54 protein-coding genes (2 of these 54 cut by a window edge) are annotated in these 56,084 nt (G+C 69.0%); 19 read left to right on the forward strand and 35 right to left on the reverse strand.

The window, feature by feature from the left end; genetic code table 11:
- The 3 genes from AC3DE3_RS12165 to dmpG form a co-directional block, all read left to right on the forward strand.
- Positions 1-617 carry the 3' end of an HNH endonuclease signature motif containing protein gene (locus AC3DE3_RS12165; RefSeq protein ID WP_488370145.1) on the forward strand. Its footprint begins 931 nt before the window's first position, so only the last 617 of its 1,548 coding nucleotides appear in the window; its start codon lies beyond the left edge, outside the window; its stop codon occupies positions 615-617.
- 89 nt (positions 618-706) lie between these two features.
- Positions 707-1,624, forward strand: a complete 918-nt coding sequence (locus tag AC3DE3_RS12170; RefSeq protein ID WP_253003178.1) for an acetaldehyde dehydrogenase (acetylating) — start codon at positions 707-709, stop codon at positions 1,622-1,624.
- Positions 1,625-1,629: 5 nt separating this feature from the next.
- On the forward strand, positions 1,630-2,694 hold the full coding sequence (gene dmpG / locus AC3DE3_RS12175; RefSeq protein ID WP_067711758.1) for a 4-hydroxy-2-oxovalerate aldolase: 1,065 nt from the start codon (positions 1,630-1,632) through the stop codon (positions 2,692-2,694).
- Positions 2,695-2,710: 16 nt separating this feature from the next.
- On the opposite strand, the gene AC3DE3_RS12180 is transcribed toward dmpG, so the two are convergent.
- From AC3DE3_RS12180 to AC3DE3_RS12250, 15 genes are all read right to left on the reverse strand, one after another.
- Complete coding sequence (locus AC3DE3_RS12180) at positions 2,711-3,631, reverse strand: 3-hydroxyacyl-CoA dehydrogenase family protein (protein WP_488370146.1); 921 nt, start codon at positions 3,629-3,631, stop codon at positions 2,711-2,713.
- 2 nt (positions 3,632-3,633) lie between these two features.
- Positions 3,634-4,416: an enoyl-CoA hydratase/isomerase family protein gene (locus AC3DE3_RS12185; protein WP_488370147.1), complete on the reverse strand. Its 783-nt coding sequence runs from the start codon at positions 4,414-4,416 to the stop codon at positions 3,634-3,636.
- A complete protein-coding gene (locus AC3DE3_RS12190) occupies positions 4,413-5,099 on the reverse strand; it encodes a TetR/AcrR family transcriptional regulator (protein WP_488370242.1) in 687 nt (228 codons plus the stop codon). Before AC3DE3_RS12190 ends, AC3DE3_RS12185 begins: the two co-directional genes overlap by 4 nt.
- Before the next feature lie 39 nt (positions 5,100-5,138).
- A complete protein-coding gene (locus AC3DE3_RS12195) occupies positions 5,139-6,290 on the reverse strand; it encodes an acyl-CoA dehydrogenase family protein (RefSeq protein ID WP_488370148.1) in 1,152 nt (383 codons plus the stop codon).
- Positions 6,287-7,474, reverse strand: coding sequence for an acyl-CoA dehydrogenase (locus AC3DE3_RS12200; RefSeq protein WP_488370149.1), 1,188 nt, complete (start codon positions 7,472-7,474; stop codon positions 6,287-6,289). The genes AC3DE3_RS12195 and AC3DE3_RS12200 overlap by 4 nt, the downstream gene beginning before the upstream one ends.
- Before the next feature lie 4 nt (positions 7,475-7,478).
- Positions 7,479-9,137 (reverse strand): class I adenylate-forming enzyme family protein, encoded by a 1,659-nt coding sequence (locus AC3DE3_RS12205; RefSeq protein ID WP_488370150.1) that lies wholly within the window; start codon positions 9,135-9,137, stop codon positions 7,479-7,481.
- A 27-nt stretch (positions 9,138-9,164) separates the two neighbouring features.
- Positions 9,165-9,899, reverse strand: a complete 735-nt coding sequence (locus AC3DE3_RS12210) for an SDR family NAD(P)-dependent oxidoreductase (RefSeq protein WP_488370151.1) — start codon at positions 9,897-9,899, stop codon at positions 9,165-9,167.
- Between the two features lie 38 nt (positions 9,900-9,937).
- Entirely contained in the window at positions 9,938-10,735 is a 798-nt protein-coding gene (locus AC3DE3_RS12215; protein WP_488370152.1) for an enoyl-CoA hydratase-related protein, read from the reverse strand.
- 56 nt (positions 10,736-10,791) lie between these two features.
- A complete protein-coding gene (locus AC3DE3_RS12220; protein WP_488370153.1) occupies positions 10,792-11,952 on the reverse strand; it encodes an acyl-CoA dehydrogenase family protein in 1,161 nt (386 codons plus the stop codon).
- Positions 11,953-12,095: 143 nt separating this feature from the next.
- Entirely contained in the window at positions 12,096-13,487 is a 1,392-nt protein-coding gene (locus AC3DE3_RS12225) for an MFS transporter (RefSeq protein ID WP_488370154.1), read from the reverse strand.
- Between the two features lie 176 nt (positions 13,488-13,663).
- On the reverse strand, positions 13,664-14,035 hold the full coding sequence (locus tag AC3DE3_RS12230) for a zinc ribbon domain-containing protein YjdM (protein ID WP_488370155.1): 372 nt from the start codon (positions 14,033-14,035) through the stop codon (positions 13,664-13,666).
- The gene (locus AC3DE3_RS12235; RefSeq protein ID WP_488370156.1) at positions 14,032-14,553 is read right to left on the reverse strand and encodes a flavodoxin domain-containing protein; all 522 of its coding nucleotides are present in this window, start codon (positions 14,551-14,553) and stop codon (positions 14,032-14,034) included. The genes AC3DE3_RS12230 and AC3DE3_RS12235 overlap by 4 nt, the downstream gene beginning before the upstream one ends.
- 40 nt (positions 14,554-14,593) lie before the next feature.
- The gene (locus tag AC3DE3_RS12240) at positions 14,594-15,655 is read right to left on the reverse strand and encodes a 2Fe-2S iron-sulfur cluster-binding protein (protein WP_335672390.1); all 1,062 of its coding nucleotides are present in this window, start codon (positions 15,653-15,655) and stop codon (positions 14,594-14,596) included.
- A 115-nt stretch (positions 15,656-15,770) separates the two neighbouring features.
- Positions 15,771-16,166 (reverse strand): hypothetical protein, encoded by a 396-nt coding sequence (locus AC3DE3_RS12245; RefSeq protein WP_067711766.1) that lies wholly within the window; start codon positions 16,164-16,166, stop codon positions 15,771-15,773.
- Positions 16,166-17,389 (reverse strand): 3-ketosteroid-9-alpha-monooxygenase, oxygenase component, encoded by a 1,224-nt coding sequence (locus AC3DE3_RS12250; RefSeq protein ID WP_488370157.1) that lies wholly within the window; start codon positions 17,387-17,389, stop codon positions 16,166-16,168. Before AC3DE3_RS12250 ends, AC3DE3_RS12245 begins: the two co-directional genes overlap by 1 nt.
- A 187-nt stretch (positions 17,390-17,576) precedes the next feature.
- On the opposite strand from AC3DE3_RS12250, the gene hsaA reads away from it, so the two are divergent.
- From hsaA to AC3DE3_RS12275, 5 genes are read left to right on the forward strand one after another with little or no spacing between them, the layout of a single operon-like run.
- The gene (gene hsaA / locus AC3DE3_RS12255; protein WP_067711772.1) at positions 17,577-18,752 is read left to right on the forward strand and encodes a 3-hydroxy-9,10-secoandrosta-1,3,5(10)-triene-9,17-dione monooxygenase oxygenase subunit; all 1,176 of its coding nucleotides are present in this window, start codon (positions 17,577-17,579) and stop codon (positions 18,750-18,752) included.
- A 31-nt stretch (positions 18,753-18,783) separates the two neighbouring features.
- Positions 18,784-19,686, forward strand: coding sequence for an iron-dependent extradiol dioxygenase HsaC (gene hsaC / locus AC3DE3_RS12260; protein ID WP_488370158.1), 903 nt, complete (start codon positions 18,784-18,786; stop codon positions 19,684-19,686).
- 60 nt (positions 19,687-19,746) lie between these two features.
- Positions 19,747-20,331, forward strand: coding sequence for a 3-hydroxy-9,10-secoandrosta-1,3,5(10)-triene-9,17-dione monooxygenase reductase subunit (gene hsaB / locus AC3DE3_RS12265; protein ID WP_488370159.1), 585 nt, complete (start codon positions 19,747-19,749; stop codon positions 20,329-20,331).
- A complete protein-coding gene (locus tag AC3DE3_RS12270; RefSeq protein WP_488370160.1) occupies positions 20,322-21,521 on the forward strand; it encodes a hypothetical protein in 1,200 nt (399 codons plus the stop codon). The genes hsaB and AC3DE3_RS12270 overlap by 10 nt, the downstream gene beginning before the upstream one ends.
- Entirely contained in the window at positions 21,518-22,714 is a 1,197-nt protein-coding gene (locus tag AC3DE3_RS12275) for a sulfotransferase family protein (RefSeq protein ID WP_488370162.1), read from the forward strand. Before AC3DE3_RS12270 ends, AC3DE3_RS12275 begins: the two co-directional genes overlap by 4 nt.
- Here AC3DE3_RS12275 and AC3DE3_RS12280 read toward each other — a convergent pair.
- The 8 genes from AC3DE3_RS12280 to AC3DE3_RS12315 all read right to left on the reverse strand — a co-directional run bounded on the left by AC3DE3_RS12280 (position 22,711) and on the right by AC3DE3_RS12315 (position 31,319).
- On the reverse strand, positions 22,711-23,532 hold the full coding sequence (locus tag AC3DE3_RS12280; protein ID WP_488370163.1) for an inositol monophosphatase family protein: 822 nt from the start codon (positions 23,530-23,532) through the stop codon (positions 22,711-22,713). The two genes, AC3DE3_RS12275 and AC3DE3_RS12280, sit on opposite strands and share 4 nt — an antisense overlap.
- A 23-nt stretch (positions 23,533-23,555) precedes the next feature.
- Positions 23,556-24,689 carry an acyl-CoA dehydrogenase family protein gene (locus tag AC3DE3_RS12285; protein ID WP_260486696.1) on the reverse strand — a complete coding sequence of 378 codons (1,134 nt, stop codon included), beginning with the start codon at positions 24,687-24,689 and terminating at the stop codon, positions 23,556-23,558.
- Positions 24,686-25,669 carry an acyl-CoA dehydrogenase family protein gene (locus AC3DE3_RS12290; protein WP_488370165.1) on the reverse strand — a complete coding sequence of 328 codons (984 nt, stop codon included), beginning with the start codon at positions 25,667-25,669 and terminating at the stop codon, positions 24,686-24,688. Before AC3DE3_RS12290 ends, AC3DE3_RS12285 begins: the two co-directional genes overlap by 4 nt.
- Positions 25,670-25,687: 18 nt before the next feature.
- Positions 25,688-26,857, reverse strand: a complete 1,170-nt coding sequence (locus AC3DE3_RS12295; protein WP_067711792.1) for an acyl-CoA dehydrogenase family protein — start codon at positions 26,855-26,857, stop codon at positions 25,688-25,690.
- Between the two features lie 4 nt (positions 26,858-26,861).
- On the reverse strand, positions 26,862-27,809 hold the full coding sequence (locus AC3DE3_RS12300; RefSeq protein ID WP_488370166.1) for an enoyl-CoA hydratase: 948 nt from the start codon (positions 27,807-27,809) through the stop codon (positions 26,862-26,864).
- A gap of 84 nt (positions 27,810-27,893) precedes the next feature.
- Positions 27,894-28,721: an SDR family NAD(P)-dependent oxidoreductase gene (locus AC3DE3_RS12305; RefSeq protein WP_488370167.1), complete on the reverse strand. Its 828-nt coding sequence runs from the start codon at positions 28,719-28,721 to the stop codon at positions 27,894-27,896.
- Positions 28,718-30,373 carry a FadD3 family acyl-CoA ligase gene (locus tag AC3DE3_RS12310; RefSeq protein ID WP_488370168.1) on the reverse strand — a complete coding sequence of 552 codons (1,656 nt, stop codon included), beginning with the start codon at positions 30,371-30,373 and terminating at the stop codon, positions 28,718-28,720. The genes AC3DE3_RS12305 and AC3DE3_RS12310 overlap by 4 nt, the downstream gene beginning before the upstream one ends.
- A 91-nt stretch (positions 30,374-30,464) precedes the next feature.
- Positions 30,465-31,319: a mycofactocin-coupled SDR family oxidoreductase gene (locus tag AC3DE3_RS12315; RefSeq protein WP_396468022.1), complete on the reverse strand. Its 855-nt coding sequence runs from the start codon at positions 31,317-31,319 to the stop codon at positions 30,465-30,467.
- A 77-nt stretch (positions 31,320-31,396) separates the two neighbouring features.
- On the opposite strand from AC3DE3_RS12315, the gene AC3DE3_RS12320 reads away from it, so the two are divergent.
- The gene (locus tag AC3DE3_RS12320; protein ID WP_488370169.1) at positions 31,397-32,644 is read left to right on the forward strand and encodes an acyl-CoA dehydrogenase family protein; all 1,248 of its coding nucleotides are present in this window, start codon (positions 31,397-31,399) and stop codon (positions 32,642-32,644) included.
- A complete protein-coding gene (locus AC3DE3_RS12325) occupies positions 32,641-33,447 on the forward strand; it encodes an SDR family oxidoreductase (protein WP_488370170.1) in 807 nt (268 codons plus the stop codon). Before AC3DE3_RS12320 ends, AC3DE3_RS12325 begins: the two co-directional genes overlap by 4 nt.
- Positions 33,448-33,483: 36 nt before the next feature.
- On the opposite strand, the gene AC3DE3_RS12330 is transcribed toward AC3DE3_RS12325, so the two are convergent.
- Positions 33,484-34,314 carry a hypothetical protein gene (locus AC3DE3_RS12330; RefSeq protein ID WP_488370171.1) on the reverse strand — a complete coding sequence of 277 codons (831 nt, stop codon included), beginning with the start codon at positions 34,312-34,314 and terminating at the stop codon, positions 33,484-33,486.
- A gap of 151 nt (positions 34,315-34,465) precedes the next feature.
- Between AC3DE3_RS12330 and AC3DE3_RS12335 the strand changes: the two genes are divergently transcribed.
- From AC3DE3_RS12335 to AC3DE3_RS12355, 5 genes are all read left to right on the forward strand, one after another.
- On the forward strand, positions 34,466-34,645 hold the full coding sequence (locus AC3DE3_RS12335) for a hypothetical protein (protein ID WP_341254611.1): 180 nt from the start codon (positions 34,466-34,468) through the stop codon (positions 34,643-34,645).
- 21 nt (positions 34,646-34,666) lie between these two features.
- Positions 34,667-34,837, forward strand: coding sequence for a hypothetical protein (locus AC3DE3_RS12340; protein WP_163375483.1), 171 nt, complete (start codon positions 34,667-34,669; stop codon positions 34,835-34,837).
- 109 nt (positions 34,838-34,946) lie between these two features.
- On the forward strand, positions 34,947-35,528 hold the full coding sequence (locus AC3DE3_RS12345) for a TetR/AcrR family transcriptional regulator (RefSeq protein ID WP_096906038.1): 582 nt from the start codon (positions 34,947-34,949) through the stop codon (positions 35,526-35,528).
- Between the two features lie 27 nt (positions 35,529-35,555).
- Entirely contained in the window at positions 35,556-36,725 is a 1,170-nt protein-coding gene (locus tag AC3DE3_RS12350) for an acetyl-CoA C-acetyltransferase (protein WP_488370172.1), read from the forward strand.
- 757 nt (positions 36,726-37,482) lie between these two features.
- Positions 37,483-42,708: a Rib/alpha-like domain-containing protein gene (locus AC3DE3_RS12355; RefSeq protein WP_488370173.1), complete on the forward strand. Its 5,226-nt coding sequence runs from the start codon at positions 37,483-37,485 to the stop codon at positions 42,706-42,708.
- 74 nt (positions 42,709-42,782) lie between these two features.
- Here the strand turns inward: AC3DE3_RS12355 and AC3DE3_RS12360 are convergent, their stop codons facing one another.
- From AC3DE3_RS12360 to AC3DE3_RS12390, 7 genes are all read right to left on the reverse strand, one after another.
- The gene (locus AC3DE3_RS12360; protein ID WP_264886718.1) at positions 42,783-43,181 is read right to left on the reverse strand and encodes a hypothetical protein; all 399 of its coding nucleotides are present in this window, start codon (positions 43,179-43,181) and stop codon (positions 42,783-42,785) included.
- Between the two features lie 166 nt (positions 43,182-43,347).
- The gene (locus AC3DE3_RS12365; RefSeq protein ID WP_264886717.1) at positions 43,348-43,533 is read right to left on the reverse strand and encodes a hypothetical protein; all 186 of its coding nucleotides are present in this window, start codon (positions 43,531-43,533) and stop codon (positions 43,348-43,350) included.
- Positions 43,534-43,610: 77 nt separating this feature from the next.
- Positions 43,611-44,213 (reverse strand): hypothetical protein, encoded by a 603-nt coding sequence (locus AC3DE3_RS12370; protein WP_488370174.1) that lies wholly within the window; start codon positions 44,211-44,213, stop codon positions 43,611-43,613.
- Positions 44,214-44,378: 165 nt separating this feature from the next.
- A complete protein-coding gene (locus AC3DE3_RS12375) occupies positions 44,379-45,461 on the reverse strand; it encodes an NAD(P)H-dependent flavin oxidoreductase (RefSeq protein WP_488370175.1) in 1,083 nt (360 codons plus the stop codon).
- A complete protein-coding gene (locus AC3DE3_RS12380) occupies positions 45,458-46,243 on the reverse strand; it encodes a CoA-transferase subunit beta (protein ID WP_154828927.1) in 786 nt (261 codons plus the stop codon). The genes AC3DE3_RS12375 and AC3DE3_RS12380 overlap by 4 nt, the downstream gene beginning before the upstream one ends.
- The gene (locus AC3DE3_RS12385) at positions 46,243-47,172 is read right to left on the reverse strand and encodes a CoA transferase subunit A (protein ID WP_488370176.1); all 930 of its coding nucleotides are present in this window, start codon (positions 47,170-47,172) and stop codon (positions 46,243-46,245) included. Before AC3DE3_RS12385 ends, AC3DE3_RS12380 begins: the two co-directional genes overlap by 1 nt.
- On the reverse strand, positions 47,169-47,954 hold the full coding sequence (locus AC3DE3_RS12390; RefSeq protein ID WP_488370177.1) for an enoyl-CoA hydratase family protein: 786 nt from the start codon (positions 47,952-47,954) through the stop codon (positions 47,169-47,171). The genes AC3DE3_RS12385 and AC3DE3_RS12390 overlap by 4 nt, the downstream gene beginning before the upstream one ends.
- 76 nt (positions 47,955-48,030) lie before the next feature.
- Here AC3DE3_RS12390 and AC3DE3_RS12395 point away from each other — a divergent pair, with 76 nt between their 5' ends.
- Both AC3DE3_RS12395 and AC3DE3_RS12400 read left to right on the forward strand, forming a co-directional pair.
- Entirely contained in the window at positions 48,031-48,804 is a 774-nt protein-coding gene (locus AC3DE3_RS12395) for an SDR family oxidoreductase (RefSeq protein WP_488370178.1), read from the forward strand.
- 25 nt (positions 48,805-48,829) lie between these two features.
- A complete protein-coding gene (locus AC3DE3_RS12400; protein WP_488370179.1) occupies positions 48,830-49,747 on the forward strand; it encodes an SDR family oxidoreductase in 918 nt (305 codons plus the stop codon).
- An 87-nt stretch (positions 49,748-49,834) separates the two neighbouring features.
- Here the strand turns inward: AC3DE3_RS12400 and AC3DE3_RS12405 are convergent, their stop codons facing one another.
- The 4 genes from AC3DE3_RS12405 to AC3DE3_RS12420 all read right to left on the reverse strand — a co-directional run bounded on the left by AC3DE3_RS12405 (position 49,835) and on the right by AC3DE3_RS12420 (position 53,887).
- On the reverse strand, positions 49,835-51,421 hold the full coding sequence (locus tag AC3DE3_RS12405; RefSeq protein ID WP_488370180.1) for a hypothetical protein: 1,587 nt from the start codon (positions 51,419-51,421) through the stop codon (positions 49,835-49,837).
- A gap of 213 nt (positions 51,422-51,634) precedes the next feature.
- On the reverse strand, positions 51,635-52,138 hold the full coding sequence (locus AC3DE3_RS12410) for a nitroreductase family deazaflavin-dependent oxidoreductase (RefSeq protein ID WP_396118919.1): 504 nt from the start codon (positions 52,136-52,138) through the stop codon (positions 51,635-51,637).
- Positions 52,135-52,719: a GNAT family N-acetyltransferase gene (locus tag AC3DE3_RS12415; RefSeq protein WP_488370181.1), complete on the reverse strand. Its 585-nt coding sequence runs from the start codon at positions 52,717-52,719 to the stop codon at positions 52,135-52,137. Before AC3DE3_RS12415 ends, AC3DE3_RS12410 begins: the two co-directional genes overlap by 4 nt.
- Before the next feature lies 1 nt (position 52,720).
- Positions 52,721-53,887, reverse strand: coding sequence for a steroid 3-ketoacyl-CoA thiolase (locus AC3DE3_RS12420; RefSeq protein WP_067711854.1), 1,167 nt, complete (start codon positions 53,885-53,887; stop codon positions 52,721-52,723).
- A gap of 245 nt (positions 53,888-54,132) precedes the next feature.
- Between AC3DE3_RS12420 and AC3DE3_RS12425 the strand changes: the two genes are divergently transcribed.
- Together AC3DE3_RS12425 and AC3DE3_RS12430 are read left to right on the forward strand one after the other, a co-directional pair.
- Positions 54,133-55,377 (forward strand): cytochrome P450, encoded by a 1,245-nt coding sequence (locus tag AC3DE3_RS12425; RefSeq protein ID WP_488370182.1) that lies wholly within the window; start codon positions 54,133-54,135, stop codon positions 55,375-55,377.
- A 189-nt stretch (positions 55,378-55,566) separates the two neighbouring features.
- On the forward strand, positions 55,567-56,084 hold the 5' portion of the coding sequence (locus tag AC3DE3_RS12430) for an alpha/beta fold hydrolase (RefSeq protein WP_488370183.1). Its footprint extends 493 nt past the window's final position; the window shows 518 of its 1,011 coding nt (coding positions 1-518); it begins with the start codon at positions 55,567-55,569; its stop codon lies off the right edge, out of view.

Here is a 56,084-nt window from a genome sequence, read left to right on the forward strand (position 1 = left end):
CAGCCGGCCGGCCGATCCGGGTGAGCGTGATCGCCGCGGCCGCGCAGGGGCTGCCCAACCGCGTGGAATTCGTGCACGGCGCATACAGCAGTTACTCCTGGTTGTGCCAGCAGTTGCTGGAGGGCGACGACGCACGCGTGCGGTTCGAACTCGTCGACCCCGCCCCCGGCGTGCTCGACTCCCCGGAACACGCCCTGCGCTACCTGATCACCCCCGCGATGGCGGAGCGCATCCGCATGCGCGACGGCACCTGCCGCCACCCGGGGTGTTCGGTTCCCGCGGAGGACTGTGACGTGGACCATGTGATCGCGTTCAACACGAAGGACCCCGAGCTCGGCGGGCCGACCACCGAGTGGAACCTCGTCTGCCTGTGCCGCAAACACCACCGGGAGAAGACGTTCGGGACCAACGCCTACAGGCCCGGCCCACTCGGCGAACTGATCATCCTCACCGACACCGGACACCAACACCGCACCAGACCCAAGGGCCCCTTGGCCCGTGCGCGCGACGCCATACGGGAACGCGAGTGGAACGCCTTCGCAGACAGGCTCATCAGCGCAGACGGTCACCTCACGAACCCTCCGGGCGCGGCCCGGGCGCGCGCACGGCCGGCCTGAATGCCGGCGGGCCCAGCCCTGGAGTGCCGGAATTTCACTGAGTGGCACACTCTGTTGTCGCACGGGCCCGCCCGCGCGACACTTCCGTCATGACAGACAAGACCAAGCTGACCGCCGCGATCGTGGGGTCCGGCAACATCGGCACCGACCTCATGTACAAGCTCGAGCGCAGCGAGTACATCGAACCCAAGTGGATGATCGGCATCGACGCCGAGTCCGAGGGCATGAAGCGCGCCGCCGACCACGGCCTCACCTGCATGGCGGGCGGCGCCGACGAACTGCTCACCTCCATCGAGGCCGGTGGCGAGAAGCCCGACCTGCTGTTCGAGGCCACCAGCGCGTACGTGCACAAGGCCTACGCGCCCAAGTACGAAGAGGCCGGCATCATCGCCATCGACCTCACCCCGGCCGCGGTCGGCCCGATGGTCATCCCGCCGGCGAACCTCCACGAGCACGTCGACGCCCCCAACCACAACATGGTCACCTGCGGCGGCCAGGCCACCATCCCGATGGTCCACGCCGTGTCCTCGGTTGTGCCCGTGGAATACGCCGAGATCGTCGCCTCCGTGTCCTCCGAGTCGGCCGGCCCGGGCACCCGCGCCAACATCGACGAGTTCACCGAGACCACCAAGTTGGCGATCGAGCAGGTCGGCGGCGCCAAGCGCGGCAAGGCCATCATCATCCTCAACCCGGCCGAGCCGCCGATGATCATGCGCGACACGATCTTCTGCGCCATCCCCGAGGATGCGGACCACGACCTCATCACCACCGCCATCCGCACGCGGGAGAAGGAGATCCAGGAGTACGTGCCGGGTTACCGCCTACTCCAGGAGCCGCAGTTCGACCCTCCCACCGAGATCACCGGCGGCATGGCCCGCGTCGCGATCTTCGTCGAGGTCGAGGGCGCCGGAGACTTCCTGCCGCCGTACGCCGGCAACCTCGACATCATGACCGCCGCCGCCACCAAGGTCGGCGAGGACATCGCCAAGACCAAGCTCGGAGTGTGACAGACATGGATACGACCAACCCGCACAACGCCCACGCCCGCGCCTATAGCGCCGAGCTCGACATCCGCATCACCGACTCCTCGCTCCGCGACGGTTCGCACCACAAGCGGCACCAGTTCTCCGTCGAGGACGTTCGCAACGTCGTCGCCGCGCTCGACGGCGCCGGCGTCCCGGTCATCGAGGTCACCCACGGCGACGGCCTCGGCGGCGCCTCCTTCAACTACGGCTTCGCCAAGTCGTACGACCAGGACCTCATCAAGGTCGCGGCCGAGACCGCAAAGCAGGCCAAGATCGCGTTCCTCACGCTGCCCGGCCTGGGCATCAAGGACGACATCCTCCAGGCCCGGGACAACGGCGGGTCGATCTGCCGCGTGGCCACCCACTGCACCGAGGCCGACGTCTCGATCCAGCACTTCGGCTACGCCCGCGACCTCGGCCTGGAGACCGTCGGTTTCCTCATGATGAGCCACACCCAGCCGCCGGAGGTGCTCGCGAAGCAGGCCCGGATCATGGCCGACGCCGGCTGCCAGTGCGTCTACATCGTCGACTCGGCGGGGGCGCTCGTCATGGACCAGGTCTCCGACCGCGTCTCGGCTCTCGTCGCCGAACTCGGTGACGACGCCCAGGTCGGCTTCCACGGCCACGAGAACCTCGACATCGGCGTGGGCAACTCCATCATGGCCATCCGCGCGGGCGCCCAGCAGATCGACGGCTCCACCCGTCGGTTCGGCGCCGGCGCGGGCAACACGCCCGTCGAGGCGCTGGTCGGCGTGTGCGACAAGCTCGGCATCACCACCGGCGTCGACTTCTTCAAGATCGCCGACGCCGCGGAGGACGTGGTGCGCCCCCTCATGCCGAGCGAGTGCGTCGTCGACCGCCAGGCCATGATGCTCGGCTACGCCGGCTGCTACTCGTCCTTCATGAAGCACGCCGAGGGCCACGCGCAGCGGTACGACGTGCCGGCCTCGGAGATCCTCCTCCGCGCCGGTGAGCGTCGACTCGTGGGCGGCCAGGAGGACCAGCTCATCGACATCGCGCTGGAGATCCAGAAGGAGCGGGCCAACGCCTGATCCTCCCGGGGCTCGGTCAGGTGTTGACGCCGACCTTCTGCCCCGTGTCGGAATAGACGTACCACCCGCGACCGGTTTTCCGGCCCAGATCACCGCGCTCCACCCGCTCCGCGAGCGTGCGTTGCGGTGCATGGGCCGGATCACCGGTCTCGGCGTACCTGGCCTGCTTGACGTGATAACCGATGTCGAGGCCGGTGAGGTCCATGAGTTCGAACGGGCCCATCGGGTAACCGAGAGCGGTGCGGCAGGCGGTATCGATCGACTCGAGGTCGGCGTATCCGTCCTCGTAGAGATGAAGCGCCTCGTCTCGGACGGCATTCAGGATGCGGTTGGCGACGAAACCGGGGATCTCCCGGTTCAGGATCACGGGCTGTTTGCCGATCGACCGGACGAACTGCACGGCCGTGTCCATGGTCTCGTCCGACGTCTCCGGACCGCGCACCACCTCGACGCAGGCCATCACCAGCGCCGGATTGAAGAAGTGGATGTTGCAGAAGAGGTCCGGCCGCGCGGTCGCCGACGCCATTGCCGACGGCACGATGGACGATGAGTTGGAGGCGAGGATCGCTCCGTCCGGACTGGCCGCGTCCAGTGCCGCGAACAGTTCGCGCTTCACGTCGAGTTTCTCGACCGCGGCCTCGATAACCAGGTCGACATCCTCGGCCATCGCGGCCATTTCTGTGCCGGTCTCGAGCCGCGCGAACGCGGCCTCGCGCTCGCCGGCAGTGAGGCGGCCCTTCTCGACGTTCCGGTCCATGCGCGCCCGCAGTTGCGAGAGCGCGGCCTCGAGCACCTCCGCGGCGATGTCGGTCAGCCCCACCCGGTACCCGGCCAGGGCGCACACCATCGCGATCTGAGAGCCCATCGCCCCGGCGCCCACCACGAGGACACGATCGATCCCGTCCGGCCGGGCCGTCTCCTGCACTGATTCGGTCATCGCTACCGCCCCGTGAATTCTGCGCGTCGCTTGCCGAGGAATGCCTCGGTGCCCTCGGTCTTGTCCTCGCTGCCGTAGAGGATCGCCTGCGCCAGATGCTCGACCACCTGCCCGGTGCCGAGGTCGGCGTCCATGCCGGTGCGGACGACGAGCTTGGCCAGCCGCACCGCCAGCGGCCCCTTGGCGGCGATGGTCCCGGCGACCTCGCGGGCGTGGTCCAGCAGCTCGGCGGCCGGCACGATCGAGGTGACCAGGCCGATCCCGAGGGCTTCCTCGGCGTCGATGAACCGGCCGGTGAGGATCATCTCGATCGCGCGGCCGGTGCCGACCAGCCGGGCCAGGCGTTGCGTGCCGCCGGCGCCGGGCAGCACCCCGAGAGTGGTCTCGGGCAGCCCGAACCGCGCCGAGTCCGCGGCCACGCGGATGTCGCAGGCCATGGACAGCTCACACCCGCCGCCGAGCGCGAACCCGTTGACAGCCGAGATGGTGGGCTTGGGGAAGTGTTCGATGCGGTTGAACACGTTCTGCATCCGGTGCTCGAGCCCGGTCGCGACGGTGTAGTGCTGCAGCTGCGTGATGTCGGCGCCGGCGACGAAGGCCTTGTCTCCGGCCCCGGTGAGGATGAGGACGGCGACGTCGTCGTCGTGTTCGGCGCGGTCCATGACGTCCTGCAGGTCATCGAGGACACCGGCGGACAGGGCGTTGCGCACCTCGGGACGGGTGATCGTCACCAGGCGGACGCCGTCGGCAGTGGAGACCGTCAGCGTGTCATATGTCGTGGTCATGGTTGTTTTCCTGGAGGGTCGGGGGTGAAGTGTCGCCGGTACCGGTCCTGTTGGTCCGGCGCGATCAGCGAGTGGAGGAAAAAGCCGAGTTGGGCGCGGTGGTACTCGTCGAGGGTGTGGGTGCGGGACCAGAACCAGTGCTTGAGGGCCCAACCGTGGGTGATGAGGACCAGGTCGACGACGACGAGGTCGACGTCCACCGGAGTGAAGACACCCGCATCGATCCCGTCCTCGATGACCGATCGCAACGGGGCGGCGGTGGCCAGTTCGAGTTCCTTGAGCCGGTTGCGACCCTCCGGGGACAGGGTGCCGCTCTCGCGGTAGGACAGCAGCACCGCCGGAATGTTGGCGTCGATGATGTCCAGGTAGCGCCGGAAGCCTGCGGCGAGCCGGTCGACAGGGCACTCGCCCGCCTCGTCGATGGCCGGCTGGATCTGATCGGAGAAGTCCTCGAGGATGCCGGTGATCGCGGCCTCGAGGACGTCCTCCTTGCCGGAGAAGTACTTGTAGGCCAAACCCACGCTCACCCCGGCCTCCTCGGAGAGCGCCTGCATGGACATCTGGTGGTAGCCGGTGCGTTCCATGACCGCCACGGCGGCGTCGATGAGCTGCTTGCGGCGCCCCCGGGCTCGGGACGCCGCTCCCTGCCGTCCGACGTCGATGTTGGCCTCGGGTGTCGTCATGTGGTCCTCCGCTCGGTTCTGTGCCACCTGCTGAGTGTCCTACAGGCCGAGATCCTTCGCGATAATGGTCTTCATGATCTCGCTGGTCCCGCCGTAGATCGTCTGGATACGGGCGTCGACGAACGCCCGTGAGACCGGGTACTCGCGCATGTAGCCGTAGCCGCCGTGGAGTTGGAGACACCGGTCGGCGGTCCGCACCTGGAGTTCGGTGGCCCACCACTTGAGCCGGGCCGCGCGTGCCGGGGTGAGGTCGCCGCGTACGTGCTCGGCGATGCAGTCCTCGAGGTAGGTACGCGCGATGTCGAGCTCGGTGTCGAGTTCGGCCAGGACGAACCGGGTGTTCTGGAACGACGACACCGCGGTGCCGAACGCCTTGCGCTCACGCACATAGTCGATGGTCGCGGCCAGGACGCCCTCGGCGGCGGCCACCGCGCCCACCGCCAGCGAGAGGCGTTCCTGCGGCAGGTTGTGGACCAGTTGGCCGAAGCCGTCGCCCTCCTGGCCGAGTAGGTTCTCCACCGGCACCCGCATGTCGGTGAAGGACAACTCGGAGGTGTCCTGGGCGTGCAGCCCGATCTTGTCGAGGTTGCGCCCCCGTTCGAAACCGGGGGTGTCGGCCTCCACGACCAGCAGGGACAGTCCCGTGTGCCGGTCCTGGGACGTGCGGACGGCCACCACGAACAGGTCACCGTTCTGGCCGTTGGAGATGAAGGTCTTGGCGCCGTTGACCACGTAGTGGTCGCCGTCCCGGACCGCGGTGGTGCGGATCCCCGCCAGATCGGACCCGGTGCCGGGCTCGGTCATGGCGATGCCGAGGATCGTCTCCCCGGTCACGACCCCGGGCAGCCACCGGGACTTCTGCTCCTCGGTCGTCATGTCCGTGAGATACGGCAGGACGACGTCGTTCTGCAGGGAGAAGCAGATCGCCTCGGAGGCGGCCCCGATCTTCGAGACCTCGTCGATGAGGATCGCGTTGAATCGGTAGTCGTCGACCCCCGGGCCACCGTGTTCCTCGGGGACGGAGAACCCGAGGAGTCCGAGTTTCCCGGCCTCGGTGAACAGTGACCTGTCCACCCCTTCGGCCTTCTCCCATCCGTCGTGGTTGGGGGCGATGACCGAGTGGGCGAAGTCGCGTGCGACCTCGCGTACCGCGGCGTGGTCGTCGTCGTAGTTCGAGGTACGGATGCTCATCGGAACGCACTCTCCCCGGTGAAGGCCTGGCCCAGGATCAGCTGGTGCATCTCCGGGGTCCCCTCGTAGGTGAGGACGGACTCCAGGTTGACCATGTGGCGAATCACCGGGTATTCGAGAGAGATCCCGTTGCCGCCGAGGATGGTGCGGGAGGTGCGGCAGATCTCGAGCGCCTCGCGGGTGTTGTTGAGCTTGCCGAAGCTCACCTGCTCGGGCCGCAGGCCGGCGCCGTCCTTGAGACGACCGAGATGGAGGGACAGGAGCTGGCCCTTGTGCAGTTCGACGGCCATGTCCGTGAGTTTGGCCTGGGTGAGCTGGAAGCCGGCGATCGGCCGGCCGAACTGGGTCCGCTGCATCGAGTAGTCGCGTGCGGACTGCCATGCGGACCGGGCGGCGCCCATCGCGCCCCAGATGATCCCGTAGCGGGCCTCCGACAGCGACGACAGCGGTGCTTTCACGCCCACCACCTCCGGCATCACGGCGTCCGCCGGGAGGCGGACCCCGTCGAGTACGAGCTCGCCGGTCACCGACGCGCGCAGCGACATCTTGTGGTGGATGGTGTTGCCCTGGAAGCCGGGGGTGTCGGTGGGGACGATAAACCCGCGGATCCCCTCGTCCGTCTGCGCCCAGACCACGGCGACGTCGGAGATGGACCCGTTGGTGATCCACATCTTGCGGCCGTCGAGGATCCAGTCGTCGCCGTCGCGGCGGGCCCGGGTCTTCATGGACGACGGATCGGAACCGGCGTCGGGCTCGGTGAGACCGAAGCAGCCGATGATCTCGCCCGCGGCCATACCGGGGAGCCACCGCTGCTTCTGCTCCTCGGTGCCGCAGTTGTAGATCGAGTACATGGCGAGTGACCCCTGGACCGAGACGAGGGAGCGGATCCCGGAGTCGGCCGCCTCGAGTTCGAGGCAGGCGAGTCCGTAGTGCACCGCGGAGGACCCGGGGCAGTCGTACCCGTCGAGGTGCATGCCCAGCACGCCGAGCTCGCCGAAGCCCTTCATGAGCTCCCGGTAGCCCGGCAGGTCGCCGGCCTCGAACCAGTCCGCGACGTGTGGCATGACGTGCTCGGCGCAGAACCGACGGACGGTGTCGCGGACGGCCAGTTCGTCGTCCGAGAGCAGCGAGTCGATGTTCAGGGGATCGATCGCGTCGAATGCGGGTGGCGTGGTGGTGTTCATGGGGTCAGCTCCTGTGGGCGCAGTCGGTGAACAACCCGGCTGCGTAGTCGTCGGCGGCCTGCTGGGACGCCTTGTAATGGACCTTCTTTCCCGTCGCGCTGACCGGAAGGGACTCGACGAACCGGTAGGCGCGGGGGCGTTTGAAATCCGAGAGCATGGGATGTTCCCGGCAGTGGCGGTCGAGGTCGGCGATGGCGGGCGGCTCACCGTCGGCGGCGACGATGAAGGCGACGATCTTGCGACCCCACTTGGGGTCCGGGACGCCCACGACGAGGGAGTCCGCGACCGCGGCGTGTTCGTTCAGCGCCTCCTCGACCTGGATCGGGTGGACGTTCTCCCCGCCGGAGACCACCATGTCGTCCTTGCGTCCGACGATCGTGACGAACTGGTCGGCGTCCCAGGTGGCGAGGTCACCGATGTGCAGCCACCCCTTGTTGAACTTCGCGTTCTCCTGCTCGGAGGCGTTGAAGTACGTGTTGGCGCACTTGGGGGACCGGATGATCACCTCGCCGACGTCATCGGAATCCGTGTCGACGGTCTCGTGGGGCTCGGCGAGGCGGTCCTCGAACAACCGGACCACCCGCACGTCGTCGTCGATGCAGGCGCTGCCCGCGGATCCAGCCTTCTCGGCGACGTCCCCGGGCCGCAGGAAGGTGTTCCAGAAACCCTCGGTGGTGCCGTAGCCGTTGAAGATCCGGGGATTGAGGACCTCCTGGTACCGGAGGGCCGCTTCGCGTTCGAGGGGGGATCCCATCGTGACGATGCCGCGCAGGGAGGACAGATCGCGGGCCGATCGCTCCTGCTCGGCGGCGAGAAGTGCGAGGTTCGTCGGCGCGCCGATGAGGAAGGTCACCCCGTACTTCTCCACCAGGTCGAGGGTCTCGGCGGCGTCGAACACCCGCATCGGAATCACCTGGCCACCCACGTAGAACGTGGGGTTGGGGCCGCCCGAGTACAGGCCGCCACGGTGGAACCACGGTGTCATGTTGAGCGTGATGTCGTCCGGGCCGAGCGGGAACTGCATGATCACGTCGTGGGCGGAGAAGATCTCGATCATGCTGTTCATGGGAACCGCCTTGGGCATCCCCGTGGTGCCGCTGGTGTACAGGCGGGTTGTTTCGTCCCAGACGGTGCGACCCGGGTCCGGCAGGGAGGCGGGCTCCACCGCGAGCTCGGACCAGCGCACCGTCCGCGAGCCCTCACACTCCACGGGGTCGGTCTCGCCCACGCCCACGATGAGGTGGGGCCGACCGGTGTCCCGGGCGAACGTCTCGGTGATCATCTGGTTGAGCGATGTGTCGTAGACGAACACCTTCGGGGCGCTCCGGCCGAGGATGTAGGCGGTCTCACCCGCCGCGAGCCGGAAGTTGATCGGCGAGCCCACCGCGCCGATGGCCTGGGTGGCCAGGTACAGGATCGCGAACTCGGGCCCGTTGTAGAGCTGGTAGGCCACGACGTCGCCGGGCGCGACGCCGGATCGGACGAGTCCGGTCGCCACGCTGCGCACACGGGCGGCGAGGTCTCCGTAGGTCCAGACCTCACCCGTGCCGGGATCGGTCAGCGCAGGGCGCCGCGAGTAGCGAGAGGCGTTCCGCCAGAAGGCGTTGACGTAGGTGAAGTCCTTCTCGAAGAACTCCTTGTACGGGGTCGGGTCGTATTCCATGGTGGTTCCCTTTCCGCGGACGGCGGCTCAGCCGGCCATCGTCAGGCCACCGGAGACGCTGATCACCTGTCCGGTGATGAACGAGGCCTCGTCGGTGGCGAAGAACAACACGGGGGCGGCGACCTCCTCCGGCTGCGCCAGGCGCCGAAGGGGGATGGCCTTGATGAGGGCCTCCTGGAGGCGCTCATCCTGGGAGCGGAAGAGCGGGGTGTCCGTCGGTCCCGGGCAGACGCAATTGGAGGTGATGCCGTAGCGCGCCATCTCGCGGGCCAGGGACTTGGTCAGCGCGATGACGCCGCCCTTGGCGCCGGCATAGATCGTCTCGCCGGAGCTACCCACCCGGCCGGCGTCCGACGCGAGGTTGATGAGGCGGCCGCCGCTGCCGGCCTCGACGATCGCGGGAAGGAACACGGAGGCGATGTGGACCGGGCCCATGTAGTTGATGGCCACGACCTTCTCGGCGAACTCGGCCGTCGCGTTGAGGAACTTGTCGGTGCGGTCCCACCCGGCCGCGTTGACCAGGATGGTGGGGGCGCCGACGGCGTCGGTGACGGCGTCGCGCAGGGCCTCGACCTGCCCGCGGTCGGAGACGTCGCAGGTGAAGGCGTGGATCGAACCGTTGCTCGCGGAGGCGACCGCCTCCACGGCTTCGGTGTTGAGGTCGACCGCGGCGACGGTGTCGCCGCGCTCGGCGAACTTCTGGGCGATCGCGCGGCCGATGCCGGAGCCGGCGCCGGTGACGAGGACGATGTTGGGGGTCATGGAACGGTCTCCTGGGGGGATCGGTGTCCGGCTGGGAATCAGACGAAACGGGTGAAGTCGGCCGGACGCTTCTCCGCGAACGCGGCGGCGCCCTCCTTCGCCTCGTCGGTCTGGAGGAAGAGGTCGAGGGCGGTCATGGCCATGTTCGACAAGCCGGCCTGGTGGTCGGTGTCGGCGTTGAACGACTGCTTGAGGTAGGCCAGCGCCGTGGGGCTCTTCTCTGCGACCTCGGCCACCCAGCGCTTGGCCTCGGGCAGGAGCTCGTCGGGGGCGACGACCTTGTTGACGAGGTTCATCTGGAGGGCCTCGGAGGCCGAGTACAGGCGGCACCAGAACCAGATCTCGCGGGCCTTCTTCTCACCCACGACCCGCGCGAGGTAGGCGGAGCCGAAGCCGGCGTCGAACGAACCGACCCGGGGGCCGGCCTGGCCGAAGCGCGCGGTCTCCGAGGCGATCGAGACGTCGCAGAGGACCTGGAGGACGTGGCCACCGCCGACCGCGACGCCGTTGACGGCGGCGATCACGGGCTTCGGGATGTCGCGGATGAGCTTGTGCAGGTAACCGATCTCGAACATGCCCGAGTCGGAGGGGCCGTAGTCGCCCGTCTCGGCCCGCTGCTTGACGTCGCCTCCGGTGCAGAACGCCTTCTCGCCGGCGCCGGTGAGGATGACGGCGGAGGCGTTCGAGTCGGCCCAGGCGCGACGGAACGCCCAGGTGAGTTCCTCGACGGTCTTCGACCGGAAGGCGTTGAAGCGGTCGGGCCGGTTGATCGTGATGATCGCGGCGCGGTCCTCGACGACGTAGGTGATGTCCTCGTAGGTGGTGGGGGTGCTCATGATCTCTTCCCTTCGGGTCGGGTACTGCGGGGGTGGGGTGGTTGTCGCTTAGGGGCTCAGACGAACGCGTTGACGCCGGTCTCGGCGCGTCCGATGAGCAGCTTCTGGATCTGGCTGGTGCCCTCGTAGAGGGTCATCACGCGTGCGTCGCGCATGTACTTCGCCACGGGGTACTCGTCGATGTACCCGTAGCCGCCGAAGATCTGGATGGCGTCGTTGGCGGCGCGGACCGCGGCCTCGGAGCAGAAGTACTTCGCCTTGGAGGCCTCGACGTCGTACGGCTCCCCACGTTCGATGAGGTCGGCGGCCCGCCAGGCCAGGAGACGGCCTGCATCGGCGTCGACCGAGATCTGCGCGATCATCTCCTGGATGAGCTGGTACGAGGCGATCGGTTTGCCGAACTGGCTGCGCTCCGTCGAGTACTTCACGGACTCCTCGAGGCAGCCCTGGATGATCCCGACGCAGCCGGCCGCCACGGAGACGCGGCCCTTGGCGAGCGAGCTCATGGCGATCCCGAAGCCCTTGCCCTCGCCGGCCTCGCCGCCGAGCATCGCCGAGGCGGGGACCCGCACATCGCTGAAGGAGAACTCGGCGGTCGCCTGTCCGCGCAGACCGAGCTTGCCGTGGATCTCGTTCCGCTCGAACCCGGCGGTCTCGGTGGGGACGAGGAAGGCGGAGATCCCGCGGGCCCCCGGGCCGCCGGTGCGGGCGAAGAGGAGGCAGACGTCGGCCCAGGTGCCGTTGGTGATGAAGACCTTGGAGCCGTTGATCACGTAGTCGTCCCCGTCCCGCACGGCGGTGGTCCGCAGCCCGGCGGGGTCCGAGCCGTTGCCGGGCTCGGTGAGACCGAAGCAGGCCAGCGATTCCCCGGAGGCGATCCGGGGGAGCCACTCGTGCTTCTGCTCCTCGGTGCCGTGTGAGAGCACGACCTTGCCGACCAGGCCCATGGAGACGGACACGATCCCGCGGACGGCGGAGTCGGCGCGCCCGAGCTCCTCCATTCCGAGGCAGTAGGTGATGTAGTCGCCACCCAGCCCGCCGTACTCCTCGGGGATTGTCAGGCCGAAGAAACCGATCTCGGCGAGCTTGGGGATGAGAGCCAGGTCAACCTGCTCGGCGCGGTCCCACGCGGCGCGGTGGGGGACGACCTCGGCGTCGAGGAAATCGCGCGCCAGTTTCTGGAAGTCTCGCTGATCCTGGGTGAGTGACAGGTCCACAGTGTCCTTCTTCCTCGTGCTGAATGAGCGTTCATTCAATACCTGTGAAGCTACTCCGCCGCGAGTTCGTGTGTCAAGGATCACGATCGCGTGGCCCCGGCCGAGTGGCCGGCAGCTACGTAGCGGCAGTCGATGAGCAGGGGTTATGGCGCCGCGACGACGACGTCGGGCTCCGCCGTCGCGTGGATCTCGTTGGAGCTGGACTCCTTCATGAGGAGGACGCAGACCACGGAGATCGCCGAGAGGCAGGCGAGCATGACACCCACCCCGAGGCTGTTCCCGGAGGCGACGAGCTGGGAGGCCGCCAGCGGCGGGAGTGCACCACCGAGGATGCCGGCGAGGTTGTATCCGAGCCCGGCGCCGGTATATCGGTAGCGAGCGTCGAACATCTCCGGCAGGGCTGCACCCGCCGGGCCGTACGCGATGCCCATGATGCCCAGGGTCACGCAGACGGTGATCGCGAACAGGAGTCCGCTTCCGGAGTTCAGGAGCGGGAACATGATCAGGGAGAAGGCGATGGCCAGGGCGCATGAGGCGCCGATGACCTTCCTCCGACCGATCTTGTCCGAGTAGATCGCGGAGGCCGCGATGGTGATGGCGAAGAACACGGCCGCGACGAGCCCCGTCGTGAGGACGAACGAGCGAGAGTGTCCGAGCTGGGCGGTGCCGTAGCTGGTCAGGAACGACGTGCCGATGTAGAAGAAGGAGAACAACGAGGTGAGGGCTCCACCGGCGATGAGGATCTCCCGCCACTGGAACCTCATGGCGTCGAGGAACGGCAGCGTACGGGCGGGGGACTCGGTGATGGCGGCCTTCCCCTGCCGGAAGACCGGGGTCTCCTCGACGGAGAGTCGAATCCAGAGGCCGATGAGGACGAGCACCGCGGAGAACAGGAACGGGATCCGCCACCCCCACTGCATGAAGGCGCTGTTCGGGTCCGTGCCGTCGCCGGTGGCGGCCATCGAGAAGATGAGGAACGTTCCGGAGGAGAGGAAGAACGCGATGGCGGGCCCGATCTGGGGCCACATCGAGAGCGTGCCTCGTTTCCCCTGGGGCGCGTACTCGGCGGTGAGCAGCACGGCGCCGGCCCATTCGCCGCCGACCGCGAAGCCCTGGAAGAAACGGAGGGTGACGAGCAGGGCCGGTGCCCAGATTCCGATCCCGCCTTCGAAGAGGCCGAAGGACCCCGTGTCGTACCCGGGGAGTAGGCCGATCAGGACGGTGGCGATGCCCATGATGAGCAGGGTCCACACCAGGGTGCGCTTGCGGCCGATCCGGTCTCCGAAGTGGCCGAAGATGACCGATCCCACCGGGCGTGCGAAGAACGCGACGGCGAAGGTGGCGAATGACGCCATCGTGGCGGTGGCAGGGGTCTGGCCCGGGAAGAACAGGTGGGGGAACACCAGGGCGGCCGCGGTGCCGTAGATGAAGAAGTCGTAGAACTCGATGGTCGTGCCGATGCATGCTGCGGCGGCGACGCGGGCCAACGGTGTGCGGGGGGTCTCGACCTCGTCGAGGGTGTGAGGTGGCTCCATTGTGGAACTCCAGGGGTGTGGGCGCCTCGGACGGGCGCGGATCGGGGTGTGAACACCGGCGGTGAATGCCGGTTCACGGCACACTATGTGATCCACGCCATAATGTAAATGAGGGTTCATTCAAAACAGCTGAGGTGCGAGCAGGACCCGGGAAGCGGCGTCGTGACTTGGCCGGGTCAGGCCTTCTTGACCACGCTCGACTTGAGGTGCATGGGGCCGAAGCCGTCGACACGGCAGCCGATGTCGTGGTCACCCGGTCCGTCGACCAGGCGGATGTTGCGGACCTTGGTCCCCACCTTGATCGGGCCGGACCCGCCCTTGACCTTGAGGTCCTTGACGACCACCACCGTGTCACCGTCGGCGAGAACGTTGCCGACGGCGTCCCGGATCTCCGCAGTTCCCGCGGAGTCGTCGGCCGCGGTGGCGTCCCCACCCGCATCCTCGGCGATCCATTCGTGCGCGCACTCGGGACAGACGAGAAGAGGCGGAATCTCGTAGGTGTACTCGGAGGCGCACTCGGGGCAGGCCGGCAGCGTGATCTCGCTCATGGACCGACCGTAGTGCCGTCGTGCGCCCAGGCCACGACCGGGTCGAGGGACGTCTCGTCGACGAAGTGCAGCGGTTCGCCGGGCAACAGCATCCGCGCGGCGGGCGTGTCGGGGGTCCTGCGCAACTGGCGGCGGAGCGCGGCCATGAGGGTGCGGTCGAGCCACGTGAGCCGCGGGGGGTCGAGGTCCCCGCGGACGTGGAAGGTGGTGACGGCCCGGCCGGTGGCGGTGATCAGGCGGGCGGAAAGGGTGCCGCGCCCGGGGTCGTCCGCGGGGGAGATCGCGACGACGACGAGGGCCGCCCTCCCGGGAGCGGAGCGGATCGCCCGGATGATCCGACGCCGCCCGAGGATCCGCGTCGCGTAGACGGGCGCGAGCAGGATCAGCGGGTCGGCGTCGGATGCGGTGGCGAGATCGGCGAGCTCGACCGCGGGCGTACCGAGTCGCCTGCCGAGAGCGGTGGCGTAGCGCCGGGTGGAGCCATACCTGGAGGTGTAGGCGACGACGGGGCGGTTCACGCCACCGAGTCTGCCAGCCCTGGGTGGACTCCGAGCGGGCTCACTCGGAGTACGACACCTCGACGCGGTCGGTCTTGGGCAGCAATTGGCAGCTCAGGACGTATCCCTCCTCCACTTCCTCGGGGTCGAGGATCCCGTTGTGCATCATCTCGACCTCGCCGGACTTGAGGATGCAGGCGCACGCCGAGCACTCGCCCTTCCGGCAGGAGAACGGTGCCTTGATCCCCTTGGAGAGCAGGACGTCGAGGAGCGGGGTCTTGCGGGGCCAGGAGATCTCATGGACCTCGTCGTCGAGCTCGACGATCGCGGTCGCCGGGCCTGCGCCGTCCTCGTCGGCCGACTCGTCGATGACGATCTCGGCGAACGGGTCGCCCTCGATCGAGGAGAACACCTCGGTGTGGATGAGGTGCATGTCGGCGCCCGAGCGGCGGAGCCCGTCCTTGACGGTCTCCATGAACGGGGCCGGTCCGCAGATGTAGGAGTGTCGCTTGGTCGCGACGGGCTGGAGGAGGTTGCCGATCATCTCCGCGGTGGGGATGCCGGAGACCGACTCGAGCCAGTGGAGAACGGTGAGGCGGTCCGGGTTCTCCCGCTGGAGCTTCTGCAGTTCATCCTTGAAGATGACCGACTTCTCGTCGCGGTTCGCGTAGACCATGACGATGTGGCCGGTGCCCTGGGCGAGAGCCGACTTGAGGATCGACATCACGGGTGTGACGCCCGAGCCTGCGGCCAGGAGGATGAAGTCCTGGTCGAGATTCTTGGGGGTGAAGATGCCGGACGGGGCGAGCACGTGCATGCTCATTCCGGCTTCGGCGTTGTCGCACAGCCAGTTGGACCCGTATCCGTCGATCGTGCGCTTGACGGTCACCTTGAGCCGGGCATCCTCGGTGGGGGAGCTCGACAGGGAGTAGCAGCGCGCGACGGATCCGGTCCGCTCGCTGGGGACTCGCAGGGTGAGGAACTGTCCGGGGGTGTACCGGAAGTCGTCCTCGCAGCCGGCGGGGATGTCGAAGACGATCGACTTGGCGTCGGCGGTTTCCTCGATCACCTCGGCGATCGTGAGCTCGCGCACGAAGGAGCCGAGCGGGGGGGTTTCTGTCATGGATCGGGAGCCTATCGCTTGGATACGCGCGGACGGGTTTCTGCGCACTGTCCCAGACGGCGGCGACCTCCTCCGGGCTGTTCTCACCTCGGGGAAGTCGCCGGCCGTCGGGGTGTTACTCGGGGACGTAGAGCGGGTTCACCATGTGCTCGTCGTCGGCCGGGTCGACGCCCTCGGCGATGGTCAGCAGACCCTCGGCGTAGGCGTAGCGGATGCTCGCGAGCATCCGGGGGCACGTGTCCTCGCCATCGGGCCGTGCACCACCCTCGCGCCACTCGTTGAGGACGGGGCAGTTGCGGTCGCCGCCCTCCGTCCACTGGATCGACGTGTGCTTCTCGCTGTTCTTGCGGACGGCGACGCTGGTGCCGCAGCTGCGGCACTCGACGGGCTGGAAGCCGGCCCGCGTGTAGGTCTCGCGATCCAGGTCGGTGTACTCGTGGAGCCGCGCGGCGCGCGCGGGGTCGGTCTCGTCCCAGGTGGGCGCGCGCCGCGAATCGTTCTTCTTGAACATCACTTCTTCGACGGGGCCGCGCCCGCCTCGCCGGCGACCTCGGCCATGCCGGTGTACTGGGTCTGCTCGTCGGAGAGCTCCGCCTCGCCGGCCGCCTGCTTGCGCATGTTCTCTGCGACCTCGCTCTCCCAGTACTGGTTGGCCGCGGTGGTGTCGACCTCGAACTCGAAACGCTCCTGCATCTCGGGTTCGACCTTGTCGCGGTCCACGTAGAACTGCTCGTACCAGCGGCGGAGCTGGTAGACGGGACCGTCCTCCTCGCACAGGAGCGGGTTGGCGATCGAGGACTTGCGCTGCCAGATCCGGACGTCCTGGAGGAAGCCCTCGCCGAAGAAGGTGGCGATCTTCGCAGCCATCTTCGACGATGTCTCGTCGTCGAAGCCCTGTGGTTTCTTCACCGACAGGCCGTACATGAGCACGAACGAGTTCTGGTCGATCGGGTAGTGGCAGTTGATGAGGATCGCATCGGTGACGAAGTCGCCGTACATCTGCTTGAGGGGGTTGATCATGTACGCGGGGCCGAAGTACGAGGCCTCGGACTCCAGGAGGGTGTCGCCGTACTTGCCGCCGGACGGGTCGTGGTCCGGACGGCCCTTGGTGTTGAGGTACTGGGTGGCGGTCTGTCCCTCGAAGACGTTCTTGAAGTACGTCGGGAACGCGAAGTGGATGTAGTAGAAGTGGGCCATGTCGACGACGTTGTCGACGATCTCCATGCAGTTGGAGCCCTCGATGACGAGGCGGTTCCACTCCCAGTCGGTCCACTCGCCCGTGTCGTACTCCTCGATGACCGGGATGGCGTCCTCCTCGAGGGGCGGGTTGCCCTCGTGGTCGTGCCAGACGAAGACCTGGCCGGACTGGACGTTGGTGATCCACGCGCGGGTCTTGGCACGCAGGGGCACGCGCTTGGCGTAGGGGATGCCCTTGCACTTGCCGTCGCCACCCCAGCGCCAATCGTGGAACGGGCACGCGATGTTGCCGTCCTTGATCGAGCCGTCGGACAGGTCGCCGCCCAGGTGGCGGCAGTACGCGTCGAGGACCTTGATCTCACCCTCGTTGTCCGCCCACACCACGAGCTTGGTGCCGAAGGCGTGGATGGAGTGGGGCTTGCCGTCGGAAAACTCCTTGACGGTGCCGATGCAGTGCCAGCCGCGTGCATATCGATCCCGGGCCTTGCCGGTATCGATCTCGCGGACGGCTCCGGGGGCTGAGCCGGGTGCGGTCATGATTCCTCCTGAGGGGCGTGAGCCGGATGAGAACAGGTTATAGAATGGTCGGGCAGGCCACAACCAGGGTGCGTAAGTGCTGGCACGGGGTGCCAGAAGCTCTTGCTCGGCGGCGGTTGCCTGGTGCAAAACTGTAACGTGTTCTAGTCTAGTCCGCATCACTCCCACGAACGCCAGAGAGGTTCACATGAGCGAGTACGCCTCCCACGAGGTCATCGACCGCATCACGGCTCTGCTGCCCGGTTTCGCCGAGCGAGCCCAGGAGACGGAGGACCTGCGCAAGGTCCATCCCCAGAACATCGCGGAACTCGACGAGGCCGGCTTCTTCAAGCTGTGCCAGCCGGCCCAGTGGGGCGGGTACGAGGCGGACATGGAGACCTTCTACACGGCGGTCAAGACCATCGCGACGGCGTGCCCGTCCACCGGGTGGTGCGCGAGCATCCTCGGTATCCACAACTGGCACCTCGCGCTCTTCCCGCAGCAGGCGCAGGAGGACGTGTGGGGCGAGGACCCGACGGTGCGGATCTCGTCCTCGTACGCGCCGATGGGTGCGGCGAAGAAGACCGCCGACGGGCTGCTGCTCAACGGCAAGTGGTCCTGGTCCTCGGGTTCAGATCACGCCGACTGGGTCTTCGTGGGCGGCCCGGTGCTCGACGACAACGGCAAGATGGTCGACTTCTGCACGTTCCTGGTCGAGAAGTCTCAGTACGAGATCCTGGACGTCTGGCACGTCGCCGGGCTCAAGGGCACGGGCTCCAACGACATCCTGGTCAAGGACGCACTCATCCCCGAGCACCGCGTGCTGTCCTTCGGCCTCATGGCGGCCACCAAGAGTCCGGGGCTCGAGGTCAACACCAACCCCATCTACAAGATGCCGTGGGGCACCATCCACCCCACCACCATCTCGACGCCGATCGTCGGCATGGCGTTCGGCTGCTATGACGTTCACCGCGAGCACCAGCGGGAGCGCGTGCGCGCGGCGTTCGGCACCGCGGTCAAGGACGACCCGTTCGCCAAGGTGCGCCTGGCCGAGGCGGCCGGTGACATCGACGCGGCGTGGCTGCAGCTCATGCGCAATGTGCGCGAGGAGCAGGACATCATCACCGCCGGCGGATACCCGGACATGACGATCCGCACGCGCGCCCGCCGCGACCAGGTCCGCGCCACGCAGCGGTCGATCGACGCCATCGGTCTCCTGTTCCAGAACTCCGGGGCCCGCGCCCTGGAGGAGACCTCGCCGATCCAGCGGTTCTGGCGGGATGCCAACGCCGGGCGGGTCCACGCCGCCAACGAGGCCACCAAGGCGTACATCATGTATGGACAGAACGAGTTCGGCGAAAAGGTCACCGACTCGATGGTCTGATCCGCCTCACGGATCGAAAGGACTGACAATTATGGCGATCAGCAATTTCGGGTATGTTCGGGTCTTCGCCACGGACATGGCCGCCTGGCACGAGTACGGCACGAAGGTGCTGGGATTCGTGGTGGGATCGGGTGACGACCCGGACTCGCTCTACTTCCGTATGGACGACCACCCGCACCGGTGGATCATCGTCCCCGGCGAGGAGGACACGCTCTCCGCCGTGGGGTGGGAATGCGCGAACGAGGGCGAGTTCGAGGACGTCAAGCGGCGCCTCGACGCGGCCGGTGTGCCCTGGGAGGACGCCCCGGCCGAGGTGGCGCGCGACCGCAAGGTGCGCGGGCTGATCACCTGCCAGGACCCGGCCGGGTTCACGCTGGAGATCTACCACACCATCGCGCTGCAGCACCGTCGCATCCCGACGCCGTACGGGCACGAGTTCGTCACCGGCGACCAGGGTGCGGGCCACATCGTCCTGTCCACCCCGGACGAGACGGCCGCGCTCGAGTTCTACCGCGACGTCCTGGGGTTCACGCTGCGTGACTCGATGAGCCTGCCGCCGGAGATCGTGGGTCGTCCGGCCGACGGCGAGCCCGCGTGGCTGCGGTTCCTCGGCTGCAACCCGCGGCATCACTCGCTGGCGTTCACCCCGTTCCCCAACCCGACCGGGATCATCCACCTGATGGTCGAGGTCGGTACCGCGGACGACGTGGGGCTGGCGCTGGACCGGGCGATGCGCAAGAAGGTGAGGATGTCGGCCTCGCTCGGTCGGCACGTCAACGACAAGATGCTGAGCTTCTACATGAAGACGCCCGGCGGCTTCGACTGCGAGTACGGCTGCGAGGGCGTGCAGGTGGAGGACGACGAGAAGTGGGTGGCCCGTGAGTCGACGGCCGTGAGCCTGTGGGGCCACGACTTCTCCGTCGGGTTCAAGTAGCCGCCTAGGCTGGGCCTTGCAGACAGTTCACGAGCCGAAAGTCCAGGGAGGACGACCCACATGAGCAGCACCGACGAGAGCCCGGAGGGCCAGTCCTTCAGCAGCCGTGAACTGCGCGACGCACTGGGACAGTTCTGTACCGGAATCACCGTCATCACCGCGATCGAGGACGACAAGCCGGTGGGCTTCGCCTGCCAGTCGTTCTCGGCGCTGTCGCTCGAGCCGCCACTGGTGCTGTTCTGCCCGATGAAGACCTCCGGGTCGTGGAAGGGCATCGAGAAGGCGGGACGATTCGCGGTGAACGTCCTCTCCGAGGACCAGGAGGACGTCTCGTCGACCTTCGGGCGCCGCGGTGATGACAAGTTCGCGCAGATCGACTGGTCGCCCAGCCCGTTGGGGTCGCCGGTGATCGACGGCGTCATGGCGTGGCTGGACTGCGAGATCGACCAGGTCCTCGACGGCGGTGATCACTGGATCGTGCTGGGGCGGGTCGACAACCTCGGTCCCACCAAGCGGGACGTCCGCCCGCTGCTGTTCTACCGCGGTGCCTACCTCAGCATCGAGGAGGACGTGGTCGACCCGACGCCCGAGCAGGAGGAGTTGGAGAACTTCATCACCTCCGCCGACTCCTACACGTGGCTGTGAGCGGGCCGGGCGGTACGACGGGACCGCTGGCGCGCGCGCTGGCGGAGGCGGAGGAGATCATCCGCTCGGCGCCGCACGTCCACACCGAGGACGACGTCGCGGAGGGGCTCGATTACCTGCTCGGGACCATCCGCGGCGCCATCGAGACCGGACAGCACCGCGGACGCACCCACCCGCAGTTGTTTCAGGCCACGGGCCCGTACACCAAGATGGGCCTGGACAACCCGGACACGCTGTACTTCTACGCCAACCTCACCGACGGAGCCGACTACGTCATCGAGGGCCGGCGCGGCACCACCGCGGACCTGTCTTTCCAGGTGATGGCGGGGACGTACTCGGCCGACGAGCGCGCCGCGTCGCACGCGGCGTTCGACGACCGCGCGCTGGAGATCGGCGCCGACGGCCGGTATCGCTTCCGATTGGGGCCGGCGAGGTACGACGACGACGAGGGCGACGCCGGCTACGTGGTGCTCCACCCGGGATCGTCCATGATCGCGGTCCGCGAGGTGTACTCCGACTGGAGCCGTGAGGAGGCCGGGTCGGCGATCATCCGCAGACTCGACACGGTCGGCACCGCTCCGGAGCCGGTGACGCTCGCCGGGCAGGAGAAGTTCTACGCCAAGCTCGCCGAGGCGCTCGTCGGCCGATTGCGTACCTGGCTGGCGTTCCCGGAGTGGTTCTTCGGGGACCAGCCGCGCAACACCCTGAACGAGCCCCGCCGGACGCCCGGCGGGCTCACCACGCAGTACTCGTCCGCGGGCGTCTTCGAGCTCGGTCCGGACGAGGCCATGGTGATCTCGGTGCCCGTCGCCGGGGTGCCCTACCAGGGCTTCCAGCTGGGCAGCATGTGGTACGCCTCGCTGGAGTACGTGCACCACCAGACCAGTCTCACCGCCGACCAGGCGCACGTCACCTCCGACGGGCTCATCCATCTGGTGCTCTCCGAGCGGGACCCGGGGTTGGCCAACTGGGTCGAGACGCTCGGTCGTCGCGAGGGCATCATGCAGTTCCGGTGGCAGCGGGTGAGCGACCCCATCACGCCGGAGCTGGGCCCCACGGTCAGGGTGGTGCCGTTCGAGCGGCTCGCCGACGAGGTCCCCGGGTACGAACAGCTGCGGATAACGCCCGAGCAGTGGCGCGAGCGGATCGCCGCCCGCCAGGCCGCGTTCGCGCGGCGGGGGCTCTCGTGAGCGGGCCGGCCGGGACCGACTCCGATCGTGTCCACGTCGGCACTGTCGAGGACCTGCACGCCAGTGCCTCGCGCACGGTCGGACTCGAGGACTTCGCCGACGGCGACGACCGACACCGTGAAGCGCTGGGGATCCTGCTGGACTCCTTGCACACGGACGCGGGACTGACCCCCGCCGGCAGCAAGTACTGGCGGTCGGTCCTCAAGAGCGCGCTCACCGCCCGGCTGCTGGCGAACGCGGGATTCTCGGCGGACCCGGCCCGGGCGGACTCCGAGATCGAGCGGCCCGTCGTCGTCACCGGGTTGCCCCGGACCGGCACCACGGCGCTGCACCGGCTCCTGGGCGCCGACCCCGCCAACCAGGGGCTCGAGCTGTGGCTCACCGAGGTCCCGCAGCCGCGGCCGCCTCGCGAGCAGTGGGAGGACGACCCCGCCTACGTCGGCCTGCGGGACCTGTACTCGGGGTTCATGGCGGAGAATCCCGACTACGGCGGGGTTCACTACATCTCCGCCGACGACCTCGAGGAGTGCTGGCAACTGCTGCGTCAGTCGGCGACCAGCGCGTCCTACGAGTGCCTCGCCCGACTCGACGGCTACTCGCAGTGGCTGGCCGGGGTCGACTGGGTGCCCGCGTACCGGCGTCACAGGCGGAACCTGCAGCTCATCGGGGCGAATGATCCCGGGCGGCGGTGGGTGCTCAAGAACCCCAGTCACCTGTTCGCGCTAGACGCGCTGCTGGAGGTGTACCCGGACGCGGTGGTGGTGCAGACGCACCGGGATCCGCGGAAGTCCATGGCGTCCATGTGCTCGCTCGCGCACAAGACCGCCGCGGAGTGGTCCACGCGGTTCACCCCGGAGTACATCGGTGCGTCGCAGTTGGACTTCTGGGCGCGGGGCGTCGAGACGTTCGACGCCGCCCGCGCCCGGCACGAGGCGGACCCCGCATCGCGGGCGACGTTCGTGGACGTCGACCACCACGAACTGGTGGACGATCCGGCGGGCGTGGTGGAGCGCGTCTACGCCGCGGTGGGGACGGAGCTGCCGGAGGACGTACGCGCGGCCGTGGTGGCCGAGAACGACAAGAGCCTGTCCGGCGACCGCGCGCCCGCGCACCGGTACACGCTCGCCGACTACGGACTCAGCGAGGCGCTGATCGCCGAGCGGTTCGCCGGGTACCGCGGGCTGGAGGGCTAGAGGTACCTGCCGACCGCGTCGATGATCTTCTCGGCCACGTCCCGGGTGCACACCAGCAGGTCCGGGAACTCGATCTGCTCGGTGTTGTAGACCAGTTCGGACCCGTCCAGGGCGCTGGCGTGCAGACCGCGCTGCTGCACCACGCCGACGGTCGCGGCGGAGTCCCACTGGTGGTGCCCGCTGGTGTGGATGTACGCGTCGCACTCTCCCTCGAGCACCGTCGCGGTCTTACCGCCGCCGGATCCGAGGTGGACCAGGGAGGCGCCGAGTTCCTCGGCGAGCTCTTCCGCGAACGCCGGCGGTTCGGCCTCCGAGACGGCGATGCGCAGGCGATCGTCCTCACGGGGCGGTACCAAAGGGCCGGGCCGGGGGCCGCGGATGATCGACAGGGGCTGGTAGGTGGTGGCGCCGCGTCCGGTGAGGACGCGGCCGTAGGCGGGCATGGCGATCGCGCAGGCGGTGATTCCGCCGACGCCCTGCGGGTCCTTCTCCCACAGCGCCACGTGGACCGCCCAGTCGGGGCGGCCCTCGGTCACGTAGGAGCGGATCCCGTCGAGGGGATCGACGAACCACACGCGGTCGGCCTCGAGCCGGGCGCGGGAGTCGGGGTCCCACTCGCCGAACACCAGGTCCCCGGGCCGCGCCACGGCGAGCCGGTCGATGATGACGGACTGCGCCTCGCCCTCGGCGAACGCGCCGAGGTCCTCCGGCGCCACCTTCGAGACCCGCAGGTCGGTGAGCAGGCGTCCGGCCTGGGCCGCGAGGTCCTCGGCCGACCGCTGGTCATTGGTCCGTCCATGCGCGGGGAAGGGGCTCATGCGGCTGATTCTAGTGGCCCCGGCTAGAGTCCTGCCGCGACCTCCAGCGCGGCGAGCAGTTCGTGGGGTTGCCCGAGCAACTGCGCGGTACCGTGTGCCCGCTTGAAGAACAGCTGGGCGTCGTACTCCCAGGTGATGCCGACGCCACCGTGGAGCTGGATCGACTCACCGGCGATCCACTGCAGGGCCTCGGAACAGTAGACCTTGGCGGCGGCCGCCTCGATCTCCGCGGCGTAGGCCGCCTCGTCGGCGTCCGGCCCGTCCCCGAGGGCCTGCGCCTCGGCGACGAGGGCGGCGGCGGAGTACGAGAGCGAAGCGGCGGTCTCCGCGCGGACGTACATGTCGGCCATGCGGTGCTTGAGCGCCTGGAACGAGCCGATCACGCGGCCGAACTGGGTGCGCTCCTGCGTGTACCGGACGGTCGCGTCCAGCACGGCGCGGGCGGCGCCCACCTGCTCGGCGGACACCGCCGCCCATGCGGCCGCGCGCAGGCGGGCCAGGAAGCTCGGCCGGGTGGCGATGGCGGTGGCCGCGGCGCCGTCGAACTCCACGCGCGCCAGGGTGCGGGTGGGGTCCATGACGGGCACGCGGGTGACGGTCACGCCGTCGGCGTCGGCGGGGAGCTCGAACAGACCGACGTCGTCGCCGGTGACGGCCACGACGAGTAGCGTGGTGGCGGTGTCGGCGCCCAGCACGTGGTGGGCGGTGCCGGTGAGGGTGGTGCCGTCGGCTCGGACCCCGGGGGTGGCCCAGCCGTCGAGCCCGGCCCAGCACAGCGCGGCGAGCTCGCCGGCGGCGATTCCGGGCAGCAGACGCGCGCACGCGGCCTCGTCGCCCGAGGCGAGGACGGCCTGTGCGGAGAGGACCGCGGACCCGAGCATCGGGGAGGGGGTCAACCGGCGGCCGAGCTCCTCGCACACGAGGTGGGTCTCGACCCAGGTCGCCCCGGCACCGTCGTGTGACTCGGGGATCGACAGCGCGGCGGCCCCGATCTGGTCGACCAGCGTCGACCACAGCGCGGGGTCGTACCCGTGGTCGGAGGCGAACGCGGCGCGCACAGCGGCGGAGTCGGACCTCTTCTCCAGCAGCGCGGCCACGGACTGCCGCAGCGCGGCCTGTTCCTCGGTGTCGACGCCGGGGGTGGCGGGGGCGGTCATCGGGTGGCCCCCGCGGCGTCCGCGCGGAGCGAGTCGAGCACGCGGCCGCGGTGGTAGCTCTGGGTGCCCCACGCCGTCTGCAGGGCGCGGGTCTTGGTCAGCCACAGGCCCAGGTCGTGCTCGAGCGTGTAGCCGATCGCGCCGTGCACCTGCAGCGCCGTGCGGGCGGCCAGGTAGGCGGCGTCGGCGACGGCCACGCGGGCGGCGGAGACGTCGCGCACCGCGGCTGCGGGGTCGTCGGGGTTCTCGGCGATCGCCAGGGCGCCGGCCCACAGCAGTGGGCGGGACATCTCCAGCGCGATGGCCACCTCGGCCAACTGGTGCTTGAGGCCCTGGTACTCACCGATGAGCTTGCCGTACTGCTTGCGCTGCTTGGCGTAGTCGACGCTCATGTCGAGCATCGCCCGGCCGAGGCCGAGGAGTTGGGCGGCGGTACCGAGCGCGCCGTGGTTGACCAGGTCGGTGGTGCTGACCGCGGCCACCCGGGTGCCGGGCGTCGGCGCTGCTACGGTGCGCGCGCGGTCGACCGAGCGGCGGGACTCACCCGCTTCGCCGGTGAACACCTCGTCGTCGTCGCCCACCCACAGGTACTCCGCCACGTGCACGTCGGGAGCGAGCGGCGAGACGCCGGGCACGGCGACCGACGCCAGCGCGCCGGAGGCGACGGACTCGGCCACGTCCCCGGCGGCGATACGCGGTGCCACCATGACGGTCTCCACGACGGGACCCGGCACCGCGTGGCGGCCCAGGACCTCGAGCGCGGCCACGGCCTCGACCGCGGTGGCCCCGGCGCCGCCGGCGGCCTCGTCGATGAGCAGGGCTGCCGCGCCCGTCTCGGCGACGCGGCCCCACACGGCGGTGCCGGGGGCCGTGTCACCGGCGGCCCACGAGCGGATCACCGCGGGCATGTCGGACTTGGCCAGCAGGGAGTCGATGCTGCCGGCGAAGTCGATGATCTCGGGATCGAGTGCGAACTGCATGTTCAGAAAACCGCCTTCTCAGCCGCGCGGGAGGCCGAGGAGTCGCTCGGCGATGATGTTCTTCTGGACCTCGTTGGTGCCCGCGTAGATGGGCCCGGCGAGGGCGAACAGGTACCCGTCCATCCACTGCTCACCGGCGAGCTCGCCGGCGGTGCCGAGGACGTCCAGGGCGGTCTCGTGGGTGGCGATGTCCCAGTCGGACCAGAAGACCTTGTTGATCGAGGACTCGAAACCGAGGTTGGCTCCTCCGGTGAGCTTCGTGACCGTGTTCCAGGTGCTCAGCTCGTAGGCGCGCGACCCGATCCACGCGTCCACGACGCGGTCCGCCAGGGATCCACGGGTGCGGTCGTCGAGCTCGGGCTCGGCGGTGCCCCACAGGTCGAGCAGCCGGTCGGTCGTGGCGAGGAACCGTCCGGGGGAGCGCAGTGAGAGGCCGCGCTCGTTGTTGGCGGTGGACATGGCCACCTTCCAGCCCTGGTTGACCTCGCCGATCACGCCGGACTCGGCGGGGTTCGCCGGGTCGTCGGGCACGAAGACGTCCTCGAGGAACAGTTCGGCGAAGCCGGGCAGCCCGTCGAGCTGGTCGATCGGGCGGACGGTGACCCCCTCGGCCCGCAGGTCGAACATGAAGTAGGTCAGGCCCTTGTGGCGGGGCTCGTCCGGGTCCGTGCGGAACAGGCCGAAGCCCTTGTCGGCGAACGACGCGCGGGTGGACCACACCTTCTGCCCGTTGAGGACCCAGCCGCCGTCGACGCGCTTGGCGGTCGAGCGCAGTGAGGCCAGGTCGGAGCCGGCCTCGGGCTCGGACCAGGCCTGCGCCCAGATGTCGTCGGCCCGGGCCATGCGCGGCATGATGTGGGCCAGCTGCTCGGGGGAGGCGTGGTCGAACAGGGTCGGGGCCAGCAGGAAGATGCCGTTCTGGCTCACCCGCAGCGGGGCGCCGGCGCGGAAGTACTCCTCCTCGAAGACCACCCAGTTGACCAGCCCGCAGTCGCGGCCGCCGAACTCCTCGGGCCACGACACGACCGACATGCGGGCGTCGGCCATCGTCGCCTCCCACCGGCGGTGGGCCTCGAAGCCCTCGCGGGTGTCCATGTGGGGCAGCGGCTCGGTGGGCACGTTGGCCTCGAGCCACTGCCGCACCTCGAGCCGGAACTCGCGGGTCGATGCGTCCAGATCCAGATCCACGGCGTCAGTCCTTCTTCTCGCCGGTCGGGGCGGCGCCGCCCGTCGAACCGGTGTTCGCGCTGTCGCGCATCGAGCGCGCGTCCATACCGCCCAGGGAGGCGGAGAACGAGTCGGTGTCGTCCGGCTCGGCATTGGCGGAGTGCGCGAACATGTGCCAGCCGAACGCGGTGTCCAGGGAGGTCTGCAACCCCATCTGGTCCTCGTTCGAGTTGATGACCTTCTTGGCCAGCGTCAGACCGAACGCCGGCATGGCCTTGATCTCCTCGGCGATCGAGTCGACCTTGGCCTGCAGCTCCTCGCGGGGGACCACGTGGTTGAGCATTCCCCACTCCAGCGCCTCGGCGGCGCCGAACCTGCGACCGGTGTAGAGGATCTCCTTGGCGCGGCGCGGGCCCAGCACGAAGGAGTGGGCGAAGTACTCGACGCCGGGGATGCCCATCTTCACCACGGGGTCGGAGAAGAACGCGTCGTCGGACGCCACGATGAAGTCGCAGACCCACGCCAGCATGAGCCCGCCGGCGATGCACGCGCCGTGCACCTGGGCGATCATCGGCTTGGGGATCTCCCGCCACCGGCGGCACATCTGCACGTAGACCTCGCTCTCGCGGGCCAGGCGCCGGTCGCCGCCGCCGCGGGTGGTGTGGTCCCACCAGAGCGCCGCGCGGTTGGGGTACTCCACGTGATGGTCCCGCTCGGGCGTGCCGATGTCGTGGCCCGCCGAGAAGTGCCTGCCGTTGGCCCGCAGGACGATCACCTTGACCGCATCGTCCTCGACGGCCTTGATGAACGCGTTGTCCAGCGAGTACGTCATCACCGAGTTCTGCGCGTTGCGGAAGTCCGGTCGGTTGAGGGTGACGTACGCGGTGCCGTCGGTGACCTCGTAGGCCACGGGCTGCGTGTCCGGCCCGAGGTCGTCGACCCCGAGGACCGGGGGGATGGGTGCATCGGTCATGACCTGGGACTCTCCTTACCTAGCAAGTGCTTGGTTGGTAACTGTACCGGACGGGCGCGGCGAGCCGGATTCAGACGGCTCTCGTCACACCCCGTAACCCCCGTCCACGTCGAGCTTCTGGCCCGAGATGAACCCGGCGCGGTCCGACGCCAGGAACGCGACCGCCTCGGCGATGTCGGCGGCCGTGCCGAACCGGCGCAGGGGGATGTTGCCGCGTGTGACCTCCAGCGCGCGCTCGTCGAGGTCGCCGGAGGAGATGAGCCGCTCGGCCATCCCGTCGGTGAGCATCCCCGGGCCCACGCAGTTCACGCGCACGCCGAAGCGCCCCTCCTCGGCGGCCAGGCCCCGGACGAGCTGCTCGACCGCGCCCTTGGGGGCGGCCGACAGTCCGTCGCGGACCGGGTAGCGGGTGGTGGCGGCGGTGGTGACGACGACGACGTTGCCCGCCACCACGCGCAGGTGCTCCAGCGCGGGACGCACGATCGCGAAGAACCCGACCGCGTCGTCCTCGAGCTGCCGGCGGAACTCGGACGGCGCGATCCGGGACAGGTGCACCATGGGCACGTGCGGACCGGCGCAGTGGGCCAGTACGCGGATCCCGCCGTGTCGGGAGGCGATCGCGTCGACGGCGGAGGCGACCCGGTCATCGTCGTCGCCGCCGTTGTCGTCGTTGCCGTCGTCGGTCCCGCCCCGCCCCGGGGCGAGGCGGACGCACTCGACCTCGCGGTGTCCGCCGGCGCCCGCCGTGCCCCCCAGCTCGGCGGCCAGCCCGGTGGGCTCGGTCGAGCGGTACCCCAGCACCACCGGCGCATCGGGGAACTCGGCGGACAGGCGGCGCGCGACGGCCGCCCCGATCCCGCCGGAGGCCCCCGTGACCACCACGGCGCCGCGCGGTCCCGCCGGGGCGCTCATCGCAGCTCGGTCTTGACGATCTTGCCCGAGGCGTTGCGCGGAAGGGAGTCGACGAACTCGATCGTGCGCGGCCGCTTGAAGTTGGCCAGGTGCTCGGAGCAGAAGTCCAGCACGTCCTGCTCGGTGAGGGTCGAGCCCTCGCGGCGGACGATGAACGCCTTGCCGACCTCGCCCATCCGATCGTCCGGAACACCGATCACGGCGGTCTCCACCACTCCGTCCAGGCGGGCCAGGGTCTGCTCGATCTCGGCGGGATAGACGTTGAACCCGCCGTTGATGTACATGTCCTTGAGCCGGTCGGTGATGCGCAGGTTGCCGTCGGCGTCGATCTCGCCGACGTCGCCGGTGTGCAGCCAGCCGTCCGGGTCGATCGTCTTGGCCGTGTTCTCGGGGTCGTCGAGATAGCCCTGCATGACCATCTCGCCGCGGGTGAGGATCTCACCGTGCTCGCCGATGCGGATCTCCATGCCCGGGTAGGCGCGGCCGCACGTGGTGGACACCGTGACGTCGTCGTCACCGGTCCGGGTGGTGGTGATGAAGCCCATCGTCTCGGTCTGGCCGTACGCCGTGATCACCGTCTCCAGCCCCAGGTCGGACTGCATCCGCTCGATGAGCACCACCGGCACCACCGAGGCGCCGGTCACCGCCACCCGCAGCGACGACAGGTCGTAGTCGACACGGGTGGGGTCGTCGAGCAGGGTCTGGAAGATCGTCGGTGCCCCGGTGAGGATCGTGACCTTCTCGTCCCGGATCAACCGCATGGTCTCGGTGGTCGAGTAGACGGCCAGGGGGACGATCGTCACGCCGAACAGCACGCACGCCAGGAAGCCGGCCTTGTAGCCGAAGCTGTGGAAGAACGGGTTGACGATGAGGTACCCGTCCCGCTCCGTGAGCCCGTTGTTGCCGCCCCACGCGCGCGAACCCGCGACGGTCTGCCGGTGCAGGGCCACCACGCCCTTGCTCTTGCCGGTGGTGCCGGAGGTGAAGAGGATGTCGGCCACGTCGTCCCCGGTCACCGCGTCCGCGCGGCCGTCGGCCTCGGCGAGCAGGTCCTCGGTGGCCAGCGCCCGGAGGTCGGCGAAGTCCACGACGTCGACGCCCCCGGCGGCGCCGGCCCCCGCGGGGGCCGAGTCGCCGGCGTCGAGGGGGATGCGCACGATCGTGCGCAGGGAGGTGGCCGCCGCGAGCGGGCCGGCGGCGGCCCCGGCGGCCCCGGCGGCGTCGGCGGCCCCGGCGGCGTCGACGAGGTCGACGATCCGCTCGGTGCCGAGGAACGTCCCCGCGACCACGGCCGCCACCGCGTGGGTGCGCTGAATGATCTCGAGCGTCTCGCTCCCGGTGTAGCGCGTGTTCGCGGGGACGACGGTGCCTCCCGCGAACTGCACGCCCAGCGCCGCGACCACCCAGTGGCGGGTGTTGGGCGCCCAGATCACCACGCGGTCACCGGGGGCGATCCCGCGCGAGACGAGGCCGGCGGCGAACCGGCGGACCTCGTCGTGCAGGTGCGCCCACGTCCAGCGGGTGTCCTGGCCGGGCTGCACGTCGACGATCGCCTCGCGCTCCGGCCACGACCGGGCCGCGCGACGCAGTGCGGCGGGGGTGGTCTCGACTGGGGCGCCCTGGGCGGGCGCGGTGTCGTCGGTCGGGTTCATCGCGGACTCCTCGGTGGGGCTGCGGACTGCGGGTGATGCGGGCGCAACTCTACCAAGCAAGTGCTTGGTCATTCTTGATCCGCGCGTCGAGCTAGTACTTGAGCGCACCCCGGTCGACGGTGAGTTGGACCCCGGAGATCGATCGCGACCCGTCCCCGGCGAGGTAGGAGACCACCTCGGAGACCTCCTCGGGCGGCATGAAGTCGGCAAGGGTGCTCGCGCCGTCCACCCGGGCGTTCTTCAGTGGCATCGGGGCGAAGCTGTGGAGGAACGACGGGAAGCGGCCGAAGAGCTCGGCCATCCCCTCGGGATCGATCATCGGCGTGGCCACCGAGTAGGGATGGATCGAGTTGACGCGGATGCCGAACTCGCCCACTTCCAGCGCGAGCGCGTTGGTCAACGCCACCAGGCCGGCCTTCGAGGCGGAGTAGTGCCCGTTGCCGGGCGTCGCCTTGAGGCCCGCGGACGAGCTGACGATGATGATCGACCCGCCGTTGCCGGCCTCGATCATCGCCGGCACGGCCGCGCGGATCGTCCGCCACGTCCCGCTGAGGTTGACGCCGATGACGGTGTCCCAGTCGTCCTCCGGCATCTCCCACAGGCGGCCCCAGCTGAGGACCGCGGCGTTCGCGACCAGGATGTCCAGCCGTCCGAAGGTGTCGATCGTGCGGGCGACGAGGTCCTGCAGTGCGCCCAGGTCCCTGATGTCGAGCACCGCCGAGAGGGCGCGCTGACCCGTCTCCTCGATCAGGCGGACGGTCTCGCCCAGGTCGTGCGGTGTGGGGGCGGGGTAGGTGGCGGACCCGGACACCGGCGCGCAGACATCGGAGACGACGACGTCGGCGCCCTCCGAGGCGAGGCGGACCGCGTGGGCCCGGCCCTGGGCGCGGGCGGCTCCGGTGATGAAGGCGACCTTGCCGGCCAGGGGCTTCGAGGGGGGAGTCATGGGCTCATCCAAACCGATGGCGGCGTGGGCGGAGGCCGGATCCCACGAACCAAGCAAGTGCTTGGTAGTGTGGCCCCATGACCGAGAGCACGGCACCCGAGAAGTGCAAGCCCGCGTCGGAGATGACCGATGACGAGTTCGCCGCGGAGTTCCGCACCTGGCTGGACGCCAACCTCGTCGGCGAGTTCGCCGAGATCAAGGGCGTCGGCGGCCCCGGTAGCGAACACGAGTTCTTCCCGCAACGCCTCGCCTGGGAGCGGCACATGGCGGCGGCGGGGTGGACCTGCGTCGGCTGGCCGGTCGAGCACGGCGGGCGCGGCGCGTCGTTGAGCCAGCAGGTGCGGTTCCACGAGGAGTACGCCAAGGCGGACGCCCCGGCGCGGGTGTCCCACCTCGGTGAGACGCTCCTCGGCCCGACCCTGATCGCCCACGGGACCCGGGAGCAGAAGGACCGCTTCCTGCCGCGGATCATCGACGTCACCGAACTGTGGGCTCAGGGGTACTCCGAGCCCGGCGCCGGGTCCGACCTGGCCAACGTCTCGACGACCGCCGAACTCGGGGATGACGGCAGGTGGCACCTCAACGGGCAGAAGGTGTGGACCTCGCTCGCGCACCTCAGTCAGTGGGTGTTCGTGGTGGCCCGCACGGAAGCGGGTACGAGTCGGCACAAGGGACTGAGCTTCCTCCTGGTCCCGCTCGACCAGCCGGGCGTGGAGATCCGCCCGATCCAGCAACTGACAGGGACCTCCGAGTTCAACGAGGTCTTCTTCGACGACGCGGTCACCGACGCCGGCATGATCGTCGGGGAGCGGGGCGACGGCTGGAAGGTGGCCATGACCCTGCTCGAGTTCGAGCGGGGGGTCTCCACCCTGGGCCAGCAGGTCGGCTTCGCCCGCGAACTCGACGAGATCGTCGCGATGGCCCGCGCCAACGGCAGCGCCGAGGTGCCCGCCGTGTGCGAGCGCATCACCCGCGCGTGGATCGGGCTCAAGGTGATCCGTGCCCACGCGCTGCGGACCCTCGCCGATCGCGACTCCTCCGGCGGCAACGCCTCCGCCGCGAAGCTGCTGTGGGCCAACTGGCACCGCGACCTCGGCGAGCTCGCGATGGAGGTGCAGGGGGCACAGTCCCTCACCGGTCCCACCCACACCTCCGAGGGTGCGCCGAACGACCTCCGCGACCCCGAGAATCTCGAGCTCGCGCTGTGGCAGCGGCTCTTCCTGTTCACCCGCTCCGACACCATCTACGGCGGATCGAACGAGATCCAGCGCAACATCATCTCCGAGCGCGTGCTCGGACTACCCCGAGAGGCAAGGCCGTCATGACCGAGCAGAAATCCCCCCTCGCCGTCGTCCCCGAGGAGACCCCCGGACACGGACTGCTCAAGGGCAAGAAGGTCGTGGTGACCGCGGCGGCTGGGACCGGGATCGGCTTCTCGGCGGCCCGACGCGCGGCGCTCGAGGGTGCCGACGTCCTGGTCTCCGACTTCCACGAACGCCGCATGAACGAGGCCCGCGACGCGCTCGCCGCCGAGTTCCCGGACCAGCAGATCGAGTCGCTGACCTGCAACGTCCAGTCGACCGCCGACGTCGACGCGCTGATCGCCGGTGCCGCGGAGAAGCTGGGCCGGATCGACGTGCTCATCAACAACGCCGGACTCGGCGGCGAGACCGAACTCGTCGACATGACCGACGACGACTGGGACCGTGTCCTGGACATCACCCTGAACGGCACCTTCCGCGCGACGCGCGCGGCGCTGCGGTACTTCCGCGACGCGGAGCACAACGGCGTGATCGTCAACAACGCCTCCGTGCTGGGCTGGCGCGCGCAGCGGGCGCAGGCCCACTACGCCGCGGCCAAGGCCGGCGTCATGGCGCTGACCCGCTGCTCCGCCATCGAGGGTGCCGACTACGGGGTGCGGATCAACGCCATCGCCCCGTCCATCGCCCGCCACAAGTTCCTCGAGAAGTCCGCCTCAGCGGAGCTGCTCGACGAGCTCGCCGCCAAGGAGGCCTTCGGGCGGGCCGCCGACGTGTGGGAGGTCGCCGCGACCATCGCCATGCTCGCCAGCGATTACACGACCTATCTCACCGGGGAGGTCGTCTCCATCTCCTCGCAGCGCGCCTGACGGCGGCCCGCCCGGTGCGCCGGGCGGGCAGCGGTGTCAGGCGGTCCGGACCTTCTCCGCCTGCGATGCGAAGAGCTCGAGGGCGGTGTCCCGGGCCTCGTCGGAGATCGGCCCGTCGGTGCCGGATGCGGTGACGGAGATGCCGAGCCCGCGGACGACGCCCGTGATCATCACGTTCGACGTCCGGATGGTCTGACCCATCATGTTCATCGAGTTGTCCTGGACGACGGCCGCGAAGTCCTCGACCCACTCCGGGGCGTCGACGTCCAGCAGCGAGTTCTGCGCCTCGGTGATCATCTCCTCGCCCTGGAGCGGGAACGCGACCGTCATGACCGGGCAGTCCTCGATCTGCTGCGCACGCGCGGCCAGGCCGTCGGTCACCCGGGTCACGGCCACCGCGAACGAGGTGCCCCCGACCTGGCCGGCCTGGATCGCCATCGCGTCCGGCTCCGACTGCGCGCCCGGGCCGTCCTGACTGATGTCCGCGCACTGCTCCGGCTCCACGCGGACATCGGACGTGAACGCGCCGAGCGCGTCCATCCCGCCGGCGATCTCATCCGCGGGGACGGGTTGCAGCCCGACCTCCGGGGCGTCCTCGGCGGTGAGGACGAGCTGCTCGACCTTGCCGGGCGGCGGGGTCGACCCCGGATCGGCGGGCTCCGACGACACTGCAGACTCCGACGACGCTGCCGACCCCGCCGGTTCGGCCGACTCGGCCGCTGCGGTGGTGGTGGCGGTGCCGCCCTCGTCGTCGTTCCCCTCCCCGGTCGCGCACGCGCCCAGCCCCAGCGTCAGGCCGAGCACCGCCGACGCTGCGAGGGCACGGGTGCGACAGGGGCGGGAGGTCAGTGGTGAGGTGGTCCGCATGCGCCGGAGTCTAGCGGCGAGGTGGGCGGGGCGGCGGCGCCCGTGCGCCGCGCCCGGTGCCCGCGTGGCAATCCGGGGGACTGCCACGCGGGCAGTCGGGGGCCTCACTAAGCTGAGTGTCGTCAACCCCCTCGACCATCGGAGATGAAGAATGATTGACCTCAGCGGCGTGCTCGGAGGGCTCGCTGACGACCTGTGGGGATCCGTGGACGGCATCGTGCCGGCCGGCTCCCTCGGGAACGTGATCGGTGGCGTGCTCAAGCTGCCCGCGGCCCTGCTCTACGGTTCGTCCAACCTGTTCTGGGGCTTCGGCTCCCACGGCCCCGCCTGATCCGACCGAACGGAGAACACCATGCTCAGTGGCTCACTGCACGACCTCCACGAGACGATCGACGGATCGGTCGACGGCCTCGCCCCCTCCCTGCCGGCCGGCTCCCTCGGCGACATCGTCCACGGGGTCCTCAACATCCCCGGGGCGCTCATCGCGACCCTGGAGTACGTCCTCCTGGGTTTCGGTTCCTGACGCGACCGCGCGACAGTGGCCGGGCCCCCGGGGACCTTTCCGGGGGCTCGGTGACGCGGGGGAGGACCGAACCTCTACCTAGCAAGTGCTTGGTTGGTACCCTCGGGGTATGACCAGCACGACCAGACGTGAGGAGCTCCTGTCGATCGCGGCAGGGCTCTTCGCCGAACGCGGCCTGCGTGCGACCACCGTCCGCGACATCGCCGACGCCGCGGGCATCCTCTCGGGGAGCCTCTACCACCACTTCTCGTCCAAAGAGGCGATCGTCGACGAGATCCTCCGCGGGTTCCTCGACGCGCTCTTCGGCGAATACCGTCGGATCGTGGAGGCCGGCCTCGGCCCGCGGGAGACCCTGGAACAGCTGGTCCGCGCCTCGTTCGAGGCCATCCACCGCGACCGCGACGAGGTCGCCATCTACCAGGACGAACTCAAGCACCTGCGCGGCAACCCGCGATTCGACTACCTCCGTGAGCGCAACACCGAGTTCCGCGAGATGTGGACCGACGTGCTCACCCGGGGGATGGAGTCCGGCGACTTCCGCGGTGACCTCGACGTGCGGCTCACCTACCGCTTCCTGCGCGACACGGTGTGGGTCGCCGTGCGGTGGTACCGGCCCGACGACGAGAACGATCACGCGGCCATCGCGGACCAATACCTCAACATCGTGCTCGACGGCCTGGCCGTCGGCTGACCTTCCCACCCCTTCCCGAGGAGACACATGACCAGCGTGACCGGCCGCGAGGCCTACGTTATCGACGCCGTCCGCACGCCCGTCGGCAAGCGCGGCGGCAGCCTGTCCGGACAGCATCCGGCCGACCTGGGCGCGCACGTCATCAAGGCGGTCGTCGAACGCACCGGTATCGACCCGGAGGTCGTCGACGACGTCATCTTCGGCTGCGTCGACACCATCGGCCCCCAGGCCGGCAACATCGCCCGCTCCGCCTGGCTCGCCGCCGGGATGCCCCTGGGCGTCCCGGGCACGACCGTCGACCGACAGTGCGGCTCCAGCCAGCAGGCCATCCACTTCGGCGCACAGGCCATCTGGTCCGGCACCCAGGACGTGATCCTGTTCGGCGGGGTGCAGAACATGAGCGCCCTGCCCATCTCGTCGGCCATGCTCGCCGGGCGCGAGTACGGATTCGACGACCCGTTCACCGGTTCCACCGGCTGGGTCGAGCGCTTCGGCTCCCAGGAGATCTCGCAGTTCAACGGCGCCCAGATGATGGCCGACAAGTGGGACATCTCCCGCCGGGAGATGGAGGAGTGGGCACTGCAGTCCCACGCCCGCGCCCGCGCCGCGATCGCCGAGGGGCGGTTCGCCAGCGAGTACGTCCCGATGGCCGGCCTCGAGGCCGATGAGACCACGCGCGAGACCACCCTCGAGAAGATGGCTTCGCTGCCCGTGCTGGCCGAGGGCGGCTCACTCACCGCCGCCGTCGCCTCGCAGATCTGTGACGGCGCCTCCGCCGGGCTGCTCGCCTCCGCCGAGGCGGTCGAGAAGTACGGCCTGAAGCCCCGCGCCCGCATCCACCACCTCACCGTCCGGGGTGACGACCCGGTGATGATGCTGTCGGCACCCATCCCGGCCACCAAGTGGGCGCTGGAGAAGACCGGCCTGACGATCGACGACATCGACGTGGTGGAGATCAACGAGGCCTTCGCCCCCGTCGTCCTGGCGTGGATCAAGGAGACCGGAGCCGACCCGGCGCGCGTCAACCCCAACGGCGGCGGCATCGCGCTGGGCCACCCGCTCGGCGCCACCGGCGCCAAGCTGTTCGCGACCCTGCTGAACGAGCTCGAGCGCACCGGTGGTCGCTATGGCCTGCAGACCATGTGTGAGGGCGGCGGCACCGCCAACGTCACGATCATCGAGCGTCTCGACGGCTGACAGGCACTGCCGAACGCTCGGCCCCGCATTCGCAAGGATGCGGGGCCGTGTCGTATTCGGGCGCCGGCCCCCAGGCGAGTTACTGAGAAAATTGGCCAATTGCCTTAAGGTGCACGGCATCTCATGAAGTACTTAGCTTCGCAGTTGAGAGTGGGTTCGGCGGACATGTACGGGTTCGCTGCGGGCGGTCGAGGGGGCGATTACGCCCCGTTCTAAGAATAGTGTTAACTATGGCTCGGGTAACTATGCCCGGGTCCGACCCCGCATGGGTGATGGGCCGATTTTCCTGGTGAAGGGACGGTTCATGTTTAGTGCTCGTGTCGCCGCTATCGGCGGTCGCGACCCCGACAGGACGGGGCGGACCAAGTCGGGGAAGGGCCTGGTCATAGCTTTTGTGATGTTCCTCGTCGCGAGCCTGGCGCCGGCTGTGGCCGGCCTTGCGCCGTTCATGCAGGCGGCGAACGCACAGGCATGTAGCCCTGGGTCGGCCCATACGATCGCCGGTACCGTGTACCGAGACGTGGCCGGGTTGTCCACCATCGAAGACCCTGGAGACCCTGGCCTCGCAGGCGTGACCTTCAGGGTCCGGTACACGATGGGTGGTTCGCCGGCGTCAGCTACCAGCGGCCCCTGGTCTGCGTGGTACACAACCACGTCGGCGACAGATGGTTCGTACTGCATTCAGCTTCCCGCGAACTCGGGATTCGAACCGACCACGGGCGCCCCGATGGGGAGTTGGATCGAGATCGATACCCCCATGACGGTCACCGCGACTCCGGAGGGCGGGACTGCCGGGCGGTTCCAGCCGATCTTCATTCCCGGTGACGGCCGTCCCACGCAGGTGGCTTACGACACGAATCGCGAGTGGACGAACAACTCGAACATCGCGTTCGGGAATCGTGTGCAGGACCTGAACATCGGTTACGTCTCTGCGCCGGAGCGGACGGTGATCGATATCACCGGAAATAGCTACTCTTCGTCGAACGGCGGGTTCGCCGGGGTCGTGGGGCATGACGTCGGATCGGATCGCTCTGTCCGCAATCCGCTCTTCGGTGATTCGTATGCCCCCGCCGACATTCCCGTGTACATGGACGTGTACGAACCCAATGGCACCACGTACCGGTACACCCTGTTGACGCACACTGATGCCGAGGGCGTCTACCGCTTCAACTTCACCTCGGGCAACAGGCCCAATCTGGGTGGGGTTGTGGGTATTGACGACCGGATCTCACTTCGCCTCGGGCCCGCGTCGGGACACATGTTGGTGCACGATGTGATGCACGGGGGGAATGACGTCAGGCTCGCTACCTCGATTGCGACGCTGACGTTGCAGGGGACCAATTCTTTCGTCCAGGACCCTCTGGTGCCCGCCGTTACCGGGGCGTACGCCAACGCGTATGTCGGTATAGGTACTGTCTGGCGGCTTGCCGTCATGTCGGAGCCGCCACCGCCGGAGGTGACGGATGCGGAGCAGTACGATTTGACGTACCAGTCGGTGAACGTGGAGGTCGGTCAGACGGCGACGTCGCCGGTGACGTTCACCGAAGACGGTGCGACGGTGCCGACGCCGACCGGCGCGACCTTCGCGCTGGGTGCCGGTGCGCAGCCGGGTGCGTCGATCAACCCCACGACCGGTCTGGTGACGTACACGCCGCCTGCGGGTATCGCGCCGGGGACTGTCCAGGTTCCGGTCGTGGTGACGTACGCCGACGATTCGGTGGATAACGTCACTGCGCCGTTCGTGGTCTCGGAAGCGACCCCGACGGAGACGGAAGCAGAGACGTTCGAGCCTGCGTACCAGCCGGTTATTTTGCAGGTGGGTGATACGGCAACGTCGCCGGTGACGTTCACCGAGGACGGTGCGCCGGTGCCGACGCCGACTGGTGCGGCGTTCGCGCTCGGCGCCGGTGCGCCGGCGACTGCGTCGATCGATGCGGCCAGCGGTCTGGTGACCTACACACCGCCTGCGGGTACCGCGCCGGCGACTGTCCAGGTTCCGGTCGTGGTGACGTACGCCGACAATTCGGTCGACAACACCACGGCACCGTTCGTGGTGACCGAACCGGGTGCTGATCCGACTGATGCTGAGACCAATACGCCGGCTTATGGGCCGGGGTCGGGTCAGGCTGGTACGGAGATCACGGCTCCGCAGACCGGTGATACGACGCTGCCGGCGGGGACGTCGTGTGTGGTTGGTCTGCCCACGGGGTGGACCGGCGATGCTGATGGTCCGAGCTGCGATGTCACGGTCACCCCGCCGGCGGGAACGCCGGCCGGTGACTACCCGCTGACGGTGACGGTGACGTACCCGGACGGCAGTTCTGAGACGGTGCCGGTGACCATCACGGTGACAGAGCCGGGCGCCGAGCCGACGGATGCGGAGCAGCACGATCCGGGTTACGGCCCGGGTGTCGGTGATGCGGGTACTTCGATTGATGTTCCGCAGACTGGTGACGATCTGCCCGGCGGGGCCACGTGCTCTATCACGTTCCCCGAGAGCTGGGGGGCGGACTTCGACGAGAACTGCAACCTCATCGTCACGCCGCCTGCGGGCACGACCCCGGGTGACTACCCGGGGACGGTGACGATCACCTACCCCGACGACTCGGTGGACACCGTGCCCGTGGTGGTGACGGTGACCGAGCCGGATGCCGGTCCGACTGATGCTGAGACCAATACGCCGGCTTATGGCCCGGGTGTGGGTGAGGCCGGCACGCCGATCACTGCTCCGCAGACCGCTGATATGAATCTGCCGGCGGGGACGTCGTGTGTGGTTGGTCTGCCCACGGGGTGGACAGGCGATGCTGATGGTCCGAACTGTGATGTGACGGTCACCCCGCCTGTGGGAACGCCGGCCGGTGATTACCCGCTGACGGTGACGGTCAGCTACCCGGATGGCTCGTCCGAGCTGGTGCCGGTGTCCATCACGGTGACAGAGCCGGGCGCGGAGCCGACCGGGGCTGAGACGAACAATCCGGGCTACGGTCCGGGTGTTGGTGATGCGGGTACGCCGATTGATGTTCCGCAGACCGGTGATGCGTCGCTGCCGGCGGGGACCGTGTGTACGCATTCGTTCCCGGTTGGGTGGACGGTCACCTTCGGTGACAACTGCGACATGACGGTGACGCCGCCGGCGGATAATTCTGCCGGTGATTACCCGGGCACGGTGACGGTGACGTACCCGGATGGGTCCGTGGACGAGGTGCCGGTGTCGATCACGGTGACTTCGCCGACGCCGGGTCCGACCGATGCCGACACTCATACGCCGGGTTACGGTCCGGGTGTGGGTGAGGCTGGTACGGCCATCACGGCTCCGCAGACCGGTGATATGACGCTGCCGGAGGGCACGACGTGTGAGGTCGGTCTGCCTGCTGGGTGGACCGGCGATGCTGATGGTCCGAACTGCACTGTCACGGTCACCCCGCCTGTGGGGACCACGGCGGGGCAGTACCCGCTGACGGTGACGGTGACGTACCCGGACGGCTCCAGCGAGACCGTTCCGGTGACGATCACGGTGACCGAGCCGGTCACGGATCCGACCGAAGCCGATATTAACAACCCTGCCTACGCGACGGGTGTGGGTGAGGCTGGTACGCCGATCACGGCTCCGCAGACCGGTGACATGAATCTGCCGGCGGGGACGTTGTGTGTGGTTGGTCTGCCCACGGGGTGGACCGGCAACGCGTCGGGTCCGAACTGTGATGTGACGGTCACCCCGCCGGCGGGAACGCCGGCCGGTGATTACCCGCTGACGGTGACGGTCAGCTACCCGGATGGTTCGTCTGAGCAGGTTCCGGTGACGATCACGGTGCTGGCGCCGGATGCGGATCCGACTGATGCGCAGGAGAACACTCCGGCGTATGGGCCGGGTTCGGGTCAGGCGGGGACGCCGATCTCGGTGCCGCAGACTGGTGATGCGTCGTTGCCGGCGGGTACGGAGTGTGTGGCGTCGTACCCGGCGTCGTGGACTGTGGTGTTCGATGCCAACTGCAACGCGACGGTGACTCCGACTGCGGGGACGACTCCGGGTGATTACCCGGGGACGGTGACCATCACCTATCCGGATGGTTCGGTGGATGTGGTGCCGATCGTGGTGACGGTGGCTGAGCCGGATGTGGTTCCGGATGTGGCTGATTCGTACACGCCTGCGTATGCGTCGGGTTCGACGCAGCCGGGTGTGGCGGTGACGCTGCCGCAGACCGGTGATGCCGCGTTGCCTGCTGATGCGCAGTGTTCGGTGGGTTACCCGGCGAGCTGGAATGCGACGTTCGGTGACAACTGTGATCTGACGGTGACGCCTCCGGCGGGCACTGCTCCGGGGGAGTACCCGTCGTTTGTGACGGTGACGTACTCGGACGGGTCGACGGATGTGGTTCCGGTTGTGGTGACGGTGACGGCTGCGCCGACTGATGCGCAGGACAACACTCCGGGTTACGGCCCGGGCGTCGGTGATGCGGGTACGCCGATTGATGTTCCGCAGACCGGTGATGCGTCGCTGCCCGGGGGGACCGAGTGCGCGCATTCGTTCCCGGCCGGGTGGACGGTCACCTTTGATGACAACTGCAATATGACGGTGACGCCGCCGGCGGATACTCCTGCCGGTGACTACCCGGGGACGGTGACGATCACCTACCCCGACGACTCGGTGGACACCGTGCCCGTGGTGGTGACGGTGACCGAGCCGGATGCCGGTCCGACTGATGCTGAGACCAATACGCCGGCTTATGGCCCGGGTGTGGGTGAGGCCGGCACGCCGATCACTGCTCCGCAGTCCGGTGACAACGCGTTGCCGGAGGGTGCGCAGTGTTCGGTGGGTTATGCGGACGAGTGGGGTGCGACGTTCGATGAGAACTGCAACCTCACTGTCACGCCGCCTGTCGGGACCGCGCCGGGTGAGTATCCGTCCACGGTGACGGTGACGTATCCGGATGGATCGTCCGAGCAGGTGCCGGTGACGATCACGGTGCTGGCGCCGGATGCGGATCCGACTGATGCGCAGGAGAATGATCCGGGTTACGGCCCGGGTTCGGGCGAGGCGGGATCGGATATCACCGTTCCGCAGACCGGCGCCGACCTGCCGGAGGGGACCACGTGCACCGTCACGTACCCCGAGGGCTGGAACGCGACGTTCGACGAGAACTGCAACCTCACCGTCACGCCGCCCGAGGGGACGACTCCGGGTGACTACCCGGGGACGGTCACCGTCACCTACCCCGACAGCTCGGTCGACACAGTGCCCGTCGTGGTGACGGTGGAGGGTTCCGGCGGCGGGGGCGAGTGCAGCCCGCTCGGCTCGCTGGCCTGCCTGCTGCCCTGCGCCACCTGCGGGGAAGGCGGCACCGGATCTCTCGGGTCGCTCGCCAGCGGTTCGCTCGGTGGCGAGAGCGGTTCGCTCGGTGGCGAGAGCGGTTCGCTTGGTGGCGAGAGCGGCTCCGTCGGCTCCCTCCTGCAGGCGGCGCTCGGTTCGCTCGGCGTCACGGCGGGCTCGCTCGGTGATGATTCCGGCACGCCGGGCACCGGCTCGGGTTCGACGGGTCCGGGTTCGACCGGCGACGGCTCGGGCTCGATCCCGAGCAGCTCGCTCGGCTCGATCGGGGACACGCTCGGGTCCGGGGATGGAGGTGGCACCGGGTCGGACCCGGATACCACGTTCGGTTCACTGGCCCAGCTGCTGGGTTCGGTCGGCGGGACGAGCTCGCTCGCTCCGCTGCTGGGTTCCACCGGAGGGGCCGGCTCGCTCGCTGTCGGTTCGCTCGGGCTAGGCGCTCTGGCGATCGGTGGGGTAATCCACGGAATCAACACCGGGATGATCTCGCTGCCTCCGGGGTTCCAACTCCCGGTGGTGCAGCTGCCGCCGCTGCCTCCGCCCCCGCCGGGTATCCCGGTAGGAAGCCTCGGCAGCATCGGAGGCGCGGGCCAGGATGATTCCCAGCGGGAGTTGCCCCAGGCGCACGGTCCGTCGATCCCCAACGGTCGGGGTTGATCCGTAGGTAGCAGCGAGGGCCTGCCTCCCATCCAGGGAGGCAGGCCCTCGTCGTCTACCGGTGGAAAGGCTGGTCAGTCGGCCTGCTTCCTGCTCGCCGTGATCGTGCACGTGGCGTCCTCTGGGGCGTCCTCCCCGAAGCCGTCGAGGCTCACTTCAGCGCTTTCTTCCGCCTGCACAAGGACGGCATCGGCGGTGCCGGTGGCCCGGTACCCGCGATCCACGGCGCTCTGGACCGTGCCGGTGACGATGTACGTCGCCGCGTGTTCAGCCTTGTTGTTCACCGTGGCATCGAGGACGAAATGCTCGCCCTCCCGGGCGCACCGGCTCTCCTGGGCGAGGTCGGTGTCCGCGGTGATGAACTCCGGGGTCGAGGCGCCGCCCTCGTCGTCGTTGCTACAGGCGCTCGTCCCCAGCGCGATGGCTCCGGCTGCGGCGAGAAGCGTGAGTCGACGGAAGGGGGTTACGGTCACGATGTTTCTCGATTCTCTGGGATTGGCCCGTTTGGGCGGTGAGGTTAACTTTACTCGGCGCTGACCTGCACTCCGGCCAAGTGGAAGGGGGAGTCGGCGCCGCGGGCCCCGCCTCCTCCGAGGGGAGGGTGCGGGGCCCGCGGTGGTTCGCGTAAGGACTTGGTGATCACTCGCCGGCGGAGCCGGTGCCACCGCCGAGGAGGCCGCCGTCGCCGCCCTGTATGACGGTCGAGAGGGCGCGGATGCTGCCCTGGATGGCCTCGAGGGGCGAACCGACCATCAGGGTCGGGACGATGTAGGGATCCTCACCCGTGAGCAGGGTGGGGATGGCGGGCGTGGGAGTGGGGGCCACGGCAACGCATGACAAAGCGGACCCGCCACCCTTCGGAGTGGCGGGTCCGCGTCATCTCACAGTGGAGGCAGGGGCAATTACTCGCCGGCGCTGCCGGTGTCCAGTCCGCCACCGAGCATCGCGCCGATGTCGGAACCGGTGTCGCCGCCACCCTCGCCGCCCATGACGGCGGACAGGGTGCCGAGTGCGTCACCGTCGGAGGACAGACCGCCGATGCTGCCCTGGATCGCCTCCATCGGGTCGCCGACGAGGACGGGCGCCTCGATAGCGGGATTGGTCGGGTCAGAGAGGCAAAAGCTCACGATGGCGTAAACGTTCGACGGGACGTCGGTAGCGGTCACGGTGCCGGACGGGTTGGCCAGGGGGAGGAGGATCGTGTTGGGCAGGGGCCCGTCGCGCAGGACCGTCACATTGTCGTCATTGACGAGAGTGTCGATGATGTCGACGATGTTGCCGTCCGCGAGCCTGGCCGCCAGCGCGGGAGCAGCGGAGGTCGGGGTCAGCACGGCGCCGCAGGTGTCACCGAGCTGACCGCTCTCGAGCTCGAACGTCACCGATACCGTATTACCGTCCACCGCACTGTCGTTGGTGGCTGCCATGGCGGCGCCGGCGCCGGCGATGGTGAGTGCGGTGGCGGCGCCGAGAACGGCAGCCGATCGGGCGAAAGTACGCGATGTCATCGAGGGTTCCTCCGAGGGGGCGCAGGGGCCGAGCGCTCCCCTGAGAAATTAAGACGGTTCTCAGCCTAGAACAAGAAGCTGTCTGTCGCATCACATTTCCCGGTAAGAACGAACTCCGCCCCCCTCGACGAGAGGGGGGCGGAGTTCGAGGAGCGCTAGTGGAGATCAGCCGAGATCGCGCAGTTCCGACAAGCGCTCGTGTGCCTGCGTCATGATCCGCTGGATCAGCTCGTCACAGCTCGGCAGATCGTCGATCATGCCCACGACCTGTCCCGACGCGAGCACTCCGGCGTCGGTGTTGCCCTCGACCAGCCCGGCCTTCAGCAGCATCGGGGTGTTGGCGGCCATGACGATCTGCTGCCACGTGCGGTCGGACGCCTTCCTCATGTTGAGGCCGTCCTTGGCCAGTTGCTGCCACTTCATCCCGGTCATGGACTTGAACTTATTCGCGTTCTGGACGGCGGCGGCCATGCCCTTGAGGGGGCTGCCCGATTCGAGGGCGTTGACCAGGCCGGTGCGCAGGACGCGGTGCGGCATGCCGTCGACGCGGGTGGAGACGACGGTGTCCTGGAGCCCGCGCTCGAGGTACTGCTGCTTCACCGCGTCGGGGACCTGCGAGTCGCTGGTGAGGAGGAAGCGGGTGCCCATCGCGACGCCCGCGGCACCGTAGGACAACGCCGCGACCAGTCCGCGGCCGTCGAAGAACCCACCGCCGGCGACCACGGGGATCGAGGTGTTCCCCGCGCCGCCGAGGGCGTCGATGACGCTCGGGAGCAGCAGGGTGGTGGCGACCTGGCCGGTGTGGCCACCGCCCTCACCGCCCTGGACGATCACCGCGTCGGCGCCCCAGGAGGCCACCTTGACGGCGTGTTTCGCGGCACCAATAGAGGGGACGACGACGAGGCCGTTCTCCTTCAGGCGCGCGATCAACTCCGGTTTGGGCGCGAGAGCAAACGAAGCGACCTTGACCCCGTGACGGATCATCAGTTCGCACCGCTCGGCGGCGTCCTCGGCATCAGCTCGGAGGTTGACACCAAAGGGCTTGCTGGTGAGTTCCTTGGTCCGGATGATCGCGGCCTCGAGTTCCGCGAACGTCATGGTGGCCGAGGCGATGATCCCCAGTCCGCCGGCGTTGGCCGTGGCCGCGGTCAGCTCGGGTCCGGAGACCCAGCCCATGCCCGTCTGGACGATCGGGTACTCGACACCGACGAGCTCGGTGAATGCCGTGGACAGTGTCGGCGCGTTCATGCGGCCGGCACCTCGCGGTCGCGGAACCCGCGCGGGTCCAGCACCTCGCGGATGATGCGCAGCTCCTCGTCCGAGGGGGCGCGGGTGACCGCGGCGTCGGCCAGGCCCTCGATCTCGAAGCCCGTGTTCTCGGCGACCTCGTCGGCCGTGACGCCGGGGTGCAGGCTGACCGCACGCATGCTGCGGTCGGCGCCGCCGAAGTCGAACACGCCCAGGTTGGAGACCACCCGGTGGATGTGGTGGTAACGGAAGGCGGGGTCACCCTCGGTGTAGCGGTCGTAACCGACGCCGCAGACGACGTCGACCTTCGCCGTGAAGACCCGGGAGGAGTGCTTGCCCACCCAGTAGCTGGTGGCGTGGTTGATCGAGTTGCCGGGCGCCCCACGCAGGCCGAACATCTGGCGGGTGGGCTTCTGCACGTCGTCACCGAACGCGGAGAGGTTCTGGTTGCCGAAGCGGTCGATCTGGTTGGCGCCCATCACCACGTGGCGGGTGCCGGCCTGCAGGACGTCGAACACGCGGGGGAACGGGATGTACCCCTCGAAGTCGATGGTCTTGCCCAGCGGCGGGGTCTGGCCGAGGAATCGGTACTCGCCGTCGGTGATGAGCAGGTCCGGCTCGGTGGTGAGCCGGGCCAGACGCGCGCCGATGGTGGCCATCGGGGTCATGGGGGAGGCGAAGATCTCACCGGCGCCGGCGAAGATCTCCGCGCAGGCGACAGCGCAGTACTCGGCCCTGCTGATGGACTGAGTGGTGGCGGACTCGGTGGTGACGTCGGACATCACTTGGCTCCCTTCTGGGCGGCCTTCTCGGCAGCGACCTTCTCCGCGAACGCGGTGACGGCCTTCTGGTAGTCCTCCTCGGACCCGGACAGGAACTCGTCGACGAACGCCTTCCACGACGTCTCATCCTTCGCGGACGTGGCGTAGTGCTTCTGGAACGCCTCGTCGCGGCCGTAGCCACCCGCGAACGTGAAGTGGGCGCCGTTCGGGGCCTCGGAGACGGTGTCGACGAACATGCGGCTGAGCAGCATGCGCTGCGGGCCGACCTCGTTCATCAGGGCGTCCGCGGAATCGACGATCTCGTCGGTCTCGAGCAGGACGGTGTCCGCGGCCATGGCGTAGAGATCGTCGAAGTACCCGTCGGCGCCGGTGAACGCGGCGTTGCCGTGCTTGTCCGCCTTGTCCAGGTGGATCAACGCGGCATCCATGCGCAGGGCGGGCATCGCGACCAGGGTCTCGGTCTTGCCGTCGACCTGGTACGGCGAGTCGACGGTCTTGAGCTCGTCGCCCCAGAACCGGAAGACGTCCGAGCCGAGGCCGGCGCGGGTCGGCAGGAACGGCAGGCGCTGCGCGGCGGCGGTGAGGCCCGCGCGGACCATGCCCTCGTCCATCTCGCGAGCGACGATCGAACCCTCGGTACGACGCCGCGCGAACCACGGGTCGTAGAAGGGTGCGGAGTCCAGGGTGACGAACCCGTAGTAGGCCTTGGAGACCCTGCCTGCCGAGCACAGCAGGCCCAGGTCCGGGCCGCCGTAGGTGATGACGGTGAGGTCGGTCAGGTCCTCGCGCCTCAGGATCGCCCGGACGAGTGCCATCGGCTTACGCCGTGAACCCCATCCACCGATACCGATGGTCATGCCGCTGGAGAGGCGCGACACGGCCTCGTCGAGACTGGTGCGCTTGTCGCGCGGGGTGGGGGTCGTCGTCACTTGTGCTCGCCCGTCCTCTCGGATCGCTTGTCCAGGTTCTTGCCGGTCTTGACGAACTCGTCACGGTGCTCGTCTGCCACACCTGCGAGGTTGAGTTCGAAGGTGAAGCCCTGCTCCATCCGATAGGAGGACTTCACGTCGATGGGATCGATGTGGTTGATGGCTTCCTTGGCCGCACGGATGACCCGCGTGTCCTTGGCGGCGATCGTCTCGGCGAGATCGCGTGCGGCCGCGTCGAGCTGGTCACGGGGGACCACGTCGTACACCGTTCCCCACGAGTGCAGCTGCTGCGCGGTGACGTTTCGCGACGTGAAGTACAGGGTGCGCATCATGTGCGGCGGGACCATCCGGGACAGGTGCGTGGCGGCACCGAGTGCTCCCCGGTCCACCTCCGGCAGACCGAACACCGCGTCGTCGGAGGCGACGATGCAGTCGGCGTTGCCCACCAGACCGATGCCGCCGCCCACGCAGAAGCCGTTCACCGCCACGATCACGGGGACCGCGCACTCGTAGACGGCGTTGAAGGCCACGTAGCAGCCGCGGTTCGCCGCGAGCAGGTGGTCGAAGCCCTCGAAGTCCTGCATCTCCTTGATGTCGACGCCCGCGTTGAACCCCCGGCCCTCGGCCCGCAGGATCACCACGTGGACCTCGGGGTCGCGCCCCGCGGCGAGGATCTGATCGCCGAGTTCGAACCATCCCGCGGACGGGATGGCGTTGACCGGAGGGTAGTCGACGGTGACGGTGGCTATCCCGTCCGCGCCCTTGTCGACACTGATGCCCATGGAGCTCCTTCCCGCGCCACCGCCGTCCTCGACGGGCCGGTGACTAACCAAACGCTTGCTTGGTAGGCTAGCACGCATGACGAACATCGATCTGGGTCTGGCGGGGAAGGTCGTCCTCGTCACGGGGGGCGTACGCGGCGTGGGCGCGGGCATCAGCACGGTCTTCAGGGAGGCCGGCGCGGTCGTCGTCACCTGTGCCCGTCGACCCGCCGACGAGGGCTCCGGGGTGGCGGATCTGGAGTTCCACCCGGTCGATCTCCGCGACGCCGACGCCGTGCGCGCGATGGTCGACGACATTGTCGCCAGACACGGGCGGCTCGACGTGGTGGTCAACAATGCCGGGGGCGCACCGTTCGCCCTCGCCGCGGAGGCGAGCGCCAACTTCCACTCGAAGATCGTCGCCCTCAACCTCCTGTCGGCATTGACCGTCTCGCAGGAGGCCAACCGTGTGATGCAACCGACCGGAGGGGCGATCATCAACATCTCGTCCGTCTCCGGACACCGGCCTTCGCCGGGCACGGCGTCGTACGGGGCGGCCAAGGCGGGCGTCGACTCGCTCACGCAGTCACTGGCCGTGGAGTGGGCTCCAGCGGTCCGTATCAATTCCGTCGTGGTGGGGCCCGTCAAGACCGAACTCGCCGAGATGCACTACGGGGACGCCGACGGGGTGGCGGCCGTCGACGCGACGATCCCGATGGGCCGGATGGCGGACCCCCGCGACGTCGGACAGGCCGCGGCGTTCCTGGCCTCGCCACTCGCCGCGTACATCACGGGGGCCGAGTTGCTGGTCCACGGCGGTGGCGAGAAGCCTGCATTCCTCTCGGCCTCCACAGCCGACAACAAGCACTGACCACACACGAACAAGGAGAACGACTATGGGTATCTGCGACGGACGCGTCGTCATCGTCACCGGGGCCGGCCGCGGGATCGGCCGCGAGCACGCGCTGGCCTTCGCCGCGGAGGGGGCCAAGGTCGTGGTCAACGACCTCGGGGCAGGTCTCGACGGATCGGACGTGGGTGAGTCCCCGGCCGAGCAGGTCGTCGCGGAGATCAGGGCCGCCGGTGGCGAGGCCGTGGTCAACGGCAACGACATCTCCTCGTGGGAGGGGGCCCGTGAGCTCGTCCAGCAGGCGATCGACACGTTCGGTGGACTCGACGTCCTGGTGAACAACGCGGGATTCCTGCGGGACCGGATGCTCGTCGGGATGGGGGAGCAGGACTGGGACAACGTGATCAACGTCCACCTAAAGGGCCACTTCGCGCCGCTGCGGCACGCCGCCGAGTACTGGCGGGCCGAGTCCAAGGCCGGCCGACCCCGTCAGGCGCGGGTCATCAACACCTCGTCGGGCGCGGGGCTGTTCGGTTCGGTGGGGCAGGGCAACTACGCCACAGCCAAGGCGGGGATCGCGCTGCTGACCATCCAGACGGCTGCGGAGATGAAGGGTTACGGCGTCACCGCCAATGCGATCGCTCCTGCCGCGCGCACCCGCATGACCACCTCCGCCGGAGAGGGCATGGCCTCACAGATGGCAGCCCCCGAGGACGGATCCTTCGACGCGATGGATCCGGCCAACATCTCGCCGTTGGTCGTGTGGCTGGGATCCGAGGAGTCGGCACAGGTCACCGGTCGGGTGTTCGAGGTCGAGGGCGGCAAGGTCACAGTCTGCGACGGATGGCAGCGGGCCGCGTCCGAGGACAAGGGGGCCCGGTGGGAGCCCGCGGAGCTCGGGTCGGTCGTGCCGCGCCTGCTCGACGAGTCGCCAGCGCCGGTGCCGGTGTACGGAGCTCGCTGATCCCTCCCGGACGACGGAGGAACCCCGCACCGCGATGGTGCGGGGTTCCCCCGTCTTATCGTGGTCCCCTAGCAGGACCCGGTTCGATCAGTTACCCGGGGTCGGGCACTGCTGCGCCTCGACCGAGCCGAGCGAGGCCAACTGGTCGACCTGCGCCGACGGGAGGTCGCAGAGGTACGGCAGCGGCGGCAGGCCGGGCAGCGGCGGGAGCGCGAGCGCCCCGTTGGCGGCGGCCGTGGCGACCATGGCGCCGCCTCCGACGGCTGCACCCAGCGAGAGGACCGGGAGCAGGCTCCCCGCGCCGCTCTCGCCGAGGCTGGCGAAGCTCTCGAGGGAGGCGCCTGCGCCCATCTCCGAACCCAGGTTGGTCGAGAAGGTGCCCTGCACGGAGCCGTTCTCGAGCGACCCGGTGAGCGCGGTCAGCGAGCCGTTGACCTCGGTGAGCTCACCGAAGGAACCGGTGATGACCCCGGCACTGCCGCCGGTCGATCCGGTGATGAGGTCCGAGCTCTGGCCCGTCGAGCCACCGTTGCCTGAGAGGGACCCGGAGGTCTCCGAGATGGAACCGGACAGTGCCGGAAGGATGCCGCCCTCGGCGATCGAGCCGATGATCGGGTCGGCGGAGTTGCTCTCCACCGAGCCCGCGAGCTGGTTGGCGGATCCGTTGGTCAGCGAACCGGCGATGCCTTCACCGACGAGCACCGCGGAGCCGCCGATGCCCTCGGTCGAGCCGTCCGGGAACTCGGCGGAGAGCGCCGGCAGTTCCGCGGAGCCTCCGAGGAGGTTCAGCTCGGTGGACAGGGGCTCCATACCGATCGAGCTGACGATGGGCGCCATGCCGGCGGAACCGACCGGCGCGAGCTCCGCGGAACCACCGAGCAGCTCGGTGGACAGGGGCGCCATCTCCTCGGAACCGGTGAGCGGCGCGAGCTCGGCCGAGCCGACCAACAGCTCGGTCGAGAGCGGGGCCATCCCGGCGGAGCCGACCGGCGCGAGAGCGGCCGAACCGGTGAGCAGCTCGGTGGACAGCGGCGCCATGTCTGTGGAGCCCACTTCGGCGGAGCCGCCCAGGAGCTCGGAGGACAGCGGCACCGTGCCGAGGGAGCCCGTGAGGTCGGTCGGCAGGTCGGACGAGCCACCGAGGAGCTCGGTGGACAGCGGCGGGAGCTCGGCAGAGCCCGGCAGCTCGGCGGAGCCGCCGAGGAGCTCGGAGGACAGCGGAACCGTGCCGAGGGAGCCCGTGAGGTCGGTGGGCAGAGACGTGGAGCCCTCGAGGACGCCGGCCGAGCCGGGGAGGATCTCGGAGGACCCGGGGAGCTCGGACGAGCCATCGAGGACGCCGGCCGAGCCGGGGAGGATCTCGGACGACCCGGGGAGCTCGGACGAGCCGCCGAGCGGCGACAGGCTCAGCTCGGGCAGATCCGACGACCCGCCCAGCGGGCTGAGCCCGGAGGACCCGGGCACCTCGGAGGACCCCGGCGCGTCCGCGGAACCTGCCAGCGGAGAGAGTCCGCCCGAACCGCCGGCCAGATCTCCGGCCGATCCGGAGTCGATCAGCGACGGGAGCATGTCGAGGACGCTCCCCAGGTCCTGGGCGTTGGCTGTTCCCTGAGTGCCGGCGGCGGCGAGGAGGACCGACGCCGCGACGGCGACGGCCTTGCTGGACTTGTTCATAAAGAAGCCTTCCCTGAGATGAGATCCCCCTGGATCACAGTCGTGGCCGGTCAGCGCAGGAGGCGCGCCTCGGCGGAGATTAGATTCCTCTAAGAAAGCTCATATGTCAATGGTTTGCTCAGGAAATGTTACTGGTGTGACCAATGGTGTGGAACTCGTTGAAATCACGACGGCCGGCCCCCTGTAGAGGGGCCGGCCGTCGGAGGCGGGGGGTCAGGCTCTGGGTTCGCAGATGATGACCGGGATGACCCGGCTGGTGTTGGCCTGGTAGTCGGCGAAATCCGCGTACCGCTCGACGAGCCGGGGCCACAACTCGGCCCGCTCGGACGGGGTCGCCTCCCTTGCCGTCATCGCGCGTCGGCGGCGACCCACCTGGACGGTGACGTTCGGGTCGGCCCGCACGTTGAAGTACCACTGGGGATGCTTGGGAAGGCCCCCCTGGGAGGCGACGAGCAGGACGCGGTCCCCGTCCGGGAGGTGGAGCAGGGGCACGGTCCGCGGCTCGCCCGACTTGCGGCCGGTCGTCGTCACGAGGCACACCGGCACCGGGGCCCGCAGGGCGGAACCCACTCGCCAGGACCCGCCGATCCGCCCGCCCGACACCCGGTATGCCCACGTGTTGACCCTGGACATCGTCTTGATGAGCCCCACGACCCACGGCGCGCCCCGCCGCGGGTCGTCGACGCCCGTCTCGGGTGCCGGGTCGGCTGAGCTCACCGGCCGCCGCCCAGGGGGGCGCGGACGATCACGTGCTTACCGGGGAAGAACGCGGCGAGCTCGCGGCGGCTCTCCTTCAGCGAGGCGAGCCCGAAGCCCTTCTTGCGTTCCTCGGGGCGGATCCAGATGGCCACGTCCACGTCGCCGTTGTCGACCTGCTCGCCGAACACCAACCCCACCGGGGCGTCGCGGGAGGTGTCGACCGCGACGAACCACATCGCGGACTCGGCCTCGACGCGCGCCAGGCCGTCCCGGAGCTCCTGCTCGGTCTTCTCGCGGTCCCAGGTCCCGCCGGTCGCTGAGGTCTCGTCGGACGAGCGCGCGTGGAACAGGGACGTGTGTTCCTCGGACTCCGTGAAGGGGCGGAGGGTGAAGCCCCGGGCGGCGCCGTCGCCGGATCCGCCGGAGGGGGATCCCGCGAACGTCTCGAGCGGGGTCTTCAGGACGTCACGGGCCTCGTCGGGGGACACCGACAGCAGGCTCGCGATGGCGCGGACGGCGTCCTCGGGTCCGTCGGCCGACGACACGGCGGCGAACACCTCCCGCCGGCGGTTCGCGGCCGTCTCGATGGCGTTGCTCATGTCAGATCCTCTCGATGATGCTCGCCGAGGCCTGGGCGCCTCCCGCGCACATCGTGATGAGGGCGCGTTCGCCGTCCGTGCGCTCGAGCTCGTGCAGGGCGGTGGTGATGAGCCGCGACCCGGTGCTGCCGACGGGGTGGCCGATCGCGATGGCCCCTCCGTTGACGTTGACCTTGTCCATGTCGGGCCCGTGCACCTGCGCCCAGCTTAGGAGCACGGAGGCGAACGCCTCGTTGCATTCGAAGAGATCGAAGTCCGAGATCGACATGCCGGAGCGGTCGAGTACCCGCTGGGTGGCCTGGACCGGGCCGTCGAGGTGGTACTCGGGTTCGCCGCCCACGAGTGCCTGGTGGAGGATCCGTGCCCGCGGCTTCAGTCCGTGCGCCCTGGCCACGTCCTCGTCCATGAGCAGGACGGCGGCCGAACCGTCGGACATCTGACTGGAGGTGCCGGCGGTGTGCAGTCCGCCCTCCATGACGGGCTTGAGGGAGGCCAGTGCCTCGGCGGTGGTGTCGCGCAGCCCCTGGTCGCGGGTGACGGTCACCGTCTCGCCGGTGTAGGTGCCGTCCTTGAGGCGCTCGGGGGCGTCGACGGCGAAGGTCTCGCGATCGAAGCGGCCCTCCTCCCACGCGCGCTTCGCGTTGGCCTGGGACCGGACACCGAGTTCCTCGAGGTCGGCGCGGCTCAACCCGCGGCGCTTCGCGATCCGGTCGGCCGCGGTGAACTGGTCGGGCAGGTCGACGTCCCAGTCGTCCGGGCGCGGCATCCCGTTGGAGCCGTCGCCGACGGCGGCGCGCAGCGCGATCCAGCTCATCGACTCGACGCCGCACGCGATGCCGACGTCCATCGCGCCCGCGTGGATCAGATTGGCGATGAAGTGGTTGGCCTGCTGCGCGGACGAGCACTGGCAGTCGATGGTGGTACACGCCGTCTGCCAGGGGAGCCCGGACGCCAGCCACGCCCCGCGGGTGACGTTGTTCCCCTGGGCGCCGGCCTGGGTGACACAGCCTCCCACGACCTGCTCGACGAGCGCGGCGTCGATGCCGGCCCGCCGGATCACCTCTTTCTGCGATGCGCCCAGCAGGTGCGCGGGGTGCAGGCCCGACAGTGCGCCGCGGGCCTTTCCGATCGGGGTCCGGACGGCCTCGACGATGACGGGATTTCCCATGGATGCGCTCCTTCGGAAGCAAGGTTAGAACGGGTTCTAGTTTACGCCACCCCGGGCGCGGATTCGCGGTTCGCCCCGCGGGGTGCACGCCGGGGTCGGCGGGCGGACCGGGAACCACAACCCACGGAGGAACGTGTTCCAGTATGGTTCTTGTAACGTGTTCTAGATTACAGCGCGGGGTGAGGGGTAGCTGTCCCGGCGCCGTCCGAGCACGAGACGCAATCAGACGTGGTCAAGGAGTGCCAGTGCAGCCAGTCACCATTCCCGAGGGGTTCGACTTCACGGATCCGGAGCTCTACGAAAAGCGCCTTCCCCATCCCGAATGGGCCCACCTCCGCCGCACCGAGCCGATCTGGTGGTGCGCGAAGGAGCCGGGAGTGGACGGCTTCGACGACCACGGCTACTGGGTCGTCACCAAGCACGAGGACGTCAAGGAGATCTCGCGCCGGACCAACGAGGTCTTCTCCACCTTCGAGAACACCGCCATCCCGCGCTTCGCCCCCGGCACCGAGCGGGAGATCGTCGAGCTCACCCGCCTGCTGTTCATCAACCAGGACGGCGACGAGCACAAGAAGTACCGGCGGATCATCTCCAAGGGTTTCACCCCGCGCAACATCGAGAAGATGCGCGAGAACCTCACCGCCAAGGCCAAGGACATCGTCCAGACGGCCGCGGCCAAGGGCACCGGCGACTTCATCGTCGACGTGGCCTCCGAGCTGCCGCTCCAGGCCATCGCCGAGCTCATCGGCATCCCCATGGAGGACCGCCACCAGATCTTCGAGTGGTCCAACCAGATGACGAGCTACGACGTCCCCGGCAAGGTCGAGGAGTCGCAGATGGCCAACGCCATGGTGCTCTCCTACGCCCAGGAGCTGGCCACCAAGCGCGAGACCGACCCCCGCGACGACCTGGTGACCAAGCTGGTTCAGGCGGACCTCGACGGCGAGAAGCTCACCTCCGACGAGTTCGGTTGGTTCGTGGTGCTGCTCGCGGTGGCGGGCAACGAGACCACCCGTAACGCCACGACCCACGGGATGATCGCGTTCCTCGAGAACCCCGACCAGTGGGAGCTGTTCAAGCGCGAGCGCCCGGAGACCGCCTACGACGAGATCCTGCGGTGGGCCTCGCCGATCAGTTCGTTCCAGCGCACCGCCACCGAGGACGTGGAGATCGGCGGTGTCACCATGAAGAAGGGTGACCGAGCCGCGATCATGTACGGCTCCGCGAACTTCGACGAGGACGTGTTCGAGGACCCGTTCACGTTCAATATCCTGCGCGATCCGAACCCGCACCTGACGTTCGGCGGCAACGGCCCGCACTACTGCATCGGCGCCAACCTGGCGAAGCTCCAGATCGAGCTGATCTTCAACGCGATCGCCGACCACATGCCGGACATCACCTCGCTGGGCGACTCGACGCGTCTGCGGTCGGGCTGGCTCAACGCCATCCAGGACTGGAAGGTCGACTTCAAGTGCCCGGTCATGCACTGACCTGACACAGCGAGTCTGACACCGCGAGCAGCCACACCCGGCCCCCGGCCGGTCAGCCCCGGTCCCGCCTGTTCCGCAGGCCGGGCCGGGGCTCTCGTCTCCGGGGAGAGGGCGACCTCGTCGTCGTCGTCCGACCCCAGAAGCCCCGAACCGATCCCGTCGGCCCATCGAACAGGCAAGGTGATCCTCATGATCGACCACCGCTCCATCGAGCGTGACGGTGTACGACTGCACTACGTGGTCGCCGACCCGGACCCCCGACCCGCCACGGCGCCGGCCGGCCCCGGGACCGTGGTACTCGTGCACGGGTTCCCGCACTTCTGGTTCACCTGGCACCGGATGATCCCCGTCCTGACCGCGGCCGGGTGGCGGGTGATCGCTCCCGACCTGCGTGGGATGGGCGGATCCGATGCGCCCACGGACGTCGCGGCCTACGCGCCGCGCGAGGTCGTCGACGACGTGGTGACCATCTGCGAGGCCGAGGGCGCGAACCGGGTGGTGCTGGTGGGCTTCGACTTCGGCGCCGGCGTCGCCTACGACACGTGCCACCTCGAACCCGACCTGGTTCGGGCCGTGATCGGTATGGAGAACCCGTTCATGAGCACCGCCGGATCGGTCCCGCCGCTCGAGGGGTCGGCGATGATGGCGCAGGAGCACTTCCTGCACCTGCACTACTTCGCGCAGCCCGGAGTGGCCGAGGCCGACCT

The sequence above is a fragment of the Dietzia sp. IBK-p2-16D genome (assembly GCF_057773085.1).

Excerpts from the sequence above, each read along its gene's own strand:
- AC3DE3_RS12280 (WP_488370163.1), bottom strand. The coding sequence starts at position 23,532 with ATGAGCCCCTTCCCCGCGCATGGACGGACCAATGACCAGCGGTCGGCC.
- AC3DE3_RS12375 (WP_488370175.1), bottom strand. The coding sequence starts at position 45,461 with ATGAACGCGCCGACACTGTCCACGGCATTCACCGAGCTCGTCGGTGTC.
- AC3DE3_RS12325 (WP_488370170.1), top strand. The coding sequence starts at position 32,641 with ATGACCGAGCAGAAATCCCCCCTCGCCGTCGTCCCCGAGGAGACCCCC.
- AC3DE3_RS12335 (WP_341254611.1), top strand. The coding sequence starts at position 34,466 with ATGATTGACCTCAGCGGCGTGCTCGGAGGGCTCGCTGACGACCTGTGG.
- AC3DE3_RS12415 (WP_488370181.1), bottom strand. The coding sequence starts at position 52,719 with ATGAGCAACGCCATCGAGACGGCCGCGAACCGCCGGCGGGAGGTGTTC.
- AC3DE3_RS12250 (WP_488370157.1), bottom strand. The coding sequence starts at position 17,389 with ATGACCGCACCCGGCTCAGCCCCCGGAGCCGTCCGCGAGATCGATACC.
- AC3DE3_RS12400 (WP_488370179.1), top strand. The coding sequence starts at position 48,830 with ATGGGTATCTGCGACGGACGCGTCGTCATCGTCACCGGGGCCGGCCGC.
- AC3DE3_RS12245 (WP_067711766.1), bottom strand. The coding sequence starts at position 16,166 with ATGTTCAAGAAGAACGATTCGCGGCGCGCGCCCACCTGGGACGAGACC.
- AC3DE3_RS12370 (WP_488370174.1), bottom strand. The coding sequence starts at position 44,213 with ATGACATCGCGTACTTTCGCCCGATCGGCTGCCGTTCTCGGCGCCGCC.
- AC3DE3_RS12225 (WP_488370154.1), bottom strand. The coding sequence starts at position 13,487 with ATGGAGCCACCTCACACCCTCGACGAGGTCGAGACCCCCCGCACACCG.
- AC3DE3_RS12380 (WP_154828927.1), bottom strand. The coding sequence starts at position 46,243 with ATGTCCGACGTCACCACCGAGTCCGCCACCACTCAGTCCATCAGCAGG.
- AC3DE3_RS12180 (WP_488370146.1), bottom strand. The coding sequence starts at position 3,631 with ATGACCGAATCAGTGCAGGAGACGGCCCGGCCGGACGGGATCGATCGT.
- AC3DE3_RS12300 (WP_488370166.1), bottom strand. The coding sequence starts at position 27,809 with ATGACCGATGCACCCATCCCCCCGGTCCTCGGGGTCGACGACCTCGGG.
- AC3DE3_RS12320 (WP_488370169.1), top strand. The coding sequence starts at position 31,397 with ATGACCGAGAGCACGGCACCCGAGAAGTGCAAGCCCGCGTCGGAGATG.
- hsaB (WP_488370159.1), top strand. The coding sequence starts at position 19,747 with ATGAGCAGCACCGACGAGAGCCCGGAGGGCCAGTCCTTCAGCAGCCGT.
- AC3DE3_RS12390 (WP_488370177.1), bottom strand. The coding sequence starts at position 47,954 with ATGGGCATCAGTGTCGACAAGGGCGCGGACGGGATAGCCACCGTCACC.
- AC3DE3_RS12305 (WP_488370167.1), bottom strand. The coding sequence starts at position 28,721 with ATGAGCGCCCCGGCGGGACCGCGCGGCGCCGTGGTGGTCACGGGGGCC.
- AC3DE3_RS12355 (WP_488370173.1), top strand. The coding sequence starts at position 37,483 with ATGACGGTCACCGCGACTCCGGAGGGCGGGACTGCCGGGCGGTTCCAG.
- AC3DE3_RS12215 (WP_488370152.1), bottom strand. The coding sequence starts at position 10,735 with ATGAGCACCCCCACCACCTACGAGGACATCACCTACGTCGTCGAGGAC.
- AC3DE3_RS12210 (WP_488370151.1), bottom strand. The coding sequence starts at position 9,899 with ATGACCCCCAACATCGTCCTCGTCACCGGCGCCGGCTCCGGCATCGGC.
- AC3DE3_RS12290 (WP_488370165.1), bottom strand. The coding sequence starts at position 25,669 with ATGCAGTTCGCACTCGATCCCGAGATCATCGACTTCGCCGGCAGCATC.
- AC3DE3_RS12405 (WP_488370180.1), bottom strand. The coding sequence starts at position 51,421 with ATGAACAAGTCCAGCAAGGCCGTCGCCGTCGCGGCGTCGGTCCTCCTC.
- AC3DE3_RS12230 (WP_488370155.1), bottom strand. The coding sequence starts at position 14,035 with ATGAGCGAGATCACGCTGCCGGCCTGCCCCGAGTGCGCCTCCGAGTAC.
- hsaA (WP_067711772.1), top strand. The coding sequence starts at position 17,577 with ATGAGCGAGTACGCCTCCCACGAGGTCATCGACCGCATCACGGCTCTG.
- AC3DE3_RS12395 (WP_488370178.1), top strand. The coding sequence starts at position 48,031 with ATGACGAACATCGATCTGGGTCTGGCGGGGAAGGTCGTCCTCGTCACG.
- dmpG (WP_067711758.1), top strand. The coding sequence starts at position 1,630 with ATGGATACGACCAACCCGCACAACGCCCACGCCCGCGCCTATAGCGCC.
- AC3DE3_RS12195 (WP_488370148.1), bottom strand. The coding sequence starts at position 6,290 with ATGAGCATCCGTACCTCGAACTACGACGACGACCACGCCGCGGTACGC.
- AC3DE3_RS12285 (WP_260486696.1), bottom strand. The coding sequence starts at position 24,689 with ATGACCGCCCCCGCCACCCCCGGCGTCGACACCGAGGAACAGGCCGCG.
- hsaC (WP_488370158.1), top strand. The coding sequence starts at position 18,784 with ATGGCGATCAGCAATTTCGGGTATGTTCGGGTCTTCGCCACGGACATG.
- AC3DE3_RS12205 (WP_488370150.1), bottom strand. The coding sequence starts at position 9,137 with ATGGAATACGACCCGACCCCGTACAAGGAGTTCTTCGAGAAGGACTTC.
- AC3DE3_RS12350 (WP_488370172.1), top strand. The coding sequence starts at position 35,556 with ATGACCAGCGTGACCGGCCGCGAGGCCTACGTTATCGACGCCGTCCGC.
- AC3DE3_RS12170 (WP_253003178.1), top strand. The coding sequence starts at position 707 with ATGACAGACAAGACCAAGCTGACCGCCGCGATCGTGGGGTCCGGCAAC.
- AC3DE3_RS12190 (WP_488370242.1), bottom strand. The coding sequence starts at position 5,099 with ATGACGACACCCGAGGCCAACATCGACGTCGGACGGCAGGGAGCGGCG.
- AC3DE3_RS12200 (WP_488370149.1), bottom strand. The coding sequence starts at position 7,474 with ATGAACACCACCACGCCACCCGCATTCGACGCGATCGATCCCCTGAAC.
- AC3DE3_RS12185 (WP_488370147.1), bottom strand. The coding sequence starts at position 4,416 with ATGACCACGACATATGACACGCTGACGGTCTCCACTGCCGACGGCGTC.
- AC3DE3_RS12240 (WP_335672390.1), bottom strand. The coding sequence starts at position 15,655 with ATGACAGAAACCCCCCCGCTCGGCTCCTTCGTGCGCGAGCTCACGATC.
- AC3DE3_RS12340 (WP_163375483.1), top strand. The coding sequence starts at position 34,667 with ATGCTCAGTGGCTCACTGCACGACCTCCACGAGACGATCGACGGATCG.
- AC3DE3_RS12345 (WP_096906038.1), top strand. The coding sequence starts at position 34,947 with ATGACCAGCACGACCAGACGTGAGGAGCTCCTGTCGATCGCGGCAGGG.
- AC3DE3_RS12420 (WP_067711854.1), bottom strand. The coding sequence starts at position 53,887 with ATGGGAAATCCCGTCATCGTCGAGGCCGTCCGGACCCCGATCGGAAAG.
- AC3DE3_RS12330 (WP_488370171.1), bottom strand. The coding sequence starts at position 34,314 with ATGCGGACCACCTCACCACTGACCTCCCGCCCCTGTCGCACCCGTGCC.
- AC3DE3_RS12315 (WP_396468022.1), bottom strand. The coding sequence starts at position 31,319 with ATGACTCCCCCCTCGAAGCCCCTGGCCGGCAAGGTCGCCTTCATCACC.
- AC3DE3_RS12310 (WP_488370168.1), bottom strand. The coding sequence starts at position 30,373 with ATGAACCCGACCGACGACACCGCGCCCGCCCAGGGCGCCCCAGTCGAG.